Here is a 50,549-nt window from a genome sequence, read left to right on the forward strand (position 1 = left end):
CCTGTGGGAGAGTAGGACGCCGCCGAACAATCATTCACAGAGAACCCCCATCCGGGAAACCGGATGGGGGTTCTCTGCATTTCCGGGCCGGAATCGGAGCCGGGGTGCGGCGATGACTCCGGGGGAGAGGCTGGTCCAGGCGCGGCTGGAGCGGAGCCGGTCCGGGGAGATCGCACCGCGCGGGCGTGCACAGGGTGTTGACGGCTCGTCGACGCGTGGGGGTCGTGGGGTGGGAATGGCTTGAGTCGAGCGTGATTCATAAGATGGCAAGTCAGTAGTTATTTGCCGGTGTCATGATCTGCGGAGGGCGCCCAGGACCAGGGCGCGCCCGTGGATCCGGGCCGGTCCCTGGATTCACTCCGGTCCTCGGGCTTGATTCAGGGGGAACCATGCATGGCACCGTGCTCGCCGACCGCTACCGGCTGGTGGACTGGCTGGGCGGTGGGTCGATGGGCGACGTGTGGCTGGCCGAGGACGAGGTCCTGGGCCGCCGGGTGGCGGTCAAGGTGGTGAAGCCGGCCCTGCTGGACGAGTCCGGCTTCGCCGAGCGCTTCCACGACGAGGCCCGCGTCATGGCGCAGCTGCGGCACCCGGGCATCGTCGGCGTGTACGACTACGGGCACAGCGTCGCGGACGGGCAGCGCTCGGTCGGCTACCTGGTCATGGAACTGATCGAGGGGGAGCCGCTCAGCGCCGTGCTGGAGCGCCGCGGCGCCCTGCCGGTGGCGGAGACCCTCCGGACGGCGCTCCAGGTCCTGGAGGCGTTGGAGGCCGCGCACGAGTCGGGAGTGGTCCACCGGGACATCAAGCCGGCCAACCTGATGGTCCGTGCCGACCGGACGGTGATCGCGGACTTCGGCATCGCCCGGCCCGGCTGCGACGCCCGGCTGACCGTACCGGGGGTGGTGCTCGGCACCGCCGCCTACCAGGCGCCGGAACAGGCCTCCATCGGGACGGTCACCGCCTCGGCGGACCTCTACGCACTCGGCGTCGTCCTTTACGAATGCCTCGCCGGGAGGCTGCCCTTCGACGGGGAGACCGCCCTTGAGGTGATCCTCAAGCACCTGACGGAGCCTCCGCCGCCGCTTCCCGAGGACGTGCCCGCGCCGGTTCGGTCGCTGGTCGAGCGGGCGATGGCCAAGGAACCCGGCGAGCGTTGGCCCGACGCGGCGACGATGGCCGCAGCGGTACGGGACGCCCTTACACCGGTCGGGGAGAAGGCGCCGCCGACCCCGGACCGGCCCCGGCAGGTCGCCGGACGCGCACCGCGGGTCGGGCTCCGCCTGCGCAGGCTGATCGGGGTGACGGCGCTGTCGCTGCTCTGCATGGCCGGGGCCGCCGGAGCGACGGTGATCCCGCCCGACCAGGACGGCGCGCCGGACAGCACCGTCGTCGCCGGGCCGAAGGCCGGCCTCGCGGGGTCGGGCGATCCCTCGCCGGTGGAGGTCGCCCGCCCGCTCGCCGAACAGCAGCCCGCCCAGACGGCGGTTCCGGTGCCGTCGGCCGGACCGGGAGCGGGTGAAAGTCCCACGCCCGGCGCCGAGCCCGAACCGGTCGCCGGGCGGACCCCCGCCGCGCCGCCCGTCCGGCCCGGTGCGCCCGACTCCGCCTCCACTGCGCCCGCCGGCGGCCAGAACCCCACCGCACCCGCGCCGACCTCCGCCGCGCCGCCCGTCCGGCCCGGTGCGCCCGACTCCGCCTCCACTGCGCCCGCCGGCGGCCAGAACCCCGCCACGTCCGCGCCGACCTCCGCCGTCCCGTCCCAGCCCGCCTCCCGCGAACCGGCCACGCCCACGGCGTCGGCGACGGCGGCGCAGCCCACCCAGCAGCCGAAGCCGCAGCTGCCCACCATGGTGCAGATCAGCGGCACCGACGGCGCGCTGGACAATTCCCAATCCAGGGACCAGGACGGCAACGAGGTCGACACCTACGTCGTCAACGGCACGCTGGCGCAGACGTGGCGGCTGGAGAAGGTGGCCGAGGGGACGTACCTCCTGCGCAACGGCTCCAGCAACTTCGCCAAGGTGCTGGATCTGGACTGGAAGACCGGGCGGGTGCAGATCTGGACGAATCCGCCGGGCGCCGACAACCAGGCCTGGTCCTTCGTGCCGGTTCAGGGCGGCTACCAGATCGTCAACTTCTGGAACAAGGGCTGTCTGACGTCCGACGGGATCGCCCACATGGCCAGAGTGGCGGCCTGCTCGAACGCGGCGAACCAGGTGTGGACGCTCTCCTGAGCCGACGGACCGGCAACTGGACGAAGCGCGCCCTCCGGGGGAGCACACCGGGAGCCGAACGCAACCTCCGGACCGGGGGTCACGCCGGCAGCCAGGACGGCCACTGCCGGCGGGGCCGGTCGGCGGGCCGGCCGAGGCCGATCAGGGCGTGCAGCCGGTCGGCTTCGGGGGAGCCGATGGCGGCCAGGATGTCGTAGGCCTCCGACCGGCACGCCCGGGCCGCGTCCTCGGTGGCATCGCGGTCGGCGAGCGCGTCACCGAGCGCCGCCAGGGCCAGCCCCCGCCCCCGGCGGTCGCCGTCGAGCGTCAGCACCTCGACCGCCCGGTCGGCCGCCTCCACCGCCTCGTCGCTGCGGCCGACGGCGCGCAGCGACTCGGTGAGCCGCAGGAGCGTACGGCCCGTCCGGCGCCGGTCGTCCGGCCGCAGCAGGGCGAGGGCGCCGCGGTGGTGGCGCAGGGCCTGCTCGAACTCGCCGCGGTCGTGGGCGATCGTCCCCAACGAGTCGAGGGCGAGCGCCTGGAGCTCGTGGTCGGCGAGGTGGTGGCAGATCAGCAGGGACTGGTCGACGACGCGGACCGCCGCCTCGAACCGGCCGAGTTCGGTGAACGCGCCGGCCAGGTTGAGCAGTTCGCCCGCCACCGAGCGCCGGTCGCCGAGCCGCTCCCAGACCGAGATCGCCGCCGTGAAGCCGTCGACCGCGTCGCCCGGCCGACCGGCCTGGACGAACAGGGCGGCCAGCGAGGCGTGGGCCAGGGCGAGCAGCGGACCCGGCAGGTCGTGGGCGGTGCACAGGTCGCGGGACCTGAGCAACTCGCCGAGGGCCGCGGGTTCGGAGCCGACCTCGGTCAGCAGCCGTCCGAGCACCAGCCGGGCCCTGACCTCGGCCGTTCGGTCGCCCTGCCGGACGGCGGCCTGAAGCAGGACCTTGGCCGCGTGTCCCAGCGGCCGGGTGGCCTGGCCGGTCTCGCACAACAGGCTGCACCCGAGCAGCAGTTCGGCCACCAGATCGAGCCGGGTCGGCTCGTGGAGCCCGGCGTACTGGCCGACCAGGGCGCCGATGCCGTGGTACTCGCCGCGACCGCGGGCCACCGCACGGGAGTCGGGAGCGTGCAGCGCACCGGCGCCGGGCAGGGCCGCGCGGGTGGCGGACGGGCCGAGGGCCGCGATGGTCTCGGCGTGGTGGCGGATCGCCAGGCGGGTGAGGACGGCGGCCGGGCGGTCCGCCTCCGCCTGCGCGTCCGAGCTCGCCGTCGTATCCGGGGTGAGCCGCTGGGCGAAGGCGCGCAGCAGGTCGTGGAACCGGTAACGGTCCGGTGGCGCGGTCTCCAGCATCGAGCAGTCGACCAGTGACTCGGCCAGCTCCTCGGCCGCGTGCTCGGGCAGGCCGAGCACCGCCGCCACCGCGCCCGGCGACAGATCGGGCACGTCCGGCACCGCCAACAGCCGGAAGGCGCGAGCCTGATCGGATGTCAGCTGGTCGTAGCCGAAGCGGAACGCCGACTCGACGGCGAGGTCCCCGGTGCGCAGCACATCCAGTCGGAGACGATTCTCGGACAGCTTGTCGAGCAGCCGGGCCATGCTCCAGTCCGGCCGGCAGGCGAGGCGGGCGGCGAGGATGCGCACGGCCAACGGGAGATGGCCGCAGAGCCGGACGAGTTCCCCGGCCGTGTCCGGCTCGGCCCGCAGCCTCTGCTCGCCGACCACCTGGCCGAGCAGGCCGAGGGCCTCCTCCGGGGCGAAGGCCGGCAGCTCGACGACGTGCGCGTTGGGAAGTGAACCGAGCCTGGCCCGGCTGGTGACGAGCACAGCGCAGCCGGGCCGGCCGGGCAGCAGCGGCCTGATCTGTTCGGCGTCCCGGGCGTTGTCGAGAACCACCAGCACACGTCGGCCGGAGAGTAGTGAGCGGAACTGGGCGGATCGTTCGGCCGGCCCGACGGGCAGCGTGTCCGCCGGCACGCCGAGGGCGCGGAGGAAGGCGCCCAACACCTCCTCGGGCGGGGTCGGGTGGCCGTCGGCCCCGTGCAGGTCGACGTAGAGCTGGCCGTCGGGGAAGTCGGCGGCCAGCCCGTGCGCGACATGGACGGCCAGGGCCGTCTTGCCCACGCCGCCCAAGCCCGACACGGTCGCCACGGGCACGGTGCGGGGGGCGAGCAGGACGGTCCGCAGCGCCTCGGTCTGCGCCTCGCGGCCGGTGAAGTCGGCGAGGTCGGCCGGGACCTGGGTCGGCGGTGCCGGCGGCTGGTACGGCGGGCGGGCCGCGGCGGTGCCGGTACGGGGTGCTGAGGGGGCCAGGAGAGCGGGCGTCACGAGAGTGGCGTCGGCCACCAGGATCCGGCGCTGCAACTCGCGCAGACCGGGCCCGGCGGCGACGCCGAGCTGTGCCTGCAGCCGCCGGTCCGTAGTGCGGTACACACTCAGCGCCTCGGCCTGCCGGCCGGCCCGGTAGAGGGCGAGCATCAGCAGCTCGGAGAACCGTTCCCTGAGCGGGTGTTCGGCCGCGACCGCGGTCAGTTCGGCGACGGCCTCGCCGGACGGTCCGGCCTCGACCTCGGCCTCCAGGCACGACTCCAGGACGGTCACCCGGCGTTCGGCCCACTCGCCGCGCTGCCGCTCGGCATAGGGGCCGGGGAGCCCGGACATCGGCTCGCCCTGCCAGAGGGCCAGCACCGAGCGGAGCGTGGCGGCGGCGTGGGCGTGCTCCCCGGCGCCGCGGAGTTCCTTCGCCTCGCCGACGAGCTCCTCGCAGCGGTCGATGTCCAGTCCCCCGGGGTCCACGGTGAGCAGGTAGCCCCCGCCGAGCGAGGTCAGCGCGGTGGGCCCGAGGATGCGGCGCAGGCGGTGGACGTACGTCCGGATCACGGCCGTGGGCTTGGCGGGCGGATCCTCGCCCCACAGGTCGTCGACGAGTTGACCGAGCGACACGGTGTGGTTGGCCCTCAGCAGCAGCGAGAGGAGCAGGCTCCGCTGTTGCGGTGACCCGAGCGCGAGCTCGCCGCCGTCCCGCCACCCCCGCACCGGTCCCAGCACCGCGAACCGCAACTCACCCACCAGCTGTCCCCATCCACCCGCAAACGAACCCCCCGGCGAATGATACCGACCGCATCACCCCTGGTCAGGGGGTTGCCCTCGGCACCTGGATGCCGTTGACGCAGGTCGGCGGGCTGATGCCGGGGAGCCGGACGGCGTGGAAGGGCTCCTGGCGGCGGGCGCGGGCGCGGGCATGGGCGTCGGGCGGCGCGGGCGCAGGTGCGGGCGTTCGTGGTGGGGCCGGTCGCGTTGAGACGGTCCGGCGGGGTGACTATCGTCGTGGGGTGAGTGAGCGTGTGATGCAAGAGCCCACCTTGATGGTGTTGACCGCCCTCGCGGATGCACCCCGGCATGGGTACGCCATTGCGCAGGAGGTCAAAGCGATGACGGGCGGCCGTGTCTCGTTGCGTACGGGCGCCCTGTACGGGGCCCTGGACCGCCTGCTGGCCGACGGCCTGATCGACATCGAGCGCGAGGAGATCGTCGACGGCCGGGCCCGGCGGATCTTCACCCTGTCCTCGTCGGGGCGGGAGCGGCTGGCGGTGGAGGCCGAGCGGCTGGCGGCGGCGGCGAAGGAGGCCACTCGCCGCCTGTCCGTCGCGCAGCCGCCGGCGGCCACATGATCGAGCACGTGCTGCGGCTCTATCCCGCTGCCTACCGACGGGCCCATGGTGGGGAGATCGTCGCGACCTTTCGCGAGATGACCGCGGGCGAGCCGCTGGGTTCGCGGCTGCGGGAGGGTGCCGGTCTGGCGGCGCACGCGGTGAGGATGCGGATGGGGCTGGGGTCGGCGGCTTCCGTCGCGAAGGTTCTCGGTCTGGCGTACCCCTTCGCCCTGGCCGCCTCGGCCGCCGCCTGCGGCCTGCACCTGCTGCGCTGGTACGCCGCCTTCGTCTCCTCGCCCACCCCGTGGAGGACGCAGCTCGGGGTCGATCTGGAGGGGGCGTGGGGTGCGCTGCTCGTCTCGTCGCTGGTCGTGTTCGCGGGAGCGGCGGCGGCGTTGGCCGGCCGCTGGCGGGTGGGGGTGCCCTGCACGGTGGCCGGGCTGCTCTCCTTCGCGGTGGCCGTGGTGGTCAGCGGGCCGGCGTTCGGTGACCCGGTCGTCACTCCGGCCGCGATGGTCCTGGCGGCGGCCGTGGTGCTCGCCTGCCCGCCGGACCGGCGGGTGGAGAGCGTCGCGGCGGGGCGGGCGGGCCTGGCCGGTGCCGTGATCGCGCTCGTGGTCGTGCCACGGGCGGCCGTCGACGCGCACGGCGTGCCGTGGGTCAGTACCGACTACGGGTGCTGGCCGCTGCTCGTCCTCGCCGCGACCGGCGTCGCGCTGACCTGGCTCAGCGGATCACGAGGCGGTCGCGAGCTGGCGGCCATGGCCCTGTCGTCCCCGCCCCTGCTCGCCCACGCGTACACCGTGGCGTGGGGCGAGGCGGCTGTTGTCGCGGGTGTGGTGGCCGCATGGCCGGTCACTGCGGCGATCGCCCGTCTTGCCGGCCGCCTGAAGCGGGCCGGACGCCCCCTCCTCTGACCTCTGACCTCTGACCGGCCTGTCGAGGTCGAGCATCCACACGGGTGCGACGAGTGGCGTCCATCGCCGGCCCATTAGTCCGTTTGACGTAGCATTCCGCTCGACGGACTATTGGGTCCTGTGCGAGAGGAGACTCATGCCGTTCACCCTGTCCCACCCCGCGGCCGTACTGCCGTTGCTGCGGCCGCCCTTCAGCCGGACCGCACTGGTGGCCGGAGCCGTCGCACCGGACCTGCCCTACGTCGTCGTCGCCACGGGCCTGCCCGTCAGTGCGCAGTCCTGGTACGAACCCTTCGTCAACGCCACGACCACGCACGGCGCGTCGGGGGCCGTCACCGTCACCCTGCCGTACGCCCTCAGCCTGTGCGGACTGGTCCGGGCCGGCCGTCGCCCGCTGGCGTCCCTGCTGCCGGTGCCCGTCGCCCCGTCGCGGCCCCGGACCGCCGGCACGCTGGTACGGCGGGCCGGGTGGATCGTGCTGTCCGCCCTGATCGGCATCGCCACGCACCTGGTCTGGGATGCCTTCACCCACCACGACGGCTTCGTGGTCACCCGGGCGCCCTGGCTCAACTCCACGCTGGTGGGTGGCCTCACCTGGGCGCGGGCGCTGCAGCACGCGAGCACGATCGGCGGCCTGGCCGCCATCGCGGTGTACGCGTGGCGCAGGCGGGCCCGCCGTGAGGGTCAAGGTCGCGCGAGGCCCGACAGCGCAACACGGCGCCCTGTCCTCCTCGCCATGGCCCTGGTCGCGGTCGTCGGAGCCGTCGCCCACGCCTGGTGGTGGCTGGCCGGCCCGGAGGCGGTGGCCACCGGGCTGCCGCTGGGCATCGTGATCGAAGGGGTGCTGTCCGACGCCGCGAAAGGCGCGGGCGCCGGTCTGATCGGCGGCCTGACCCTGTACGTCGTCGTGTGGTGGATCCGGCGCGCCGTCACGGCAACCCGCCCCCGCAGGAGCGGAGTCGGCTCCGGGTACGAGGATGCCCCGCGGGCGAACAGCGCCGCCTGAGGCCGGACGGCGGCGCCGAGGTGGCGCCGGAATCCGGAACAACTCGTAGCGTTGGACGGAGAGTTCGGAGCCTGGCCGGAGAAGGGGAACACGTGCGGACGAGTCGTGATCAGGACCCGCTGAGTTTCGCGTTGCTCGGCGAACCGCGTGTGCGGCGCGCCGACACGGACGTAGACCTCGGCAGCCCGCAGCAGCGGTCGGTGCTGGTCGCCCTGCTGCTGCGCCCGAACGCGGTCGTGACGGGCGACGAGCTGATCGACGACCTGTGGGGAGACGAGCCGCCCGGTGCGCCCGACACCACCTTGCGCACCTACATGTGGCGGCTGCGGAACCTGCTGGAGCCCGTGCGCGCGAAGCCCACGGTGCTGATCTCCCAGGCGGGCGGCTACCGGCTGGCGATCGCACCGGACTGCGTGGACCTGTGGCGGGTCAAGCACCTGCAGGAGCTGGCCGGACAGCACGCCGCCGAGCGGCCGGAGGCCGCCCGGTACGCGCTGGGGGAAGCCCTCGCCCAGTGGCGCGGGGAGCCGCTCGTCGGCCTGCCGGGGCCGCTCATGCGCCGCGAGCGGGAACGGTTGTCGCAGCTGCGCCGCACGCTCCTGGAGGAGCGCCTCGCCCTCGACGTGGCACTCGGCGCCCCCGCCGACTACCTGCCGGAACTGGAGGAGCTGGCCGGTGACCACCCGTTCAACGAGCGTCTGCAGGAACTGCTCATCCGTGCGCTGCACCGGCAGGGCCGTACGCCCGAGGCGCGTGCGGTCCACGACGCGCTTCGATCGCGGCTGGTGGAGCAGCTGGGGATCGAACCGGGGCCTGTGCTCACGGAGTTGTGTCACGATCTCGACGTGGAAACCACCGAGCGATCGAGGGCCGCTCTGCCCGGCCCGGACTTACGGCCGGACGCACGGCCAAGCGCACGACCAGGCGCACCGGCATCGCCCGCGCCGGCCGACCGCGGCGACGGGTGCGACGTCCCGGACCAACTCCCGCCGGACCTGCCGCAGTTCACCGGACGGCAGGAGCACGTCGACCGGATCGGACAAGCGCTGACCGGACCGGCGCCGACCGGGCGGACCGGCTCCGGACTGCGGCTGGTGACCGTGACCGGGATGGCCGGGGTGGGGAAGACGACCCTCGCGGTGCGAGCCGCCCACACCCTGCGCCCGGACTTCCCGGACGGCCGGCTGTACGCGGATCTGCGCGGCGCCGACCTGGTGCCCGCGAACGCGTCCGACATCCTGGCGGACTTCCTGACGGCGCTCGGCATCCGGGCGGACGTCGTGCCCAAGGACCTCGACGGCAGGTCCGCGCTGTTCCGGACGGTCTGCGCGGGACGACGGCTGCTCATCCTCCTGGACAACGCCGGCGACGACGCCCAGATCCAGCCATTGCTGCCCGGCTCGTCCGACTGCGCGGTGATCGTCACTCGCCGCACGGCGCTCACCGGTGTGCCGTCGGTCCTGCACGTCGCGTTGGAGGTGTTCAGCGAGCACGAGGCGATCAGCCTGCTCGACTCCGTCATCGGCGCGGCACGCCGGGCCGAACAGACCCCCCAGGCCAGGATGCTGGTCGACGCCTGCGGCCGACTCCCCCTGGCCGTACGGATCGCCGGGGCCCGGCTCGCCGCCGCCCCGGACCAGCCGATCGCCGATCTCGTACGGTGCCTGGCCGACGACCGCGAGGGCATCGCCGCGCTCCGCACCAGCGACCTGGCGATCGAGCAGGTCTTCGAGCTCAGCTACCGGCTGCTCCCGGCGTCACCGGCCACCGCATTCAGGATGCTCTCCTGGGCGGAACCCGACGTCGGTCTGGCGCAGGCGGCCGCAGTCCTGGGCCTGGCGGAGGACGAGACGGAGCGGCTCGCGGAGTCGCTGGTGGACCAGGCGCTGCTGGAGTCGACGGGCGCCGGGCGCTACCGCTACCACGACCTGGTGCGCGCCTTCGCCCGCCGGACGTCGCTGCGGACCGACGAACACGAACGGGCCACCGCCCGGCAGCGGCTGCTGGCCCAGCTGCTCACGTGCGCCCGCGCGGCCTTCGCACTCGCCGTGCCCGGCGATCCGCTCGCCGACGTCTTCGGCGAGCCGCTTCAGCAGCAGGACGGCCGTCCGGGCTTCTCGGTCTCCGCGGATGCCACGGGCTCCCCGGATTCCACGGTCTTCGCGGATTCCACGGTCTTCGCGGTCTTCGCGGATCTGGCGGAGGCCCGGCGGTGGGCGCGGACCGAGACACCCGGCGCCGTGGCGCTCGCGGCCGCCATCGCGACGGACACCCTGCACGGCGTCGCCGACGACAAGTCGGCGGCGACGCCAGAACTACGGTCGGCCGTCGACCTGCTGATCGCCCTCAGCCCGCTCGGCCTCGGCGGCGTCGGCGGCCGGGCGGAGGACGCGACCCGCATGCTGATGGCCGCCGCGGTCGAGGGCGGCGACCGTTTTGCGGAGGGCCGATCGCGGTTCCTGCTCGGCACGGTCCTGCTGGCCCGGGCCCGGCTCGGCGAGGCCGAAGCGCAAGCCCGGCAGGCCGCGCAGGCCTGCCGGGAGGCGGCCGATCCGGCCGTTCTCAGGCAAGCCCTCAACGACCTCGGCCTCATCGCCCAGGCCGAGGGCCGGCACGAGGAAGCGATCACCGCCTTCGACGAGGCGGTGGCCCTCGCCCGGCGACTCGGCCACCGTTCCGGTGAGGTGGCGAGCGCCGCGAACGCGGCCCTGTCCCGCATCCGCACCGGTCACGCGGCCAGGGCGGTGCAGACCTGTCGGCGGATGCTCACCGGACCCGGGGAAGGCGCCGGATCCGGGGAAGCCGTCGGACCTGGGGGAGCCGTCGACGCCGCGATGACCGCATACGTGCACTACGTCCTCGGCCTCGCCTACCAGGAGCTGGGCCGACTCGACGACGCCGCGGCGCAGCTGCGGTCCTGCATCGGCTGCGCGAGCGCCATCGGCGATCACGACCGCGAGTCGGCCGCCCGAAGCCGTCTGGCCGATGTCCTGCGCCTGCTCGGACGGCTCGACGAGGCCGTGCACCAGGCGGAGCGGGCAGTGGAGCTCGCGGAGAAAGGTGGGCGACAGCGCGAACGCGCCCTCGCCCACCTGGTGCTGGCCCACGCGATGACCGCCCGCAGCGACCACCGCGCCGCGCAGGATCAGGAGACGAAGGCGCGCCTACTGCTCGGTCGGCCGAGCACTCCGGAGACCGCCGGCACGACGTCGATGCTGACCGCCCTGGCCACCGCCGACTGAACCCCTCACACCCCCGGAGGAAGGACGAGGCCGGTCCCGTTCCACACGATGTGCCCCGACAGGCAGTGCACGTTGGCAGACCCGCCGCAGACCTGCGCCGACGGCGCGGTCGGCGAGCTCTGCCGCACGGGATCTCCCGCGTTCACGGCCATGGCACCCAGGGCCGACACCAGAACCGCCGCACCGGCAACAGCCGTGCGGACGAGGATCGTTCGAAACACGGAAGACACTCCCTACTCATCTGTAACAAGGCGTCCGAACGTTCGCAGGAGCCGGTAGACAGCGCATCAACGTGCCTTTGACCCCGGCGCGGGGCGGGACGCGACGGGACGACCCGGCCCGGACACGGGCATCGACGGTCGTCAGGGGTGCCGGGCAGGCGTACCTCGCGGAGGGCGGGACCGGTGCTTCGACGGCGTGCGCCGGTCATCGACGCCAAGTGTTGATCAAATGTCCATCCGCGCTTCGTAAAGTCGCGCCCGCTTCATGTCGTCAACGGCGGGAAAGAAATGCACCACACGTCACCACGCTTCAACCACCCCCCGAGCGGGGTTCCACGGCACCGGCCGGCCGGTCGGCGCCGGGTCGAACCCGCTGTGGCACACCAAGAACCTCCAGGACGGCCGCACTCCCGGCTACCTGAGGTCCTACGGCGTCGACACCGGCCTGCCGAGCGGGCAGCTGACCGGGAGCTACGCGCCGAAGTGCTCGGACGCGCTCCAGGCGCCCTGGCTGTGGAACGACACCAAGAAGGTGTTCCTGTCCACCGAGAACGAGAAGTCGATCGACGCCAAGGCCCGCTACATCGTCGACAAGGGCATCGGCGGCGCGATGATCTGGGAGCTCGCCGGTGACTACGCCCAACGGCCGGGCGGGGAATGGGGCATGGGCTACGACCTGACCACCCGTCTGGACAACGCCTTCAAGGGTGCCGGAGCCGCCGGCAGCACGAAGGCCGGCGGCCGGCCGCAGCCGGCCGAGGTGATCGACGTGAAGGCCGAACTGGTGGAATTCCCCACCGGGGAGAACGACTTCTACCCGGTCCAGCCGAAGCTGCGGATCACCAACAACTCCGGCGTCACGCTGGCCCAGGGCACCGAGATCGCCCTCGACCTGCCCACCTCGATGCCGCCGATCGTCAAGGACAACGACTACAAGGAGATGAAGGGCCTCGCACCCGGCCACACCGGCCCCAACACGGGCGGCCTGAAAGGGGACTTCCACCGGCTCACCCTCACCCTCGGCTACTGCGAGGACCTGGCGCCGGGCGCCTCCCGGGACATCGACCTGAAGTACTACCTCCCGATCACCGGGCCGTCCAACGTGACGTTCAGGATCGGCGGACGGGAGTACGGCTCGACCGGGGACCAGCGTCGCGACGTCCGGACGGTGACGCCGCCGGCCCCCGCCACGGGCAGCTCCTGCCAGGCCCCGGACTGGCGCCAGGGCCAGGTCTACCGGCCCGACGGCGGACGGCTGTGGCGGATGTACGACAAGGGTGCTGCGGGGCCGGCCGGTCAGCGGCCGGCGGCGGCCTGCCGGATGAGGTCGGCCACCGCGGCGGGCTGGGAGACGTAGACGGCGTGGCTGCCGGGGACCTCGACCGTTGTGGCACCGGCCCGCTCGGCCATGGCGCGCTGGGCCGGCGGCGGGATCATGCGGTCGTCGGTCGCGACCAGGTACCAGGCGGGCTTCATGCGCCAAGCGGGCTGGAACGCGGCCCCGTTGAGGGCCTCGACGCCCCAGGGGACCTGGGAGTCGGCCATGAACGCGGCCAGGTCCGCGGGGACGTCCGCGGCGAAGGAGGCGGCGAACCGGCTCCGGTCCAGGAACAGGAAGCCGTCCCGGGGCGGCAGGATCGGCGGCACCGGGGCGCCGGGCGGCGGGTCGGCGATGAGGCTGCCCACCGACTCGCCCTTGTCGGGGGCGAACGCGGCGATGTAGACGAGTGCGGCCACCTTCTCGTGGTTGCCGGCCTCGGTGATCACGACGCCGCCGTAGGAGTGGCCGACCAGGACGGCCGGTCCGTCGAGGGCGTCGAGGACCTGGTGGGTGGCGGCGACGTCGCCCTCCAGCGACAGCGTCGGGTTCTGCACGATGCTGACGCGGTAGCCCTCCCCGGTCAGCTGCTCGTACACCCCCTGCCACCCGGAGCCGTCGACGAAGCCCCCGTGGACCAGGACGACGTTCGTGGGTCGTGCGTTCTCGCTCATCACTTCTCCTGTACTGATCTGTACGCATCGGACGGACGAGGTCACGTGGAGAACGGTAGGAGTGAGGGCGGGGCGGTCGATTCCGTCATGTGACGTACTTCGGGGAAGAGGGAGGAGGGGCAGCGGGAGGGGGAGGACCGGAACCATCGACGGACCTATCCCTCCTGGACCTGGTCGAGTGCGTCCCGCAGGGCGGCCCGGGAGGTGACACCCAGCTTCGGGAACAGCTGGTAGAGATGGGTGGAGACGGTCCGCGGAGACAGGAAGAGCCGCTCGCCGATCTGCTTGTTGGACAGGCCTGCGGCCGCCAGCTCCGCGATCTCCCGCTGCTGCGGCGTCAGCGAGACGCCCGTAGTCCTGGTCCGGGCGCGCACCGGGCTGCCGCAGGCGCGTAGCTCCTTGTCGGCCCGGTCGGTCCACGGGTCGGCACCGAGCCGCCGGAACACGTCCGCGGCAGCGCCCAGGTGGGGGCGGGCCCGGGCCGAGGCCCTGCCGCGGCGGAGCCGCTCGCCGAAGTACAGCTGGATGCGGGCGTGGTCGAACGGCCAGCGCTCGGCCCCCTCGACGGCCAGGGCCTCGCCGAACCTGCGGACGGCCTCCTCGTCGTCCTCGGTGGCCAGGGCGGCGGAGGCGAGCAGGACCATGCGCAACCGCGGTGACACGGCGTCCAGTCCGGCCTCCCGGGCCGCTCTGATGTGGTCGACGGCCTTCTCGCGCCGGCCGGTTCGCACCGCGGCCTCGACCGTGTCGAGGACCACCCACAGCGCGTGCCCGGTGAACGGCGACAGCGATCCGACCGGCGTGATGGTGTCGGCGTGCCGGTAGGCCGCTTCGACATCGCCCTGCGACAGGGCGATCAGCGTCCTGGCATGGGCGGCGTAGCAGCGGACGGCGTTGGCGCGGCGGGACCCGGCCCACTGGTCCATCCGGTCGGCGAACGCGCGGGCGGTCGCGAAGTCGCCGCAGGCCGCGGACACGCAGGCCAGCACGAACGTGCCGGTCCAGGAACGCAGCGGATAGTCGAACTCCGCACACAGGCTCAGCCCGTGGTGGGCCACCCGTCGAAGCTCCGACCATTCGCCGGTGAACCAGGCATGGCTGCTCCACAGGAAGGAGGCCTGGATGGCGGGGAAGATGTTCTCGCCGGTGCGTCCGCCCCGGGCCGTACGCCGCAGCGGCTCCTCCAACGCACCGAGGCGGTCCGCGTAGGCGCCGGCCGTACCGATCCGCACGATCCGGATCGGATCCGACGTGCCGGGCAGTGCCGCGATGGCGGCGTCGAGCCGGGCCCAGTCGGACGGGCGGGCCCGGGCGGGGTCGGCGAAGGTGGCCCGCAACAACTGCACGGTGTCCGGGACCGAGGTGCACTTCGCGAGCGCCTCGTCGAAGTCCGGCCACAACTCGGGCCTGCCGCCGTAGACGCACACCATCAGCAGGGTGGACAGCGCTTCGAGCACGGTGGCGTCGGTCGGGTCGTAGGGTGCGGGCTGGAGGGCGATCGCACCGCTGAGCAGGCGGTGCGCGGTGTCGATGTCTCCGTAGCTGTTGAGCAGGTACAACGCGGCAGCCACCGCGGCGGCCAGGGAGTCGGCATGCGGGGCGGCCTGTCGCGCGTCGTCCAGCAGGCGCGGCACGTCACGCAGGTCGCCGGTGAGGTTCGCGCCGACGTACGCCGCCTTGGCCAGCCGTCTGGCCTGCTCGGACCTGGCCGGGCTCAGCTCGGCGGCCCGCACCAGCGCCGCCACCGCGTTCGGCCCGTCGCCGCGGCGGGCGCTGACGTCGGCGGCCTCCTCGAGGAGGGCCGCGATCTGTTCGTCGGGTTCGACGGTGGCCTGCGCCAGGTGCCAGGCCCGCTGCTCGGGGACCCCGGTCCACGCCTGCGCGAGTGCGCGGTGGACGTTGCGTCGCTGGTCGCTGGTCGAGAGGTCCACCACCGCCGAGCGCATGAGCGAGTGCCGGAATCCCAGCCGGCCGGTCGTGTCGTCGACGTGGACGAGCTGAACGCGCTCCGCGGGAGCCAGGTGCTTCAGGCTGCACCGCCCGGCCACCGCCCGGCGGACGATCCGCAGGTTGCCGCTGCCCTCCAACGCCGCCACGAGCAGGAGGTGCCGGGTGGCCGCCGGCAGAGTCGTGATGCGGGAGGCGAACGTCGACTGGAGCCGTCGGGTCAGCGGTATGCGAGCGGGCAGGGCCTGGGACGCGGCCCGCTGGGGATCGGTCAGGGCGGCCGGGAGCTCCAGCAGCGCCAGCGGATTGCCTTCGGCATCCGCCATCAGGCGCCGTCGGACCCGGGGGGCGAGCGCCGGGAAGCGACGGCGGAGCAACGCCTCGGAGGCGTCCTCGCTCAGCGGACCCAGCTCGTGCAGCGGAAGTCCGCTGTAGTCGAAGAAGCTCTCGTCCCCGGGTCTGGCCGCACAGAGCATCCCCGCGCCGGTGCCCGGCAGCTGACGGGCTACCTGCCCCAGCACGACGGCACTGGCCCGGTCCAGCCACTGCACGTCGTCCAGCACCAGCAGGGTGGGCAGGTCGCGGGAGAGGTCCGCGAGCAGCGACACCACGGCCTCGGTGACCGCGTCGTGCCCGGGTGCCGTGCCCCGCTCGAAGCCCAGGGCCGCGGCGAGGACGGGTACGCCTGCCGCTTCCGATCGGCTCTCGGGTGCCGAGGCCAGCAACTGCCGGAGAGCGCCGTAGCCGGCCTGCGCCCGGTACTGCACACCCACGGTCTGCAGTACCCGCACCCCTGCGGCCTCGGTCTCCCGGGCGACCGCGGCGAGCAGTGCCGTCTTCCCGACTCCCGGCTCCCCCAGCAGCACCAGCGATCCACCGGCACGCGGGATGCCGGCGAGGAAGGCACCGACCCGCTCCCGGTCGGCCTCGCGGCCGATCAGGGCGCCGTCCCCGTCGTCCGAACTGCCGGACGTGGTGGGACCGGTGGCTCCGTCTCCCATGACTGCACCTCCCCGGAGCGGCGATCGTCGAGACCCCCATGGCCGCCAGGGACACCGTAGTGACATAGTCGGCCGCTGTCCGGTGGGTGCGCCGATCTCCCGGGCGCCCCGGGTGCGAGTGACGCCGCCGCTTCCGGGCGCCTCGCCATGGCTATTCGTCGACTTTCCGACGGAAGGGCAGTCGGCTATGTCGAGGAAACCATGCGAATCCGTGTTCGCAGCCGCCCGCCTGTATCTGATGTGACGCCAAAATCTCCATTATGCCTGCGACTTGCGCAAGGCGCCTTTAAGCTTCGGTTAAAAGGCGGTTCTCCGTCACTCCGGGGACTTCTCGCGAGTCCGGGCACAGGCCTTCTCGACGATGAGAGTGGGTAATGACACCTACAAGTGATCAAATGGGCGGCTCCGCGCGCGGGCCGGGTCGGCGGCGGTCGGGTTTGCCCGGCCGCCGTGTCGTGGGGCGCGTCACGGTGCTCGCGCTGGGGATCGGCAGTTGCTCGCTCGCGGCGGCTCCGGCGGCGTTTCCGCAGGCGGGTGACGGGTCGGTGACGGTCCGGGTGGTGCGGGCGGTGGATGCGAGTGGGGTGTGGACGCCTGCGCTGGAGCCGGGTATCGCGGGTGTGCGGGTGACGCTCTCGGATGACGCCGGTGTCGGGATCGAGGGGGTGACGGCTGCGGATGGGACGGTGACGTTGGCGCCGGCCGTGGCGAAGCCCTCCGGTGGTAGGTACCGGGTGCAGGTGGTGAATCCGAAGCCGGGTGTGTTGTTCCCGGCGTTCGCCTCGCGGCAGGGGCTGGACGGTGCGCCGAACCAGCTGAGCAGTAACGAGGAGTTCGTCGACCTGTCCGGTGGCAAGAACGTGGCGTACACCACGGGGTTGTGGAGCCCGGGTGACTACTGTCAGAAGAACGCGACGCTGGTGACGACCTGTCAGCCGGCCACGCGTGAGGGCGGGGGTCAGCGCACGCTGGTGTCGTTCCCGTACAGTGCGCGCGGGCAGGACGGCGTGGACGTGAACGCGACGAGTATCGCCTCGGATGCCGAGACGGGCACGTTGTTCGGTATCGCGTGGAACAAGGCGGATCGGCGGGTGTTCTCCTCGGCGATGGCGAAGCGGACCACCGATTACGGTCCGGGTGGTGCGGGCGGGATCTATGTGACGGATCCCGCGCAGAAGAAGACGACGTTGTTCGCCACGGTGCCGGACGCGGGGGCGACGGTCCACGGCGGCGGCACGGACGACGCGTTCCTCGATGTGCCGGGGCGGGAGAGTCTGGGCGGTATCAAGGTCACCGATGACGGCAGGGACCTGTTCGTCGTCAACCTCAACGACCGCAAGCTCTACCGCTACGACGCCACCGTGCCCACCGCGGCGGCGCCGAAGGCCTCCTACCCGATCCCGGATCCGGGGTGTCCGACGGCGGGGGACTGGCGCCCGTTCGGCCTGGGCCTGCAGGACGCCACCGGCTACCTCGGCGGGGTGTGCTCCGGCCAGTCCACCGGCAAGCTCACGGACCTGCGCGCCGTGGTCCTGCCGTTCGACCTGGCCACGGGCGTGTTCGGCAAGGCGGTGCTGGACCAGCCGCTGGACTACCCGCGTCAGTCCACCGTCGGCTCGGGCCCGTGTGACGGGGCGGGCTGGTTCCCGTGGACGAGCACGTATCCGGACGCGCAGAACGGCCGCCCGTGCGGCAACGCGACCATCGCCCAGCCCGAACCGGAGCTCGGCGAGATCGGCTTCGAGACCGACGGCTCGATGCTGGTGTCCTTCCGCGACCGCTTCGGCGACCGCGCGCCGGCCTCGCCCGCGCCGAACTCGGTGGCGGTCGTGATGTCCGGTGGTGATCTGAACAAGGCGTGCCCGGTGAACGGCGTCTTCGTGCTGGACACCAACAACGGTTGCGGGCTGTCCCCGCGGGGGACGCGGTTCTTCGACACCACCTGGGGCGGTCACCGCAACACGGCGTTCGCGGGGATGGCGTTGTCCAAGGTGGAGAACACCATCGCGACGTCCGCTTTCGACCCCAACCACACCGCTCTCGGCTACGGCACGTCCTTCCTCCAGCGGCGTGACGGCACGCAGGACCCGAAGTTCGGTCTGCGGCTCAACCCGGCGGGGACGATCGCCCCGTTCGGCAAGGGTGCCTCGATGGGTGATCTGGAGGTGCTGTGTGACCAGGCGCCGCTGCAGATCGGCAACCGGGTCTGGTACGACCCCGAACGCAAGGGCATCCAGAACCCGGGCCAGAAACCCGTCCCGGGTGCGACCGTGAACCTGTACGACGAGTCGGGCAAGCTGGTGGGCACGACGAAGACGACGGCGCGCGGCGAGTACTACTTCGACGACTCCGACGTCACCGGCGGCCTCAAACCCCACACCAAGTACACGATCAGGCTCGACAACCCGGCCGACTACGCCAAGGGCGGGCCGCTGTACCAGTGGGTGCCCACCGAACACGACATCGGCGACAACCACTTCATCGACTCCAAGGGCACCGTCCCCACCGGCGGGACGTACCCCGAACGGGCACTGACCACCGGCGGACCGGGCGAGAACGACCACACCTACGACTTCGGATTCCGCCAACAGGAAGGCGCACTGCGCCTGGTCAAACACGACCAGGACGGCAAGCCGCTGGCGGGGGCGACGTTCCAGCTGTGGCACGAGACGAACGGCACCGACGGGCTGCAGCCCACCGGTGACAAGCCCGATACGGCGGTGGGGAGTCCGTGCACGACCGGGGCCGACGGCCTGTGTCAGGGTGCGGGTCTGCCGGGGACGTACTACTGGCAGGAAGTCAGCCCGCCCACGGGTTACGCGGCCCCGGACACCACGGTGTTCGGCCCGCTGGTTCTGACCCCGGACAACCTCACGGACGGCGTCTCGGTGACGGCGGTCAACCGACTCCTGCCCACCCCGTCGCCGACCCCGACACCCACTCCCACTCCCACTCCCACCCCCACACCGACGACGCCGGCCGTGACGCCGACGCCGCAGAGCCCGCCGGACACGCCTGCGGCGCCGACCGTACCGGCTCCGCCGCAGGCCCCGCCCGGCTCGCACCTGCCGAACACCGGTACGGGCCCGCTCGCACCGATGGCCCTTGCCGCCGTGGCGCTCACGGCGCTCGGTGGGGCGCTCGTCCTGGTGCGCAGGCGTAGGGCCCGACACCGGTAGCATCCGGGCCACGGCGGCCGGCGCTCGACGCGCCGACTGCCGGTAGGGCGGATCGGGCGGGTTCGCGGACCATCGGGTCCGCGAACCCGCCCGAGTGTTTGACCGACGTGAGAGAAGGCATCTTCATGGCCCGGAAGAAGACCGGCGGCCGTACGCCGCATCGGACCTTCTGGTTCAGGACACTGCTGGCGGTCGCGGTGTGCGGGACCGCGGCGGGTGGCCTGGCCGTCTACCAGACCGTCTCCGACGGCACCACGAGCCGGGCGGTGACGGTTGACGAAGCGTCCCGCATCGCGATCTCGCGCCTGAACCTGTATCAGGCGAGCCCGGCGAGGGTGACCCTCACCGCCGCCGAGGGCGGTGGCGTGGTGGTGCGGGTGGAGGGGATCGTGGACTACCGCACTCACCGCGCGGTGGGCAGCTACCGGGTCACCGGGGCCGCCGGTGACCTCGACCACGGCCTGATCGTCTGGGACGGCGACGGCCTGGGACTGGCGCCGAAGGCGGATGGCGCCGGCGGCCCGCCGTGGCAGCAGGCCGAGCACGTTCCCCGCTCGGGCTGGTCACCGCGCGCCTACACCGCGGACCCGCTGGACTCCGGACTCCGGCTGCTGATCCAACTCGGCGCGGACCGGCCCGACAACCCGCTGCTGCTCGCCCAGTCCGGGCCGCGATGGCTGGGCCGCGACCGGATCGACGGTCGGAGCTACGACAGGTTCTCCGGTCCGCGCTCCGGCGACGCGGCGCACGGGGCGGGGGCCGACGGCGAGTTGTCGCCGCTGACTTACTGGATCGACGGCGACGGCGGTCTGCGGCGGGTGACGATGCGGATGCCCGGCCTGGGCACGCCGACGACCGTCGAGATCACCGGGCGGGACGACGGCGCGAAACTGCCCGAAGCTCCCTGGGTCGCCGGCTGACCCGGCCGCGGCCGGTGGCGGGTGCCGAAAGCGGCGTCGGCGAGGCTCCCCGGCGCCCGGTCGAGCAGTGCTTCCGATGCTTCAACCCGACCGCCGGGAGGCCTCGTCGGCGGCGACCCGCGTGCTCCGCGCCGACCGGGCTCAGCTCGGCTGCGGCATGGCGGCGATGTCGGTCGGCAGGGGGTAGCGGTTCGGATCGACCGGTCCGGGCAGGTCCGTCGCCGGGCGGCCGGGTGCCGCCGGGTCGGGCATCGACGGTTGGGCGGGCGGCACGGGTACGGAGCTGAACGGTGTGCCGGGTGGCGGCTGGACGGGGGCCGGCCGGCCGGCCGGGACGGCCTGGCGCGAGGTGGCGCCGCACCCGGCGAGTTCCTCCAGGCCGTTCGGGCTCTGCGTCGCGGGCGAGTTGCCGGTGAAGCAGTTGGTGGGGTCGGCCGAGGCCAGCACGAGGTCGGCGCCGTTGGCGGTGACCTGGTTGCCCTCGACGTGGTTGCCGCTCGCCGGGTGCCCGGGCGGGTCCGTGACGATGACCCCGGCCGCGCGGTTGTCCCGGACGAGGTTGCGCAGCACCTGGTTCGCGGTGCCGCCGCCGATCCCGACGCCGATGCCGAAGCCGCCGTCGGCCTGCTCGGGCGAGTCCGCGGCGTTGTTGCCGGCGATCACGTTGCCGGCGATCACCGCGCCGTGCTGCGGGGCGAGGGCCTCCAGGTCGTTGGAGTTCACCGTCACGCCGACGCGATTGCCGACGACGCGGTTGCCGAGCACCGTCAAGTTGTCCGAGGCGTTGGTGATCTCGATGCCGACCGCGTTGCGCTCCACCGTGTTGCCGTGCACCAGCGTGTCGCAGGGCTTGCACTGGCCGACGTAGATGCCGGAATCGGCCCCGCCGGAAGCGTAGGACTCCTCGATGACGCCGCCGCGCGCGTCGAAGGCGTAGATGCCGTAGAGCCCGTTGTTGTACGCCGTCACCCGGGAGGCCCGGAAGCCCTGCACCGGTGGGAAGCGGACGGTGTCCAGCGGGTCGTAGGCCGAGCCGCCGGCGCCGCGCCGCTGCAGCTGCTCGTCGGTGACGCCGGTGAACAGGACGCCGTTGGCGAGGTAGCCGCGGACGGTGAGGTTCTCCACCACCGAGCCGGCGCCGGTGACGGTGATGCCGTTGACGAGCCGCACACCGCCGTCGAGGACCACCGCGTTCCGGTCCGTGCCGCGCACCACCACCCGTGGCACGGTGACCCGCACGCTCTCGCGGTACACACCGGGTTGGATCAGCACCGTGTCACCCTCGCGGGCGATGTCCACCGCCTCCTGCACCGTGTGGAAGTCCTCCGGTACACGAAGGACGCTCCCGGCCGGATGCCGTGTGCCGGACGGCTTCGAATCCGTCGACGAGCAACCCGTGGCCGCCACCGCGACCAGGGCGACCAGCACCGACAGGTATCGCGGCACCGTCGCCCGGAACGCTCCGGACCGGGCGGCCCGATGAGGTGACAGGCCATGAGGAGAGGGGATTTGCATGACAGGTGTTCTATCGTCTCCAATATCGGCCATGCACACCGAACCGGGAAAACCGCAGGAGCCGGCCCGACCTGCCGCGACCGGTTTGGGACGCAGGGCCGTGCTCGCGGCCGGAGCGGTCCTGGCCGCCGGGATCGGCGCGGCGGCGGAGGCGGTGACGAGCAACATCCTCTCACCGGACGGCGGTTCGCCTGCCGGTGCACCGCCGCCGCCCGCGTCGGCGATCCCCTTCCACGGGCCCCGGCAGGCCGGTGTGACGGAACCTCAACTGCCCTCCGCGCAGCTGCTGTCCTTCGACCTCCCGCCGACCACCGCCGCCGCGGACCGGGAGGCCCTGCGCGCCGTCCTCGACGCGCTGACCCGAACGCTCTCCACCGCGGCCGCCGGCACGCTGCCCGACTCGCGCCTGCGGACCGGCGCCCCGACCCGGCTCGCCTCCCTGGTCGGTGTGGGCCCCCAACTCGCCTCCCGGCTCGGCCTGAACGTGCCCGCCGAACTGGCCGACCTGCCGCCGTACCCCGGCGATCGCCTCGACCCGACCCGCAGCCACGGCGATCTGCTGGTCCACCTGTGCGCCGCCGACCGCTGGACGCTGACCGTCGTCGCCGAACTGGCCACCACCGCCGCGAAGACCGCCGGCATCGTCCCCCGCTGGACCCAGTCCGGCTTCCTGCCCCACGCACTCCCGGGCGTCACGCCGCGAAACCTGTTCGGGTTCAAGGACGGCACCGCCAACCCCGACGACGCGGCCGCCCAGCAGTGGGTCTGGGGCCCGCCGGGGCCGCACGAGAACGGGACCATCCTGGTCTACCGCAGAATCCGCATGGACACCGGCGGCTTCGCGGCACTCCCCGAGGACCGGCAGAACCTGGTGATCGGCCGCCGGGCCGGCGACGGCGTCCCGCTCACCGGCACGGCCGAGCACGACGACCCGGACATCTACGCCAAACACCCGGACGGCTCCTACATCATCCCCGCGACCTCCCACGTCCGGCTCAGCAGCCCCCGCCTCGACGGCGGCGCCCGCATGCTCCGCCGCAGCTACAGCTACGACGACGGCCTGAACGACCGCGGCCTGCTGTTCTGCGCCTTCATGCGCGACCCCGCCCTGTTCACCCGCGTCCAGAACCGCCTGACCGAACGCGACGCGCTGGCCCCGTTCATCGAGCACCAGGCGTCAGCCGTGGCCTACGTGCTCCCCGGCGCCGCACCGGGCGGGACGCTCGGCGAACAGCTCTGGACGTGAAGCCCCGCACCCGCGGTGCGGCCCGGCGTGCCGCAGCGGGGGCGTCAGACCTGGTAGCGGTCCGGGGCGAAGAGGTGCAGGTGGGCGGCGATCCAGTCGGAGGTGCGGCGCAGGCCCTCGTCCAGGCCCACCTGCGGCTGCCAGCCGGCCAGGTCGCGGGCCTTGCGGTTGTCGGAGAGGAGGCGCTCGACCTCGCTGCCGCCGGGGCGCAGCCGGGTCGGGTCGACCACGATCTCGGCCTCCCGGCCGGAGGCGACGATCAGGGCCTTGGCCAGGTCGCCGATCGACACCTCGGTGCCGGTGCCGAGGTTGACGACCTCGCCGAGCGTGCGGTCGGCGCGGGCGATGGCCAGGAAGCCTTCCGCGGTGTCGGTCGCGTAGGTGAAGTCCCGGGTGGGGGTCGTCGATCCGAGCCTGATCTCCGAGGCCCCGGAGTGGAGTTGGGCGAGCACGGTGGGGATCACGGCGCGGGCCGACTGGCGCGGGCCGTAGGTGTTGAACGGGCGGACCACCGAGACCGGCAGCTCGAAGGCGTGCCAGTAGGAGAGCGCCAGCATGTCCGCGCCGATCTTCGAGGCGGAGTACGGGGACTGCGGCTGGAGCGGGTGCCGTTCGTCGATCGGCGCGGTGATCGCCGTCCCGTACACCTCGCTGGTGGAGGTGTGCACCAGGCGGGCGCCGTGGCGCAGGCAGGCGGCGGCGACGTTCTGGGTGCCCGCGACGTTGGTCTGCACGTAGGCCTCGGGGGCCTGGTAGCTGTAGGGGATGCCGATCAGCGCGGCGAGGTGGAAGACGGTGTCGCAGCCGGCGACGGCGTCCAGGACCCGGCCGGCGTCCCGGACGTCGCCGGCGAGCATCCCCACCGGGCCGTCGGGGTCGGTGAGGTAGTGGGCCAGGTAGCCGCGCTCGGCGTACGGCTTGTAGTGCACCAGGGCCCGGACGCGGGCGCCGCGGGCTACCAGCAGGTCGACCAGGGTGCTGCCGATGAAGCCCTCGGCGCCGGTGACCAGGACGGTTCGGCCGGTCCAGTCCCGGTTCGGGGCGGGGGTGGTCGGGGCGGAGAGGGTGTTCGGGTCGGTCATGAGGTCCTCCGTGGGGGAGTCGGTGGTCAGCGGTCGAAGGGGGCGGGGGCGAGGGCGGGGGAGGTGACGGCGGGCGGCTCGGGCGCCGGGGCCCGGCCGATGACGCGGAGCACCTTGGCGGCCAGCAGGTCGGCGGCGCGTGCGTGGTCGCCCGGCTCGGCCGCCCGGGCCATCGCGGCCAGCCGGGCCGGGTCGGCGAGCAGGGGTTCCACCAGTGCGGCCAGCCGCTCGCCGGTGCACTCGCCGTCCGGCAGCAGCAGACCGGCGCCGGTGTCGGAGAGGACGCGCGCGTTGTGGGTCTGGTGGTCGTGCGGCGCGTGCGGGTAGGGCACCAGCACGGCGGGCATCCGTACGCTGGAGAGTTCGGCGACGGTGGCCGCGCCGGCCCGGCACACCATCAGGTCGGCCGCCGCGTAGACCAGGTCCATCCGGTCCAGGTAGGAGACGGCGCGCGCCATCGGGTTGCCGGCCAGTGCGGCGCGGACCTCCTCCAGTGCGGCCGGGCCGGTCTTGATCAGCAGCTGCCGGTCGGTGCGGTGCCGCCAGCGTGCGGCCAGTGCGACGGCGGCCGCGGTGAGCCGGGCGGCGCCGAGGCTGCCGCCGTTGAAGACCAGTAGCCGGGCGCCGTCCGGGACTTCGAGCTGCCGGCGGGCCTCGGCGCGCAGCGCGGCCCGGTCGAGCCGGGCGACGGCGCCGACCAGCGGCATCCCGACGGTCTGCGCCGACCGGCCGGCGGGCAGGTGCTCGCGGGTGCGGTCGAAGGCGAGCGCGATGTGCGGGGTGAGCCGGGCGGCGAAGCGGTTGGCCCGCCCGGGCACCGCGTTCGACTCGTGCACCACGCTCGGCAGCCCGGCCAGCCGGGCGCCGACGATCGCCGGTGCGCTCGGATAGCCGCCCATACCGACCGCCACCTGCGCGCCCTGGGCCCGCAGGATCTCCCGGCACTGCCCGCCGGAGCGCAGCAGCGCCGCGGGCAGCAGGTAGCGGCGCGGGCCGAGGGAGGCGTCGAAGGGGATCATGTCGACGGTGTGCAGCCGGTAGCCGGCCTCCGGGATCAGGGTGGTCTCCAGGCCGCGTTCGGTGCCCACGAAGGAGATCACGGCCCGGGGGTCGGCTCGGCGCAGTGCCTCGGCCAGCGCGAGGCCCGGGTAGATGTGTCCGCCGGTGCCGCCGGCGCCGATCACCACCGACAGGGGACGGTCGGGATCGTGGTTGCCGTGGTTGCCGTGTTCTGTCCGCATGCCGTCGAGCCTGCCGAGGCCGTCTAAGAGACTTCTCAGAGTCGTTTTGAGAGGGTTGTCGGTATGAGCAACGGGCAGAGGGTGCTGGTCGTCGACGACGATCCGGAGGTGCGTGCCGCCGTCGAGGACGGTCTGGCCGTCGAGGGGTACCTGGTGCGCGGCGCGGCCGACGGGCTGGCGGCACTGAGCGAGGTGGCCGGCTGGCAGCCCGACGCGATGGTGCTCGACCTGCTCATGCCCGTCCTGGACGGACTGGCGGTCTGCCGCCGGCTGCGGGCCCTGGGCGACCGGATCCCGATCCTGGTGCTGACCGCCCGCGACTCGGTGACCGACCGCGTCGACGGCCTCGACGCGGGCGCCGACGACTACCTGGTGAAGCCGTTCGCACTGGACGAGCTGACCGCCCGGCTGCGTGCCCTGCTGCGGCGCAGCGCCCCGGCGGCCGAGGAGACCGGCTACCGCTTCGCCGACCTGGAGGTCGACCCGGCCACCCGGACCGGCACCCGGGCCGGGCGGCCGGTGGAGTTCTCGCGCACCGAGTTCGCGCTGCTGGAGGTGCTGCTGCGCCACCCGGGCCAGGTGCTCCCGCGCGAGGTGATCATGGAGCGGGTGTGGGGCGCCGACTTCGGCCCCGACTCCAACTCGCTCGCGGTGTACGTCGGTTACCTGCGCCGCAAGCTGGAGGCCGACGGCGAACCGCGGCTGGTGCACACCGTGCACGGGGTCGGCTACCGCCTGGACCGGGGGTGAGGGCGCACGCCCGCTGGCGGCGCCGGCGCCCGCTGCGCACCAGACTGGCGCTCGCCTGCACGGCCGCGGTCGCCGTGGTCGCGCTCGGGATCAGCGCGGCCGCGTTCAGCATCGTCCGCTACGAGCTCAACCACCAGCTGGACCAGCACCTCACCCAGCAGGCCACCCTGGTCCAGCAGCAGCACCGCGCCGAGGGGCCGCAGGTCGTCTACGGCGAGTGCAACTACCTGGCCGCCCCGGCCTGCGCGCAGATCGTCTCCGCCGACCCCGGCAAGGCGCCGAACGAGCCGTACCTGCTGCCCGTCACCCCGGCCACCCGCCAGGTCGCGGACCGGCAGCGGGCCGGCTACTTCACCGACCTCACCATCGGCGGCCACCCGGCCCGGATGCTCACCACCCCGATGATCGCGGCGCCGCCCGGTGCCCGGCAGGCCGTCCAGGTCGCGCTGCGCGCCGACAGCGTCCGGGAGGGGGTGCGGCAGGCCGGCGCGCTGATGGCGGCCGTCGCGGCGGCGGGCGTGCTGCTGGCCGCCGCGCTCGGGCGCACGGTGGCCCGTACCGGCCTCGCCCCGGTCACCCGGCTGACCCGCACCGCCGAGCGGATCGCCGACACCCGGGACGCGAGCCTGCGGATCGAGCTGCCGCCCGGGCGCCGGGAGGACGAGCTGACCAGGCTGGCGGGCAGCTTCAACACCATGCTGGGTGAGCTGGAACAGTCCGTGACCGCCCGGCGCAGGCTCGTCGCCGACGCCTCGCACGAACTGCGCACCCCGTTGACCGCGCTCCGCACCAACGCCGAACTGCTTTCGCGTGCCGATCGATTGACGGACAGTCAGCGCGAGCGGGCGGCGGCCGCGCTGCGCCGCCAGCTGCGCGAGGTCACCGGCCTGGTGAACGACCTCATCGAGCTGGCCCGCGACGAGGAGCCGCAGCCGCTGCTCGAACAGGTCGGGGTCGGCCGGCTCGTCGGGCACTGCGTCGACACCGCGCGCGACCACTGGCCGACGGTCGCCTTCACCCTGGAGAACGACGCCGCGGAGCGCACCGTCCCCGGCGTGCCGGCCCGCCTGTCCCGGCTGGTCACCAACCTGCTGGACAACGCGGCCAAGTTCAGCCCGCCGGGCGCCACCGTCGAGGTCCGGCTCACCGCCGGGCTGGAACTGACCGTCCGCGACCACGGCCCCGGCATCGCGCCCGAGGACCTGCCGTACGTCTTCGACCGCTTCTACCGGGCCTCGGCCGCACGGGCGCTGCCCGGCTCAGGCCTCGGGCTCGCGATGGCGCGCCAGATCGCCCAGGCGCACGGCGCCACGCTCACCGCCGAGGCCGCCCCCGGCGGCGGCGCGCTGTTCCGCCTGCGGCTGCCGGGCTGAACCCGGGACCGCGAGGAGCGCCGAAGTCCGGCGCACGCCCACCCTCCGCCGTCCGCACGCCGACGGCTACCGGGTCTTCCCCGCCGGCGAACGGGACGACGTCACCGAGGTGATCCTCCCCGACCCCGGCGGCCACGCCGCCACCCCTGCGGATGCCGACCGCCTCCGCCGTGCCCGCCCGGTTCGGGAGCCGGTCGGATCAGCCGGTCAGATCAGCCGGTCGCGGTCACGCGTGGCGATGGCGCGGACGCGGGTGGCGAACCGTCCGCGGCTGCGTTGTTGGTGCAGTTCCTCGGCGGCTTCCTCGTCGCCCGCGTCGGTGGGGGTCTGCGGTGTCTCGTCCCCGTCGTGGTCGGTGTCGGCGTACTCGTCGTGGAGGAGCCAGCAGCCGTGGATGCCGGCGAGGAGGTCTTCGAGGAGGTCGCGGGCGGGCCGTTTCGGGTCGAGGGGGGTCAGGCGCAGGCCGGTGTCCTCCGCGTCGAGCTCCCCGTCCTCGTCCTCGTCCGGGTATTCGGCGAGGGCTTCCTCGAAGTCGTCGATCTGGTCGCGGAGGGCCGTCGGGTCGGGCAGCAGGCCGTCGGCGACGTGCAGGGCGTGTCGGACGAGGGCGGTGACGGCGTCGTACGGGGAGGCGCCGGCGTCGATGAGTTCGAGGACGAGGGTGGGGGTCTCGTGGGCGAGGGCCTCGATGGTGTCGGCTTCGAGGACGACGGTGGCCCGGTCGTGGCCGGAGGCCTGGGAGGCGACCTCGGCCGCGGCGGTGAGCCAGTGGGCCGCGGCGACGGCGGCGGCGGTGGGGTCGATGTCGGAGAACAGCTGGGCGGGGCCGAACGGGTCCTGCTCGAACAGCAGGTCGGCGGAGGCGACCTGGGCGGGGGAGGCGTCCTCGCGGCTGAGGAGGACGGCCTGCTGGGCGCGGGCGGTCAGGTCGCCGAGTTCGGCGTTCTCGACGGCGGCGAGTTCGGTGGCGGCCTCGGCGAGGACGGTCTCGGTCAGTCCCTCGTCGTCCAGGGCGGCCAGGGCGCGGCCGACCCGGTTCGCGGACTCGACGACGGGGCTGTAGGAGACGGCCAGCATCCCGCCCTGGGGGAGGTTCGGTCGGGCGATGGCGGCGGCGACCTCGGCGAAGGCCCCGCGTTCCCGTTCGCGCCGCCATCCCTCGGTGTCGGGTTCCAGGGAGCCGGCGGCGCCGGCCGGATGGGTGTAGGTGTGCCAGGCCGCTTCGGACAGCTGGGTCAGCGTGGCGGCCAGGCGCAGGAGCGCGGTGGTGCCGGTTCCGGCGGGGAGGGTGGCGATGCTGGTGGAGAGGTCGCCTTCGCCGGTGCCCCAGGCGGCGATCAGCTCGTGCCGGACGGGGTCGACGCTGTAGCGGGTCATCAAGCCGTTCCTTCGGATCGGGCCGGTACGCCACGTGGCGCGAAGCAATTCTGACGTATCACCAGGTGCTGACCGTCCGTCCGCTGTCGGGGTCGGGGTCGGGGTCGGGGTCGGTGCCTGGGTGTGCGGGCGTTCCGATGCCGGTGGCGGTTGGGGCCTGTGCTGGCCCCTGCCGGGGAGACGCGCGAGGGGGCGCAGCGGGGGCGGTCTGGTGCGGGCGGGGCGTGTGGTGGCCGTCGATGCGGGGGGCTCGTCCGAAGTCTTGCCGGAGAGCCCATGCCGGGATCTCCGGCGCGGTAGAACAAATGCTCGGTCCGGGCGGGGGGTGTCGGCGGCAGCGCGAGGGTGTGCCGGGTGGGCGGCGTGGCCGCCGCCTCACACCGCAGCCGCGCCCCTTTCACCTGCTTGGCCCAATTCCGTCGCCGGCTCGGGACGCCGGTCGCACGCCTGTTCCGGTGGGCGTCCGGCGGCGAGGGGGGAGCGGCCTGTGGCGGGCGGATGCCCGGTGGTACACCGGCCCTGCGGCGGATCGTACGCATCGGGCCCGCAGTCGCTCTGGCGGTGCGAGCTGCGGGCCTGCCGGGAAACGACCTGCCAGGGCCCCGTGATCGGAGCCCTGGCGGGGTCTGCGCATCGTGTGGGTCTATCGGATACTGGTCGGGAGGGCGTCCCGCCTCGGGGTGCGGTGCACCCCGGGGCGGGGGCCGGACCGGAGCCCCGAGCTGACTCCTCGGGGCTCCGTGTCATGCGGTCGCAGCTATCCGGTCGACTCAGCGGTAGTGCTCGACCACGCGGAAGCTGCCCACGACGCCGTCCTCGACCCGGATGCCCTCGGTGCGGTGGATCTTCACGCCGTCGCTGGTGCTGCGCGGCCCGACGGTGGCGATGGGGGCGCCGTTGTCGCAGACCGCCCCGCGGAACACCTCGACGGTCTTGTGGCTGTCGTTGCGGATGTTCAGGGTCCGGGCGCCCAGGCCGCTGATCACGGTGATGCAGCCGCCCGAGTGCGCGGAGTAGGTCCGCTCGTTGATGTGGATGCGGCCCTCCTCGTGGCGCTTCTCGTTGTGCCCCTCGTTGTGCCCCTCGTTGCGCCCCTCGTTGCCCTTCCCGCCAGCGGCGCCGCCGTCGGCGGGCAGCTCGGCCGGAGCAGCCACCTGCCGCGCCGAAGCCTGCGGAGCCATCGGCTCGGAGGCGGCCGACGCGTACGTGACACCGGTGACGGCCAGGGCCGCGACTCCGAGGGCGGCGGTGGTGGCGGCAAAGCGGTTGGTCTTCATGGAAGCTTCTTTCGCTCTCAGACGATGTCGGCTGGGCAGCCGACCCGAGATTGAACGTACTGAATGCCCCCATAGCTGTCATTTCGGGCATATCGAAATGTTGGCGAACGGGGTACGCCGGTCCGCGTGTCGCCCCTGAGGCTGGCTGAGCGTCCCGTCAAAGTGCTTGCTGTAGAGGCAAGTTGATGGGGGGTGGGTCCATTAGTGTGATTACCTGACTCCCGCTCACCCCTTTGACGTTCAGAGCTGCCTGGCACCGTGGGTGAGGCGGAGTCGCGGGTCAGCTGACGGTCGGTGCTGCCGGGGCTGCGGGGCCGGTGGGCCGGGAGGCCGGGAAGGCCGGGCCCGGCGGCCGGCCCCACGGCCAGGCGCGCCGGCAGAGCGCCCGGCCCGGCCGTAATTCGCTTGACCTGGCCACGGGGCGACGCTGCACTGTGGCGGGACACCACGAGTCGTGGTGCCGGTATTCCCAAGGGGGCAGCGGCAACGATGGAGATCCGTTCCACGACCGACAAGGACCTCGACGTCTTCGTCGACACGCTCCACGCCGCCTTCGGGCGCTTCCCGGAAACCCCGGCCGAGGGCGCCGGTGTCTTCTGGTCGGCGCTCGAACTGGACCGCGGCCTGCTCGCCGTGACGGCGGACGGGCGGCCCGTCGGCACCGCCGCCGCGTACTCCTTCGAGCTCACCCTGCCCGGTGGGGTCCTCGTCCCGGCCCCCGGGGTGACCAACGTCGGTGTCCTGCCCACGCACCGACGCCAGGGTGTGCTCACGGCGATGATGCGTCATCAGCTCACCGAGGTGCGGGCCCGCGGGGAGTTCCTCTCCGTACTGCTGGCCTCCGAGGCCGTGATCTACCGCAGGTTCGGCTACGGACCGGCGACCTACACGCAGCGGCTGACGGTGCCGCGCCACCGCGCCGCCCTCGCCCGCCCCCGGGCGGGCGCAACGGCCGACGCCGCGGCGGCCGGCTCGGTCGAGCTGCTGCGGCGTGCCGAGTGCGGCGGGATCCTGGAAGAGGTCTACGACCGGTACCGCCGCGCCCAGCCCGGCGCGCTCTCCCGGCCGCACCGCTGGTGGGCCCTGGGCGCGGGCCGGCCCCCGGTCTCCCGGGCGCCGCGCTACGTCGCCGTCCACCGCGACGCCGACGGCGTCCCGGACGGGTACGCCAGCTACTCGCTCGGCGAGTCCGACACCCTGACGGTCGACGAGACCATCGCCACCGACGACGCCGTCTCCACGGCCCTGGCCCGGTTCGTGCTCGGACACGACCTGGTCTCCCAGGTCGTCTTCAAGCACTTCCCGCCCGACCACCCGCTGCGCTGGCAGCTCGCGGACTTCAACGCCGGCCAGCTGAGCAACCACACCGACTGGCTCTGGGTGCGGCTGCTGGACGTCCCGCGTGCGCTGACCGCACGTGGCTGGTTCACGGACGGCGAGCTCGTCCTCGACGTCGACGACCCGTTCCTCGGCGAGCACGGCCGCTACCTGCTGACCGTCCGGGACGGCAAGGCCGACTGCGTCCTGACGGACCGGGAGCCGGACCTGTCCCTGGACGTGAGCGACCTGGGCTCGGTCTACCTCGGCGGCACCGCCCCGAGCACGCTCGTGCGCGCCGGACATGTCCGGGCCCACCGTCCGGGCGCGGCCGCCCTCGCCGACGCCCTCTTCCGCGCCGAGCGCGCCCCGCACTGCCTGCACTGGTTCTGACCGCGCGCTCGCCTCGTGCGTGCGGGCCCGTCCGGGCCGGCGCCTGCTGCGGAAGGGCCGTCGGCCGGGATTCCGGCCGACGGCCCGGGGCTGCCCGCTACCGGAACAGGCGGTCGCCGCCGGTGGCCATGCGGTGGGTGCCGCTGTGGCGGTTCACCCAGTCACGGACGAGGTTGATCGCGTTGGCGCACTGCCAGCTGTTGTCGTACTCGCGCACTCCGGTGAAGGCGCCGTAGCCCGCGATGATGCCGTCCACACCCGCATCGCCCAGCAGCTTGTCGACGTACCACGGGTCGTTGTAGGTGGTCGTCCAGGACAGCGTGGCCGCGAGCCGTCCGGCGGCACGGTCCCCGGCCCCCTTCTTCAGCTCCGCGCACGTGTTGTAGGTGGTCTCCGTGCAGTTGCCGAACCCCTTGGTGATGTCGGAGTCGCCGTAGTCCATCGCCCGGTGACCGGCCGGGAACCCGGAACCGGACCGGTTGAAAGCGCCCTGGACCTGATCGCGGGTCCCGGTCGACGTGATGCCCTCCAGCGGGCCGAGCTTGCCCTCCAGGCTCTGCCAACCCCGGCCGCCGACGTCCGGGGTGCTCCCGCCGTGGTACTCGAAGAAGCCGTAGAGCACCTGGATCCCGGCTGCCGTGAGCCGCTGCGCCTTGTCCCGCAGCCCGGCGACACTGCACGTGCGGTTCGGCTGCTCCCCGCAGTAGTTCGGGTCCTTGATGTCCAGCCAGACCAGCGACAGCCGGCGTCCGGCGTTGGCGTTGGAGAGGATACGGTCGACCATGCTGTCGAAGCTGGGGCCCAGCCGGTTCTCACCGGCCGAGGAACAGTCGTGGTAGGCGCGCCATTCGTTCGGGTTCCACCAGGCACAGACGTCGATCTCGATGCCGTTGGCGCCGTGGCCGAGCGCGGCGTCCACGCCGTCCAGGGTGTCCACCCGGTGCGCGATGGCGTAGACCGCGTGGCGCTGGTCGGCTGCCGCCGCCGGGGTCGTACCGAGCGCGGTGAGGCCGACGATCCCGCACAGTGCCGCCAGCAGCGCCAGCACCTTCCGCGGGCCGGTGCGATGCCTGAGGTGAGTGGTCAAGAAAGGTACTCCTTCATGTCGGTGCCCTGAAGCCGTCGCGCCGATGACGCCGCCGTCCTGACGCGCCGCTCGTCCCCCGCCGGCGGCGACCCCAACTCGGCCCTGGTCATGGCCACTTCATCTTGCCATCGCGCCGTGACGGACACCGGGGAAACAGCGCACATCCCTTCGCCTACGATCGCCGGTGCCGCGAGGGGGCGAGATGATCGCCGCGGCCCGGGAGTGCGTGCTGCGCTCGGCGTCGCCCGAGCCGGGGGGCGGCCATCGGTTCGGCGGGCCCGGTTCCGAGTACCGGTGTCAGTGGTGTCCGGTCATGTGGGCGAGGGCCTGTGCGGCGGAGTCGGGGGCGAAGGCGCTGGCGAGTCCTTCGGCGGCCCCTTCGGCGGCCTCGGCGGAGCGGGGCAGCAGGACGTTCTCGTAGGCGGTGATGGCGTCGTCGACGGTGGGCCGGCCGGAGAGGGAGCGGGCGAGGTCGGCGCCGTCGAGCATGGCGAGGTTGGCGCCCATGCCGGAGAAGGGGGACATGAGGTGGGCGGCGTCGCCGAGGAGGGTGACGCCGGGGGTGTGCGGCCAGGCGTGGGGGAGGGGCAGGGCGTAGAGCGGGCGGTTGGTGTAGCCGGTGTCGGTGTCGGTGATGAAGCCGGTCAGGCTGTCGCTCCAGCCGGTGAACGCGTGGAGCAGGGCCTCCCGTACGGCGGCGGTGTCGGTGAGGTCGAGGCCGGCCTGCCGGTGCCAGTGCTCGTCGGTGCGCAGGCCCAGGTAGCTGCGGATGTGGCCGTTGCTGTTGCGCTGGGCGATGAAGCCCCGGTTGTCGTCGAGGGCCATCATGGTGCCGTTGCCGGTGAGGGCGGCGAGTCGGGGGTGGCGGGTGTCCGCCTCGTCGAGGCCGGTCTCGACGAACGTGACGCCGGTGTAGCGGGGCACGGCGTCGGACAGCAGGGGCCGTACGCGGGACCAGGCGCCGTCGGCGCCGACCACCAGGTCGGTCTCGATGGTGGTGCCGGTGGTGCCGTTGGTGCCGTTCGTGAAGTGCAGGCGGTGGGTGCCGCCGCCGAGCGGCTCGGCCTTCTCCAGCTTGTGGCCCCACCGGACGGTGTCGGGGGCGAGGGAGTCCAGCAGGATGCCGCGCAGGTGGCCGCGGTCGATCTCGGGATTGCCGTCCGCGCCGGCGGCCGGTGGCGGGACGGCGTCGAAGACGACGCGGCCGTCGCGGCCGACCAGGCGCAGCTGCTGGCCCTCGGGCCGGGCCAGCCGCTCGAATTCCTCCCACAAGTCGGCCTCGCGCAGGGCGTGTTGGCCCGATTCGGGGTGCATGTCGAGGGTGCCGCCCTGGTCGCGGGCGGTGCGGGAGGCGTCCAGGTCGTAGACGGTGACCTCGATGCCGCGGCGCTGGAGGATGCGGGCGCAGGTCAGGCCGCCGGGTCCGGCGCCGATGATCGCGATGCGGGGGGTGTCGGTGCTCACGAGGTGCTCCGGTGGTCTCGGTGGTCCGGTGATCGGAGGTGGGGCGGGGTGGGCGGCGGCAGGGGCGGGTGCCGACCGGGGTCATCGCCGGACCGGCCGCCACGATGACGAAAGCACACTCGGTAAAAAAGTGCAACGACACAACTTATTTGACCGTGCAATTCAAGGTATGATCCAAGCATGACTGCACCCATCGGCCGCCGTGAGCGGAAGAAGGCCGCCACCCGCCAGTCCCTGGCGGACGCGGCCCTGAACCTGTTCCTGGCGCACGGCTACGACCGGGTGACGCTCCGGGACGTCGCCGAAGCGGCCGACGTGTCGACCACGACCCTGCTCAAGCACTTCCCCGGCAAGGAGGCCCTGGTCTTCGACGAGGAGGCCGACCAGGAGGCCCGCCTCGTCGCCGCCGTACGCGACCGCGCACCCGGGCAGTCCGTCCCGCAGGCCCTGTGCGCGCACGTCAAGCGGACGCGCATCGGTGAGCGGAACCCCGATCCCCGGTTCGCGCCCTTGGTTGAACTCGTGCGGAACACGCCCGCGCTGAGCGAGTACTCCCGCCGCATGTGGATCCGCCACCAGGGCGCTCTCGCACGCGCCATCGCCGAGGACAGCGGCGCCGATGACCTGCGGTGCGCCGCGCTCGCACGCTTCGCGCTCGAAGCCTCGGCCCTCGTCGACCACGCCGACGATCCGGGGCGGGCCGTCGACGCCGCCTTCGACCTCCTCGAACACGGCTGGCAGGCCCGCTGACCGCCCGTCCGCAGACGGGCCGACCGGCGGCCCCGTCGGGGCCGACGCTCTGATACTGGGAGGTCGCCCACTGTCATCATGGACCTCCATGGATGCCCCCGGCCTGAGCCGGGGGAGGAAATGGACTGCCCGCGTGGCGGGTCGGGTGGCTGCGTTTCGCCCCCAGGGCGGGCCGCGGTGCTGTGACATGCGGGATTGGATCCTCACGGATTCCCCGTTAGGTTGTGAGTCATGACCATGACTCACGTGAAGCGGGCGTTCAAGTACCGCTTCTATCCGACGGATGCGCAGGCGGCTGAGCTGTCGCGCACCTTCGGGTGTGTGCGGAAGGTCTACAACATGGCGTTGCAGGCCCGTTCGGAGGCGTGGACGCTGCGTCGGGAGAGGGTCAACTACAACGCCACGTCGGCGATGCTGACGGGGTGGAAGAGGACCGGGGAACTGTCCTACCTGTCCGAGGTGTCGTCGGTTCCGTTGCAGCAGGCGCTGCGGCACTTGCAGGGGGCGTTCGCCAACTTCTGGCAGAAGCGGGCGAAGTACCCGACGTTCAAGTCCCGGAAGAAGTCCCGCAGGTCCGCCGAGTACACGTCCTCGGCGTTCCGGTTCCGGGACGGCCGGCTGACGCTGGCGAAGATGGATCGGCCGCTGGACATTGTGTGGTCCAGGCCGCTGCCGCGGGGCGCGGCGCCGTCCACGGTGACCGTGTCGCAGGACAGCGCGGGGCGCTGGTTCGTCTCGCTGCTGTGCGAGGACCGCCCGTCGATGCCCGCACCCGTGAACACGGCGGTCGGGATCGACGCGGGGATCACCAGTCTGGTGACGCTGTCCACCGGGGAGAGGATCACCAACCCCCGGTACGGGCGCAAGGACCGGGAACGCCTGGCCAGGGCCCAGCGGGAGCTGTCCCGCAAGACCGAGGGCAGCGCCAACCGGGACAAGGCCCGGCTCAAGGTCGCCCGCGTGCACGCGCGGATCGCCGACCGCCACAGGGACTTCCTGCACAAGCTCACCACCCGACTCGTCCGTGAGAACCAAACGGTCGTGATCGAGGATCTGACGGTCCGGAACATGCTGGGGAACCGGACGCTCGCCCGCGCCATCGGTGACGCGAGCTGGACCGAGATGCGGTCCATGCTGGAGTACAAGGCCCAGTGGTACGGCCGGGACCTGGTGACCGTCGACCGGTGGTTCCCCAGCTCGAAACTGTGCTCGGCCTGCGGCGTGATCGCCGCGAGGATGCCCCTGAACGTCCGCGCGTGGGAATGCGCCTGCGGCGCGCGGCATGACCGGGACGTGAACGCGGCACGCAACATCCTGGCCGCCGGACTGGCGGTTGCAGCCTGTGGAGACGGTGTCAGACCTCAACGGAGCACTCCGGGCGGGCAGTCGTCGGTGAAGCAGGAGACATCCCGACCGCAGCGCTCACGCGCAGCGGCTCAGCCGCGAGGCTGAGGGGAATCCCCCGGCTCCAGCCGGGGGAGGAAGTCAAATGCTTGTCACTCTGATGTGGTGCACGGTGGGGGGTGCGCGTGGACTTCCGACTGCTGGGCTCGGTGGCCGCAGTGGCCGCGGACGGCCGGGAGCTCCCCGTCGGGTCGGTCAAGCGCCGGAGCCTGCTGGCCATGCTGCTGCTGAATCCCGGCGCACCCGTCACCGTCGACCGGCTCACCGAGGCCGTGTGGGACGAGGAGCCGCCCCGGCACGCGCGGACCGTCATCCAGAACCACGTGTCGGGACTGCGCGCGCTGCTCGCCGCGCACGGTGCGCCCGCCGTCGGCGTCGAACTCGTCACCGACGGCGGCGCCTACCTCCTGCGGGTGCCCGAACTGGCGGTGGACACCGGCCGGTTCGAGCACCTCCTCCAGTCCGCCCGGTCACTGCGCGCCGCCGGCGACTCGGTGGCCGCGCTTCAGGAGGCGCTCGCCCTGTGGCGGGGCCCCGCGCTCGCCGGCACGACCGCCAGCCTGCCGCTGCAGTGCGCCGCGCAGGGCCTGGAGGAGCTGCGGCTCGTCGCCGTGGAGGAACTGGCGCGCGCCCACGGCCGGCTCGGCGACCACGGCGCGGCGGCGGGCGTGCTGCGCACCGAGGTCGCGATGAACCCGCTCCGGGAGTCGCTGGTCGCGGCGCTGATGCTGGCGCTCGGCCGGGCGGGAAGGCGGTCGGAGGCGCTGGGCTGGTTCCACCGCACCCGCCGGGCCCTGGCCGACCAGCTGGGAATCGACCCGGGAGTCGAACTCGTCGACGCCTACGACGCGCTCCTGCGCGCCACCGCCCCGACCGACCGGCCGGCCCCCGGCCCGTACACCGGGGCCCCGCCGGCACCGGACCTGCCCGTCGACGGTCCGCCCCCGCCAGCCCCCGCACCCGCACCCGCCCCCGCACCCGGGCCGACGCCGCCCCGCTCCGCCGCCTGGACCTTCCCCCGGCGCCCCCGGGGCTTCTCCGGCCGGCAGGACGAACTGGCCGCACTCGACCGGGCCACCGGCACCCCCGGCGCGATCGCCGTCGTCACCGGCGGCGCCGGGGTCGGGAAGACCACCCTCGCCGTGTACTGGGCCCACCACCGGCAGACGGACTTCCCCGACGGCCGACTGTTCGTCGACCTCTGCGGCCACAGCCCCCTGCCCGAGCGCTCCACCGCCGCCGTGCTGCGCGAACTGCTGCTCGCCCTCGGCCTGCCGGCCGAGCAGATGCCCGGTTCCGCCGAGGCCATGGCGGCCCGCTACCGGGAACTGACCACGGACCGCAGGATGCTGATCGTCCTGGACAACGCGCGCCGCTCCGAGCAGGTCCGCCCGCTCCTGCCCGACGGGGAGGGCTGCGTCACGGTGGTGACCAGCCGCGACCGGCTCGGCGGCCTGGTCGCCTCGGACGCCGCCCGCCCCGTCTCGCTCAGCGAGCTGTCGCCCCCGCAGTCCGTCACCCTGCTCGCCGCCACCCTGGGCACGGACCTGGTGTCGGCCGAACCCGAGGCCGCCGCCCGCCTGGTGGGCCTGTGCGACGGCCTGCCGCTCGCGCTGCGCCTCGCGGCGGCCCGGATCGCCACCTGCCCGGCCCGCAGCCTGGCCGCCCTCGCCGACGAACTGGCGGACGAACAGCGCAGGCTGGGCCTCCTGGAGGTGGAGGACACCAGCCTCGCCGCCGCCCTCGCCCTCACCGTGCAGCACCTGTCCGAGCCGGCCCGCCGGATGTTCCACCGGCTCGGCGCGCACACCGGCGCCACCCTCGACAGCCGTACGGCCGCCGCACTCGCCGATTGCCGGCTCGACCAGGCCGCCGGGGCCCTGGACCAACTGGCCACCGCCCACCTGCTCGTCGAGATCGGCCAGGACGCCTACACCCTGCACGACCTGGTCCGGCTCTACGCCCGGAGCATGCCGGGCGACGACGACGCCGACGCCGACGTGCTGCCACGGCTCCTCGACCACCTGCTGAACACCCTCCTCGCCGCGAGCGCCGCCGCCGAGCCGGGCAGCGAGCCGTGCTGCGCCCTCCCGCCCGGCACCCGGCGCCCCGCCGAGGTGCGGCCCTTCCCGGACCGCGCGAGCGCGCTCGCCTGGTACGCCGTCGAACGGGACACCCTGCGCGGCGCGGTCGCGGCGGCGGTCGCGGCCGGGCTCCACGACCGGGCCTGGCGCCTGGTCCTCCTCCAGTGGCCCCTGATCGTGTGGCAGGCCCGGGACGGATGGGTGCCGCTGCTCGAACACGGCCTGGCCGCCGCCGAGGCCGACCTGGACCCCGGCGCGCAGTCCCGCGCACGGGCGCTCCTGGGGTGGGTCCTGCTGGAGGAGGGGCGGCACGAGGAGGCCCTCGCCCACCTGGAGCAGGCCCCGGGCCTGGCCGCCCTGGCCGGGGACGGCACCGCGCAGGCCGTCGCGCTGGTCAACCTGGCCGTCGCGCTCGCCCGGTACGGCCGGAGCGCGCGGGTGCGCGACCTGCTGACCACGGCCCTCGCGCTGGCCACGCAGGCGGACCGCGCCGAACTCGCCGCCCTCGCCCGCCAGCACCTGGCCGACGACTGCCTGGCGGCCGGCGACCCCGAGGAGGCCGCCCACCACGCGGCCTGCGGTCTGGCCCTCGCGCAGCCCCCGTTCCCCGTCGCCCGCCAGGTGGTCCTGGAGACCCTCTACGGCCGCGCCCTCGCCGCGATCGGCCGCCCGGAGGAAGCCGCGCTCCACCTCGGCGCCGCCGTCCGGACCGCCCGGGCCCACCAGTATGGGGAGGGCGAGTCGGCGGCCCGTGCGGCCCTGCACGCCCTGTCGGCTTCCGCCGCCTCCGCCGCCGCGATGGCCTCGGCTGCTGCCGAGTCGCACGTCGGACCGTCCGGAGCGAGCCAGGCTCCGCCCGGCCGCTGCTGACGACGGGGTCGAGCGGGCGCCGACCGGTCGCGCTCGATCAAAACGCCAGCTGGTGACGGCAGATGACGGACCGTCTGATCCGCGGCGATGGCATCGCCCGGCGCGACAGGGGCACTTCACTCCGTTGTCGGGCCGTGTTAACGTCCGGCAGATGTCGAGGATTCTGGTCACCGATCTGGACGGGACGCTCCTGGGCGGCGAGGTGGCCGACCGGCGCCGGCTGTACACCGCGCTGGTCCGCCATCCCGAGGTGACCGTGGTCTTCGCCACCGGCCGGGGCGTGCCGTCGGTCCGCGAGGTCCTGCGGGATCCGCTCGTGCCCAGACCCCGCTGGATCATCGCCGATGTCGGCGCCACCGTCGTGGACGGCGAGGACTTCGCGCCGGTGGCCCCGCTGCAGGAGCAGTTGCGCGCCGGCTGGCCCGGTCCGGAGCGGGTCCGCGCGGCGCTGGGCGGCTTCCCGGCGCTCGTCTACCAGAACGGCGTTGCCCAGGACGGCCGTTGCTCGTACCACCTGGCGCCGGACGGGCTCACCGAGGAGCTCGCCGAGGCCGTCCGCTCCCTCGGCTGCGACTGGCTCTACTCGGCCGACCGCTACTTCGACGTCCTGCCGTCGAGGGCCGGCAAGGGCGGTGCACTGCGGGCCCTGGCCGAGAAGCTGGGTTGGTCGATGGACTCGGTCCTGGTCGCCGGAGACTCGCTCAACGACCTGTCGCTCTACCGGCTCGGCGCGCACGGCGTCATCGTCGGGGAGGCCGAGCCCGCCCTGCTGGCGGCGGTTCCCGAGAGCCCGTCGGTGTGCCGGCCCGGACGCCCCGGCGCGGCCGGGATCCTCGCGGCACTCCAGGAACTCGGCTGGGTGGCACCGGACTTCGACCGCGCGGAGCGCGGCCACCCGCTGGTGGTCGGCTACCACCGTCCACCGGGGACCTGGACCCCCGAGGGCTGGCAGCCGCCGTCCAGCCCCAACGGCATCCTGCCCACCCTGAACAGCCTCTTCGGCAGCGGGCTGCCGGGCGTCTGGGTCGCCGCCGCCGTCGGGGGCCCCGCCCCCGAGCCCCGCCCGGGGCCGCCCCTCTCGCTGCTGCCGCTCGACGGCGCCGAGTGGGCGGGCTACTTCCACCGGGCCTGCAAGCAGATGCTCTGGCCAGTGCTGATGTCGGAACCGGAGCGGCTGGGCTTCGACCCCGCCGACTGGGCCGACTACCGGACGGTGAACGCGCGCTTCGCCGAGCACATCGGCGCGCAGGCCGCGCCCGGAGCCACCGTCTGGCTGCACGACTACAACCTGTGGCTGGTGCCGGGCCTGCTCCGCGCCCGCCGCCCGGACCTGCGCATCGGGCTGTTCCACCACACCCCGTTCCCGCCGCCGGAGGTCTTCGCCGCGCTGCCCACCGCGTGCGAACTCCGTTCCTCGCTGGCCTGCCTGGACTGGGCCGGGTTCCATACCGCCACCTTCGCCGAGCACTTCCGGCGGACCCTGGCCGGCCGGTCCCGGCTGCCGCGCCTGGGCATCCACCCGCTCGGCATCGACCGCCCCGCCATCGAGGCGCTCGCCCGCCGCCGCGCGCCCTACCGCCCCTCGGACGAGGGCCGGTTGGTGCTCTCGGTCGAACGCCTCGACTACGCCAAGGCGCCCGTCCAGAAGGTCGAGGCGATCGCCCGGCTGCTCGCCGAACGCCCCGACCTGCGCGGGCGGTTGCGCTTCCGCCTGGTCTGCCCGCCGCCCGAGCCCGGCATCACCGCCCACGACACCACCCGCCGACTCCTCGAACAGCGCATCGACGAGATCAATGACGTGTGGTGCGAGGGGAGTCGGCGGCCGATCGAGTACCTGCCGCGCAGCCTGCCGCCCGCCGAGGTGATCGACCAGTACCTGGCCGCCGACGTGCTCTGGGTGACGTCCCTCCAGGACGGGATGAACCTCACGGCGAAGGAGTTCATCGCAGCCCAGGCAGCCGCCGGGTCAGCCGTCCCCGGGGCGGCGGTGCCCCGCGCTGGTGCGCTCGTCCTCTCCCGCCACGCCGGCGCCGCCACCGAACTCGGCAGCGCGGCCCTGCTCACCGACCCGCACTCCGCCGACGACCTCACCGCGACCCTGGCCCGCGCCCTGGCCCTCACCCCCGCCGAGCGCCGCGCCCGCCTGCGCCGCCTCTCCGCCCTCCTCGGCCGGGAGAGCCCCGCCGACTGGGCCGCCCGGATCGTCCGGGCCATCGGGGTCTGAGGCCCGGTCCCGAGTGATGAGTCGGGGAGCGATCGCGGCGTGGTGAGTCCGGGCGGTCCGGTGCCGGTCGGCGGTACGGCCGTGAGCTGGGCGGACGCGGTTCGAACGGCTGCGATCGGGCGTTGATCGAATGTCAATCTCGATCGGTGACAGTACTGCCGGGGGGTGCGGCGGCAGCGCGGAAGCCTCGCCCCCGTGACGCCACCGACCCCGACCTCTGCAAGCGGAGACCATGAAGCACCGCATCACCTTCAGCGCGCCGGCCCGCACCGTCGGCCTCGGCGCCACCGCCTGCGGCAGCGTGTGACGGGCCGGCCCGCGCCCCTACCTCTGCTCGCCGTCGTCGTCCCTCTCGTCGCCCACCAGGCAAGGCCCACACCCACCATGCGCATCGGACTCTCCCTTCCTCAGTACGGCCGCTTCGCCGACCCCGCGCTGTCCGCCCGGGTCGCGACCGCCGCCGAGGAAATCGGCTACGCCGGCCTCTGGGTCGGTGACCGGCTCCTGGTCGCGACCGCCCCGCAGAGCCGCTACCCGGGCGGTGACGGGACGGTCCCCCCGCCCGAGTGCGAGGCCTTCCTGGACCCGCTGATCGTGCTGACGGTGGCGGCCGGTGCGACCCGCCGCGCGCGGCTGGGCATCAGCACCCTGAACGCCCTCTGGTACCCGCCCGTACTGCTCGCCCGCACCCTGACCTCCCTCGACCTGGTCAGCGCCGGACGCCTGGACGTCGGGCTGGGGCCGGGCTGGTCCAAGGACGAGTACCAGGCCGTCGGCGTCGCCTGGCAGGGCCTGGGCGACCGGCTGGAGGAGAGCCTGGACGTCCTGGAGCGGGTGTGGGCGGCGGACGACGTGATCCGCCACACCGGGGCCCGGTGGACCGTCCCGCCCGCGGTCATCCGGTCCGGGCCCGTGCAGCGCCCCCGTCCTCCGCTGCTGCTGGGCGGCTTCGACCAGGCCACCCTCGCCCGAGTCGGTCGGCGCGCCGACGGCTGGCTGGCCGTGGGCCTGCCCGTACCGGCCCTGGCGCAGATGTGGCGCGCCGTCCGGCAGCACGCCACCGACGCCGGGCGCGACCCGGACGCGCTGCGCCTGGTGCTCCGGGTGAACCCCGCGATCACCGCCGAGCCGGCCCCCGAGGAGCTCGTCCCGCGCCGCGGAACGGTCCATCAGATCGCCGACTACCTGGCCACGGCGGTCGACGCGCTGGGTGCCGAGCCGCTGATCGACCTCCACGTCGCCGCGCGCGACGCCGACGAGTACTTGGCGCTCGCGGGCGCCCTGCACGACCTGCTGCGCGAGCGGTAGCAGTCTCTCCGGCCTCCGCCGCCGGCGAGGAACCCCACCGAAGGCCACCACCCCGGAAGAGGAATTCTCCCCATGTCCAAGATCATCGTTGCCGCCACGCCCGTGGCCGGGCACACCGGCCCGCTGCTGCGGATCGCCGGCCACCTGTCCGGCCTGGGACACGAGGTGGTGTTCCTCGGCGGGGCGCGGTTCGCCGCCCAGGTCGCGGCGGAGGGCTGCCACTTCCAGGCGCTGCCGGCGGCGGCCGACTTCGACGACCGCGACTTCGCGGCGAGCTTCCCCGAGCGGGAGCTGGTACCGGCCGGTCCGGCCCGGCTCAGCTGGGACGCCAGGCACATCTTCGGCGACCCGGTTCCGGCCCAACTCGCCGCTCTCCACGAGCTGTTGGCATCCTTCCCGGCGACCGTGGCGATCCATGACAGTCTGTTCCTGGGCGGGGCCGCCCTGGCACTGGGCCGGAAGGCGGGCGACCGGCCCGCGGTGGTGGCGATCGGCACCTTCCCGGTGATGGTCGGGAGCCGGGACACCGCCCCGTTCGGCCCGGGCCTGCCGCCCCCGGTGGACGAGACCGAGCGCGCCCAGTACGCCGCACTCGCCGGGCAGTTCGCGGAGCGGGGCCGCCTGGTGACCGAGTACGTGCGCCAGTGCTTCGCCGCCGCCGGGGTGGAGCTGCCCGCCGGAGAGCGGCCCAGGGTCCTCACCGAGGCCGCCGACCACTTCCTGCAACTCACCGTCCCCGGCTTCGAGTACCCGCGCAGCGACCTGCCCGCCAACGTCCGCTTCATCGGCGCGCTGCCGATACCCGCCTCGAAGGGCGACCGAATCCCGTCCTGGTGGCCGGAGTTGGAGCAGGCCAGGGCGCAGGGCCGCAAGGTCGTCGTGGTGACCCAGGGGACCGTCGCCAACGGGGACCTGACGGCGCTGGTGGTCCCGACCCTGCGCGCCCTGGCCGGGCGGGAGGACCTGCTGGTGATCGCGGCCACCGCCCGCCACGACGGCGAGCTGCTGCTGGCCGCCGAACTCCCACAGCTGCCGGCCAACGCCCGAGCGGCCGGGTACGTCCCGTTCGACGCACTGCTGCCGCACGCGGACCTGCTGGTCAGCAACGGCGGCTACGGTGGCGTGCACACCGCGCTCGGGCACGGCGTACCGCTGGTGATCGCCGCCGAGAGCGAGGACAAGCCGGAGGTCGCCGCCCGGGTGGCGTGGAGCGGTACGGGCATCGACCTCCGCACCGGCCGACCCACCACGGAGGACCTGGCGGCAGCGGTGGACGAAGCCCTCAGCCGCCCCTCCTACCGCCGCCGCGCCGAGGCCCTGTGCGCCGAACTCGCCCGCCACCGGGCGCCGGCCGCGATCGCCGATCTGGTCGCCGAAATCGGCTGACCACCGCACCGGAACGGAACCAGGGCCTGTCCGGCCGATCCTGCCCGGCAGGATCGGCCGGACAGGCCCTGGGGACGCAAGGAGCGCACTTCAGACGGTCTGACCGCTCGCGGTCGCGGACTTGAGCGCGTCCAGCGATTCCCGCATCACCTGCGACAGCTCGCGCTGCTCGGCCGGCGCGATCCAGAGCTCGAAGCCGACCTTGAACACGGCGACGCCCGCCTCGGCGGTCAGGCTCGCGACCGGTTCCGCGACCCCGCGCCCGCGCAGGGCGCCGGCCAGCGCCGTCGACATCGAGGCGAGCTTGATCAGCTCCCGCTCCCGGAGTTCCGCATTCGCCTGGATGACGGCCTGCCGCCTCCGGGAGTACTCGCGGCGGCCGGCGAAGACGTCGGTGACCGCCTGCAGGCCCGCCGCCATCGCGTCGATCGGCGCCGCCGACTCCTGAGCCTCGGCGACCGCGTCCACGAACCGCTCCTGCAGCGCGTTGGCGCCGTCGAACAGCACCTCGCGCTTGTCGGCGTAGTGCCGGAAGAAGGTTCGCTCGGTGAGGCCGGCCCGTTTGGCGATCTCCGCCACGGTGGTCTGCTCGTAGCCCCGCTCGCTGTAGAGCTCCAATGCCGCTTCCGCCAGGCGTCCGCGCGCGTTCGGCTCCCATCTACCCATGGACAGATCCTACGTGATGACAGTGACTGACGTCGGGTGCTACCGTCGATGACAGCAACTGACATCACCAGTGAGGGGCTCTTCCCATGCGCATCTTCGTGACCGGCGCGTCCGGCTGGATCGGATCCGCCGTCGTTCCCGAGCTCATCGACGCGGGGCACCGGGTGACCGGGCTCGCCCGCTCCGAAGCCTCCGCCGCCGCCCTCGCCGCGGGCGGGGCCGAGGTCGTCCGCGGCACCGTCGACGACCTCGACGTCCTGCGGGACGCGGCCGCGGCGTCGGACGGGGTGATCCATCTCGCGTTCAAGCACGACATCGCCTTCACCGGCGACTTCCGGGGCGCCGCCGAGGCCGATCGCCTCGCCGTCGACACCTTCGGCGACGTGCTGGCCGGTAGCGACCGCCCGTTCGTCCTCGCCTCCGGGCTGATCGGCTTCAAGCCGGGGCAGCTGGTGACCGAGCGGGACATGCCCGCGGTCGACGGCTCGCCGTTCTCGATCCGGGCGGCCACCGCGGAGGCGACGCTCGCGCTCGCTGCGCGCGGTGTGCGCTCGTCCGTCGTCCGGCTGTCGCCGACCTGCTACGGCGAGGGGGACAACGGGTTCCTGGCGACCCTGGTCGCCATCGCCCGGGCCCAGGGCGTCTCCGGCTACATCGGTGACGGCGCCAACCGCTGGCCGGCCGTCCACCGCCTCGACGCCGCACGGCTGTTCGCCTTGGCGGTCGACAAGGCTCCGGCCGGATCGGTCCTGCACGGCGTCGCGGGGGAGGGGGTCCCGATCCGCGACATCGCCGAGGTGGTCGGCCGCCACCTCGACGTACCGGTGGTCTCCGTGGCCCCCGAGGCCGCGGCCGAGCACTTCGCCTGGCTGGGCGCCGTCCTCGCCCTGGACCTGCCGACGTCGAGCGCCCTGACCCGCGAACTGCTGGACTGGCGCCCGACCCGCCCCGGCCTCCTCGACGACCTCGACCGGGGCCACTACTTCCGCGAGCCCGCCACCGCCGCCTGACCGGTCGCGGGGGTCGCCGATGTCGACTTCGCGACGTTCGGTCCCGAGGTCGGCCCCCGGACGGGCGTGACAGCCATCGCACAACTCCCTGAGCACCCAAGCTCGTTGAGGAGAGTTGTGCGATGGCTTCGTGCTGCCCGGGGGCGGTCGGGGGTGGTCTGTGGTGGCGGTGGGGGACGGCTGTTCAAAGATGAACACTCCTGCTCGTTATTGCGCAGAGATGAAGATTTGCACTATAAATCAAGCATCTTCACGCACCATCTTGCAGTCCTACGCAGGAGGACGTCATGGCTCACGTCGACGAAGAGATCGCCAGCCAGCCCGAGTGCTGGCAGCGCGCCCTTGATCTGGCTCCGGGGCACCTGCCCGAGCCCGGTGAGCGGGTGGCGGTCATCGGGTGCGGCACCTCGCTGTACATCGCGCAGGCCTACGCGGTGCTGCGCGAGTCGCTCGGGCTGGGGGAGACCGACGCGTTCGCGGCGTCCGAGTTCCCGGCCGCCCGGCGGTACGACCGGGTCGTCGCCCTGACCCGCTCCGGCACCACCACCGAGGTGCTGGACGCGCTGGCCCGGACCGAGGACACCGAGACGGTGGCGATCACCGCCGCCCCGGAGACCCAGATCGGCGGGGCCGCGCGCCACGTGGTGGCGCTGGAGTTCGCGGACGAGAAGTCGGTCGTGCAGACCAGGTTCGCCACCACCGCCCTCGTGCTGCTCCGCGCCCACCTGGGCGCCGCGCCGGCGGACCTGCCGGAGCAGGCGCGGCGGGCACTGGTCGCGCCGCTGCCCGAAGGGGCGCTCGACGCCCGGCAGTTCACCTTCCTGGGGACGGGCTGGACCTGCGGCGTGGCGCACGAGGCCGCGCTCAAGGTCCGGGAGGCCTCGTCCTCGTGGACCGAGTCCTACCCCGCCATGGAGTTCCGGCACGGACCGATCAGCGTCAGCCGCCCCGGGAGCGTGGTGTGGTTCCTCGGCGAACCGCCGACCGGCCTGGTCCGGCAGGTCGAGTCGACCGGTGCCCGGGTCAGTGTGTCGGCGCTCGACCCGCTGGCCGACCTGATCCGCGCGCAGCGCCTGGCGGTCGGCCTCGCCGTCCGGCAGGGCCTGGACCCCGACCACCCGCGCAACCTCACCCGCTCCATCGTGCTGGACCAGGCATGACCCGCCTGCGGACCGCGTGCGGCAGGGCGGAGCCGGCGCCGTGAGCGTCATCGCCCTGGACGTCGGCGGCACGCACATCAAGGGCGCGGTGGTCGAGAACGGCGAGCCCGTCGAGACCGAGCAGTGGCACACCCGGGCCGAGCGCGGGCCGGACGCCGTTCTGGACACGGTGCTGCGGTGCGCGGACGAGCTCGTGACCCGGGCCGTTCGCCGCGGGGCGAAGCCGGCCGCCGCCGGGGTCGTGGTGCCGGGGCTGGTGGACGAGGCGAGCGGCACCGCCGTCCTCGCCGCCAACCTCGGCTGGCGCGAGCTGCCCGTGCGGCGCCGGGTCGCCGAGCACCTGGACCTCCCGGTGGCCTTCGGGCACGACGTCCGGGCCGGCGGCGTCGCGGAGGCCCGCCTCGGGGCCGGGCGCGGCTGCGCCGACTTCGCCTTCGTCCCGGTCGGGACGGGCATCGCCGCCGCGCTGATGCTCGGCGGCCGGCCGTTCGCCGGCGACCGGGGGTTCGCGGGGGAGCTCGGCCACCTGGTGGTCCGCCCCGGCGGCGACCGGTGCGCCTGCGGCAACCGGGGCTGCCTGGAGACGATCGCCTCCGCCTCGGCGATCGCCCGCCGCTACGCGCTGGCCTCCGGCGGTCCCGCCGTGAGCGCCAAGGACGTCCGGGCCCGGGCCGAGGCGGGCGAGCGATCGGCCGGGCGGATCTGGACCGAGGCGGTCGAGGCGCTGGCCGACGGCCTGGCCGCCCTGACCGCGCTGCTCGATCCGGGGCGCCTGGTCATCGGCGGCGGTCTGGCGGAGGCCGGTGAAGCGTTCCTGCCGCCGCTGCGGACCGCGCTCGCCGAGCGTCTCACCTTCCGTCCGGCTCCGCTGCTGGTGGCCGCCGAACTGGGCCACCGGGCGGGCAGCCTGGGGGCGGCGCTGCTCGCGCAGGACCTCCTGGACGGCGGTGCGGCGTGATCCTCACCGTCACGCTCAACGCGGCCCTGGACATCACCTACCGGCTGCCCGAGGTCCGGCTGCACGCCAGCCACCGGGTGCCGAGCGTCCGTCAGCAGGCCGGCGGGAAGGGCGTCAACGTCGCGCGCGTGCTCGCCGCGCTCGGCCACGCCGCGATCGTCACGGGCCTGGCCGGGGGGCCGGCCGGTCAGGCGGTCCGGGCCGATCTCGCCGAGGCCGCCCTGCCCGACGAACTGGTCGAGGTGGCGGGGGAGACCCGCCGGACCGTGGCCGTCGCGGACGACCAGGACACCACCGTCTTCCTGGAGCCCGGGCCCGAGGTGTCGCCGCAGGAGTGGCGGCGCTTCCTGGCCCACTACGAGCGGCTGCTGCCCGGCGCGTCGGTCGTCGTGCTCTCCGGGAGCGTGCCGCCCGGGCCGCCCGCGGACGCCTACCGGATCCTGATCGAGCGGGCCCGCTGCCACGGCGTCCCGGCCGTCCTGGACGCGGACGGTCCGGCGCTGCTGCGGGCGCTGCCCGCGGGCCCGGCCGTGGTCAAACCCAACGCCCACGAACTCGCCGAGGCCACCGGTACCGGGGACCCGGCCGAGGGCGCGGAACTGCTCCGGGCGGCCGGCGTCGGCGCGGTGGTCGCCTCACTGGGGCCGGACGGTCTGCTGGCCTGCACGGCCGAGGGCAACTGGCGGGCCCGCCCGCCGGACGCGCTGCGCGGCAATCCGACGGGTGCGGGCGATTCGGCGGTCGCCGCCCTCGCGCTCGGCCTGCACACCGGCGCGCCCTGGCCCGACCGGCTCCGGCAGGCCGTGGCGCTGTCCGCCGCCACCGTCCTGGCCCCGCTGGCCGGGCGCTACGACGCCGACGCCTACCACCGCATGCTCAGCCTCGTCCGGGTCGAGGAAGTCGGCCCGGCACACCCTCAAGGAGAACCGTGACCCTGGCCGGAACCGGAGAGATCATCGCGCCCGCGCGGCGGAGCGGATCCGGCGTCGGAGCGTTCAACGTCATCCAGCTGGAACACGCCGAGGCCATCGTCGCCGGGGCCGAGGCCGTCGGGGCCCCGGTCATCCTCCAGATCAGCGAGAACGCCGTGCGCTACCACGGCGGCCTGGCGCCCATCGGCACCGCGACGCTGGCGGTGGCCCGGGCCGCGGCCGTGCCGGTGGCCGTCCACCTCGACCACGCGACCGAGCGGTCGCTGGTGGCGGAGGCGGTCGGGCTGGGCTTCGGCTCGGTGATGTTCGACGCGTCGGTGCTGCCGTACGAGCAGAACGTGCGGGCCACGGCCGAGGTGGTCGAGTTGTGCCACGCCGCGGGCGTCTGGGTGGAGGCCGAACTCGGCGAGGTCGGCGGGAAGGACGGCGTCCACGCCCCCGGCGCCCGGACCGACCCGGGGGAGGGCGCCGAGTTCACCGAGCGCACCGGCGTCGACGCGCTGGCGGTGGCCGTCGGCACCTCGCACGCCATGCTCACCCGCACGGCGGTCCTGGACCTCGAACTGATCGCCGCCCTGCGGGCCGCCATACCGGTACCGCTGGTGTTGCACGGCTCCTCGGGGGCGGCGGACGACGCGCTGGCGGCGGCGGTCGCCCACGGCATGACGAAGATCAACATCGCCACCCACCTCAACAAGGCCTTCACCGAGGCGGTCCGCCGCCGCCTGGCCGCCGACACCGCCCTGGTCGACACCCGCGCCTACCTGGGCGACGGCCGCCAGGCCGTGGCCCAGGAGGTGTCACGGCTGCTGCGGACCCTGACCGCCGCATAGGGCCTGTCCCGTGAGGTCGGAGCCTCGGTTCGGCCGTCGGCGGCCCGGTGCCCTGCGCGTCATGACGCGCAGGGCACCGGTGTTCCGGCCGGAGAACCCGCCCCGCCGCTCAGGTCGGCTTCACGGCGTCGGAACCACGTCGAAGCGCTCGCCGCCGAGGACCCACCGGCCGCGGCGCATGACGGCGACCAGGTCGTGGCTCTCGGAGTCGAGGACGACGAGGTCGGCGTGCTTGCCGGTCTCCAGCGAGCCGATCGAGTCGGCGAGGCCCAGCAGGCGGGCCGGGGTGGTGGACAACGATTCGACGGCCTGGTGGAGCGTCAGGCCGTTGATTCGCACGGCGCGTCGGAAGACCCGGTCGAGGGTGAGGGTGGAGCCCGCGATGGAGCTGCCGTCGGGGAGCATCGCGACGCCGTCCTTGACCTCGACCTGGAGGGGGCCGAGGGGGTAGCGGCCGTCGCCCATGCCGGCGGCGCCCATGGCGTCGGTGATCAGGGCGACCCGGGTGGCGCCGGCGGTGCCGTAGGCGAGGTCGAGGACGGAGGGG

36 protein-coding genes are annotated in these 50,549 nt (G+C 73.7%); 23 read left to right on the forward strand and 13 right to left on the reverse strand.

The window, feature by feature from the left end; genetic code table 11:
* The first annotated feature begins 389 nt into the window (after positions 1-389).
* Complete coding sequence (locus tag P3T27_RS37785) at positions 390-2,237, forward strand: serine/threonine-protein kinase (protein WP_280685860.1); 1,848 nt, start codon at positions 390-392, stop codon at positions 2,235-2,237.
* A gap of 79 nt (positions 2,238-2,316) precedes the next feature.
* Here P3T27_RS37785 and P3T27_RS37790 read toward each other — a convergent pair whose 3' ends face one another.
* Complete coding sequence (locus tag P3T27_RS37790) at positions 2,317-5,286, reverse strand: AfsR/SARP family transcriptional regulator (RefSeq protein WP_280685861.1); 2,970 nt, start codon at positions 5,284-5,286, stop codon at positions 2,317-2,319.
* Between the two features lie 278 nt (positions 5,287-5,564).
* On the opposite strand from P3T27_RS37790, the gene P3T27_RS37795 reads away from it, so the two are divergent.
* The 4 genes from P3T27_RS37795 (at position 5,565) to P3T27_RS37810 (ending at position 11,035) form a co-directional block, all read left to right on the forward strand.
* A complete protein-coding gene (locus tag P3T27_RS37795; protein WP_280685895.1) occupies positions 5,565-5,888 on the forward strand; it encodes a PadR family transcriptional regulator in 324 nt (107 codons plus the stop codon).
* Positions 5,885-6,787 (forward strand): hypothetical protein, encoded by a 903-nt coding sequence (locus P3T27_RS37800; protein ID WP_280685862.1) that lies wholly within the window; start codon positions 5,885-5,887, stop codon positions 6,785-6,787. Before P3T27_RS37795 ends, P3T27_RS37800 begins: the two co-directional genes overlap by 4 nt.
* A 136-nt stretch (positions 6,788-6,923) precedes the next feature.
* Positions 6,924-7,793 (forward strand): DUF4184 family protein, encoded by an 870-nt coding sequence (locus tag P3T27_RS37805; protein ID WP_280685863.1) that lies wholly within the window; start codon positions 6,924-6,926, stop codon positions 7,791-7,793.
* Between the two features lie 92 nt (positions 7,794-7,885).
* Positions 7,886-11,035: an AfsR/SARP family transcriptional regulator gene (locus tag P3T27_RS37810; RefSeq protein ID WP_280685864.1), complete on the forward strand. Its 3,150-nt coding sequence runs from the start codon at positions 7,886-7,888 to the stop codon at positions 11,033-11,035.
* 5 nt (positions 11,036-11,040) lie between these two features.
* Here the strand turns inward: P3T27_RS37810 and P3T27_RS37815 are convergent, their stop codons facing one another.
* On the reverse strand, positions 11,041-11,256 hold the full coding sequence (locus tag P3T27_RS37815) for a hypothetical protein (RefSeq protein ID WP_280685865.1): 216 nt from the start codon (positions 11,254-11,256) through the stop codon (positions 11,041-11,043).
* 265 nt (positions 11,257-11,521) lie between these two features.
* Between P3T27_RS37815 and P3T27_RS37820 the strand changes: the two genes are divergently transcribed.
* Positions 11,522-12,613 (forward strand): chitinase C-terminal domain-containing protein, encoded by a 1,092-nt coding sequence (locus tag P3T27_RS37820; RefSeq protein WP_280685866.1) that lies wholly within the window; start codon positions 11,522-11,524, stop codon positions 12,611-12,613.
* Here the strand turns inward: P3T27_RS37820 and P3T27_RS37825 are convergent.
* The gene (locus tag P3T27_RS37825) at positions 12,553-13,248 is read right to left on the reverse strand and encodes an alpha/beta hydrolase (RefSeq protein ID WP_280685867.1); all 696 of its coding nucleotides are present in this window, start codon (positions 13,246-13,248) and stop codon (positions 12,553-12,555) included. The two genes, P3T27_RS37820 and P3T27_RS37825, sit on opposite strands and share 61 nt — an antisense overlap.
* A 155-nt stretch (positions 13,249-13,403) precedes the next feature.
* Complete coding sequence (locus P3T27_RS37830) at positions 13,404-16,196, reverse strand: LuxR family transcriptional regulator (protein WP_280685868.1); 2,793 nt, start codon at positions 16,194-16,196, stop codon at positions 13,404-13,406.
* Positions 16,197-16,651: 455 nt separating this feature from the next.
* Between P3T27_RS37830 and P3T27_RS37835 the strand changes: the two genes are divergently transcribed.
* Complete coding sequence (locus tag P3T27_RS37835; RefSeq protein WP_280685869.1) at positions 16,652-19,375, forward strand: SdrD B-like domain-containing protein; 2,724 nt, start codon at positions 16,652-16,654, stop codon at positions 19,373-19,375.
* 125 nt (positions 19,376-19,500) lie between these two features.
* Positions 19,501-20,295 carry a hypothetical protein gene (locus P3T27_RS37840; protein ID WP_280685870.1) on the forward strand — a complete coding sequence of 265 codons (795 nt, stop codon included), beginning with the start codon at positions 19,501-19,503 and terminating at the stop codon, positions 20,293-20,295.
* Positions 20,296-20,436: 141 nt separating this feature from the next.
* On the opposite strand, the gene P3T27_RS37845 is transcribed toward P3T27_RS37840, so the two are convergent.
* Positions 20,437-21,741 (reverse strand): right-handed parallel beta-helix repeat-containing protein, encoded by a 1,305-nt coding sequence (locus tag P3T27_RS37845; RefSeq protein WP_280685871.1) that lies wholly within the window; start codon positions 21,739-21,741, stop codon positions 20,437-20,439.
* A 100-nt stretch (positions 21,742-21,841) separates the two neighbouring features.
* Here P3T27_RS37845 and P3T27_RS37850 point away from each other — a divergent pair, with 100 nt between their 5' ends.
* Complete coding sequence (locus P3T27_RS37850) at positions 21,842-23,056, forward strand: Dyp-type peroxidase (RefSeq protein WP_280685872.1); 1,215 nt, start codon at positions 21,842-21,844, stop codon at positions 23,054-23,056.
* 44 nt (positions 23,057-23,100) lie between these two features.
* On the opposite strand, the gene P3T27_RS37855 is transcribed toward P3T27_RS37850, so the two are convergent.
* A complete protein-coding gene (locus P3T27_RS37855; protein WP_280685873.1) occupies positions 23,101-24,138 on the reverse strand; it encodes an SDR family NAD(P)-dependent oxidoreductase in 1,038 nt (345 codons plus the stop codon).
* 26 nt (positions 24,139-24,164) lie between these two features.
* Positions 24,165-25,379: a UDP-N-acetylglucosamine--N-acetylmuramyl-(pentapeptide) pyrophosphoryl-undecaprenol N-acetylglucosamine transferase gene (locus P3T27_RS37860; RefSeq protein ID WP_280685874.1), complete on the reverse strand. Its 1,215-nt coding sequence runs from the start codon at positions 25,377-25,379 to the stop codon at positions 24,165-24,167.
* Positions 25,380-25,442: 63 nt separating this feature from the next.
* On the opposite strand from P3T27_RS37860, the gene P3T27_RS37865 reads away from it, so the two are divergent.
* Both P3T27_RS37865 and P3T27_RS37870 read left to right on the forward strand, forming a co-directional pair.
* Positions 25,443-26,129 (forward strand): response regulator transcription factor, encoded by a 687-nt coding sequence (locus P3T27_RS37865; RefSeq protein WP_280685875.1) that lies wholly within the window; start codon positions 25,443-25,445, stop codon positions 26,127-26,129.
* Positions 26,126-27,502 carry a HAMP domain-containing sensor histidine kinase gene (locus tag P3T27_RS37870; protein WP_280685876.1) on the forward strand — a complete coding sequence of 459 codons (1,377 nt, stop codon included), beginning with the start codon at positions 26,126-26,128 and terminating at the stop codon, positions 27,500-27,502. Before P3T27_RS37865 ends, P3T27_RS37870 begins: the two co-directional genes overlap by 4 nt.
* 207 nt (positions 27,503-27,709) lie before the next feature.
* On the opposite strand, the gene P3T27_RS37875 is transcribed toward P3T27_RS37870, so the two are convergent.
* The gene (locus tag P3T27_RS37875; RefSeq protein ID WP_280685877.1) at positions 27,710-28,879 is read right to left on the reverse strand and encodes a hypothetical protein; all 1,170 of its coding nucleotides are present in this window, start codon (positions 28,877-28,879) and stop codon (positions 27,710-27,712) included.
* Between the two features lie 770 nt (positions 28,880-29,649).
* Positions 29,650-30,156, reverse strand: coding sequence for a hypothetical protein (locus P3T27_RS37880; protein WP_280685878.1), 507 nt, complete (start codon positions 30,154-30,156; stop codon positions 29,650-29,652).
* A gap of 489 nt (positions 30,157-30,645) precedes the next feature.
* Here P3T27_RS37880 and P3T27_RS37885 point away from each other — a divergent pair, with 489 nt between their 5' ends.
* Complete coding sequence (locus P3T27_RS37885) at positions 30,646-31,866, forward strand: GNAT family N-acetyltransferase (protein ID WP_280685879.1); 1,221 nt, start codon at positions 30,646-30,648, stop codon at positions 31,864-31,866.
* A 97-nt stretch (positions 31,867-31,963) separates the two neighbouring features.
* On the opposite strand, the gene P3T27_RS37890 is transcribed toward P3T27_RS37885, so the two are convergent.
* Together P3T27_RS37890 and P3T27_RS37895 are read right to left on the reverse strand one after the other, a co-directional pair.
* Positions 31,964-32,953, reverse strand: coding sequence for a phospholipase (locus P3T27_RS37890; RefSeq protein ID WP_280685880.1), 990 nt, complete (start codon positions 32,951-32,953; stop codon positions 31,964-31,966).
* 297 nt (positions 32,954-33,250) lie between these two features.
* Positions 33,251-34,417, reverse strand: coding sequence for an FAD-dependent monooxygenase (locus P3T27_RS37895; RefSeq protein ID WP_280685881.1), 1,167 nt, complete (start codon positions 34,415-34,417; stop codon positions 33,251-33,253).
* 180 nt (positions 34,418-34,597) lie between these two features.
* Between P3T27_RS37895 and P3T27_RS37900 the strand changes: the two genes are divergently transcribed.
* From P3T27_RS37900 to P3T27_RS37925, 6 genes are all read left to right on the forward strand, one after another.
* On the forward strand, positions 34,598-35,167 hold the full coding sequence (locus P3T27_RS37900) for a helix-turn-helix domain-containing protein (RefSeq protein ID WP_280685882.1): 570 nt from the start codon (positions 34,598-34,600) through the stop codon (positions 35,165-35,167).
* A 231-nt stretch (positions 35,168-35,398) separates the two neighbouring features.
* Positions 35,399-36,619, forward strand: a complete 1,221-nt coding sequence (locus tag P3T27_RS37905) for an RNA-guided endonuclease TnpB family protein (protein WP_280685883.1) — start codon at positions 35,399-35,401, stop codon at positions 36,617-36,619.
* Between the two features lie 77 nt (positions 36,620-36,696).
* Positions 36,697-39,525 carry an AfsR/SARP family transcriptional regulator gene (locus P3T27_RS37910; protein WP_280685884.1) on the forward strand — a complete coding sequence of 943 codons (2,829 nt, stop codon included), beginning with the start codon at positions 36,697-36,699 and terminating at the stop codon, positions 39,523-39,525.
* Positions 39,526-39,676: 151 nt separating this feature from the next.
* Positions 39,677-41,749, forward strand: coding sequence for a trehalose-6-phosphate synthase (locus P3T27_RS37915; RefSeq protein ID WP_280685885.1), 2,073 nt, complete (start codon positions 39,677-39,679; stop codon positions 41,747-41,749).
* A gap of 384 nt (positions 41,750-42,133) precedes the next feature.
* On the forward strand, positions 42,134-43,057 hold the full coding sequence (locus P3T27_RS37920) for a TIGR03619 family F420-dependent LLM class oxidoreductase (RefSeq protein ID WP_280685886.1): 924 nt from the start codon (positions 42,134-42,136) through the stop codon (positions 43,055-43,057).
* A 72-nt stretch (positions 43,058-43,129) separates the two neighbouring features.
* Positions 43,130-44,443, forward strand: a complete 1,314-nt coding sequence (locus P3T27_RS37925) for a nucleotide disphospho-sugar-binding domain-containing protein (protein ID WP_280685887.1) — start codon at positions 43,130-43,132, stop codon at positions 44,441-44,443.
* A gap of 90 nt (positions 44,444-44,533) precedes the next feature.
* Here P3T27_RS37925 and P3T27_RS37930 read toward each other — a convergent pair whose 3' ends face one another.
* Positions 44,534-45,109: a helix-turn-helix domain-containing protein gene (locus P3T27_RS37930; protein ID WP_280685888.1), complete on the reverse strand. Its 576-nt coding sequence runs from the start codon at positions 45,107-45,109 to the stop codon at positions 44,534-44,536.
* Positions 45,110-45,195: 86 nt separating this feature from the next.
* Between P3T27_RS37930 and P3T27_RS37935 the strand changes: the two genes are divergently transcribed.
* The 5 genes from P3T27_RS37935 (at position 45,196) to P3T27_RS37955 (ending at position 50,002) form a co-directional block, all read left to right on the forward strand.
* Positions 45,196-46,119 (forward strand): SDR family oxidoreductase, encoded by a 924-nt coding sequence (locus tag P3T27_RS37935; RefSeq protein ID WP_280685889.1) that lies wholly within the window; start codon positions 45,196-45,198, stop codon positions 46,117-46,119.
* A 287-nt stretch (positions 46,120-46,406) separates the two neighbouring features.
* The gene (locus tag P3T27_RS37940; protein WP_280685890.1) at positions 46,407-47,279 is read left to right on the forward strand and encodes an SIS domain-containing protein; all 873 of its coding nucleotides are present in this window, start codon (positions 46,407-46,409) and stop codon (positions 47,277-47,279) included.
* A gap of 40 nt (positions 47,280-47,319) precedes the next feature.
* Positions 47,320-48,237: an ROK family protein gene (locus tag P3T27_RS37945; protein WP_280685891.1), complete on the forward strand. Its 918-nt coding sequence runs from the start codon at positions 47,320-47,322 to the stop codon at positions 48,235-48,237.
* Positions 48,234-49,169, forward strand: a complete 936-nt coding sequence (locus P3T27_RS37950) for a 1-phosphofructokinase family hexose kinase (RefSeq protein WP_280685892.1) — start codon at positions 48,234-48,236, stop codon at positions 49,167-49,169. The genes P3T27_RS37945 and P3T27_RS37950 overlap by 4 nt, the downstream gene beginning before the upstream one ends.
* The gene (locus P3T27_RS37955) at positions 49,166-50,002 is read left to right on the forward strand and encodes a class II fructose-bisphosphate aldolase (RefSeq protein WP_280685893.1); all 837 of its coding nucleotides are present in this window, start codon (positions 49,166-49,168) and stop codon (positions 50,000-50,002) included. Before P3T27_RS37950 ends, P3T27_RS37955 begins: the two co-directional genes overlap by 4 nt.
* Before the next feature lie 120 nt (positions 50,003-50,122).
* On the opposite strand, the gene P3T27_RS37960 is transcribed toward P3T27_RS37955, so the two are convergent.
* Positions 50,123-50,549: amidohydrolase family protein (locus P3T27_RS37960; protein ID WP_280685894.1), on the reverse strand; the 427-nt coding region annotated here is incomplete at its 5' end.

Origin of the sequence: Kitasatospora sp. MAA19 (assembly GCF_029894125.1) — a bacterium.
GTDB lineage: Bacteria > Actinomycetota > Actinomycetes > Streptomycetales > Streptomycetaceae > Kitasatospora.

Bases quoted from the DNA above. Each gene is read 5' to 3' on its own strand.
- P3T27_RS37875 (WP_280685877.1), bottom strand. From the start codon at position 28,879: ATGACCCGCTACAGCGTCGACCCCGTCCGGCACGAGCTGATCGCCGCC.
- P3T27_RS37825 (WP_280685867.1), bottom strand. From the start codon at position 13,248: ATGAGCGAGAACGCACGACCCACGAACGTCGTCCTGGTCCACGGGGGC.
- P3T27_RS37920 (WP_280685886.1), top strand. From the start codon at position 42,134: ATGCGCATCGGACTCTCCCTTCCTCAGTACGGCCGCTTCGCCGACCCC.
- P3T27_RS37855 (WP_280685873.1), bottom strand. From the start codon at position 24,138: ATGACCGACCCGAACACCCTCTCCGCCCCGACCACCCCCGCCCCGAAC.
- P3T27_RS37830 (WP_280685868.1), bottom strand. From the start codon at position 16,196: ATGGGAGACGGAGCCACCGGTCCCACCACGTCCGGCAGTTCGGACGAC.
- P3T27_RS37805 (WP_280685863.1), top strand. From the start codon at position 6,924: ATGCCGTTCACCCTGTCCCACCCCGCGGCCGTACTGCCGTTGCTGCGG.
- P3T27_RS37935 (WP_280685889.1), top strand. From the start codon at position 45,196: ATGCGCATCTTCGTGACCGGCGCGTCCGGCTGGATCGGATCCGCCGTC.
- P3T27_RS37930 (WP_280685888.1), bottom strand. From the start codon at position 45,109: ATGGGTAGATGGGAGCCGAACGCGCGCGGACGCCTGGCGGAAGCGGCA.
- P3T27_RS37915 (WP_280685885.1), top strand. From the start codon at position 39,677: ATGTCGAGGATTCTGGTCACCGATCTGGACGGGACGCTCCTGGGCGGC.
- P3T27_RS37840 (WP_280685870.1), top strand. From the start codon at position 19,501: ATGGCCCGGAAGAAGACCGGCGGCCGTACGCCGCATCGGACCTTCTGG.
- P3T27_RS37885 (WP_280685879.1), top strand. From the start codon at position 30,646: ATGGAGATCCGTTCCACGACCGACAAGGACCTCGACGTCTTCGTCGAC.
- P3T27_RS37820 (WP_280685866.1), top strand. From the start codon at position 11,522: ATGTCGTCAACGGCGGGAAAGAAATGCACCACACGTCACCACGCTTCA.
- P3T27_RS37900 (WP_280685882.1), top strand. From the start codon at position 34,598: ATGACTGCACCCATCGGCCGCCGTGAGCGGAAGAAGGCCGCCACCCGC.
- P3T27_RS37905 (WP_280685883.1), top strand. From the start codon at position 35,399: ATGACCATGACTCACGTGAAGCGGGCGTTCAAGTACCGCTTCTATCCG.
- P3T27_RS37800 (WP_280685862.1), top strand. From the start codon at position 5,885: ATGATCGAGCACGTGCTGCGGCTCTATCCCGCTGCCTACCGACGGGCC.
- P3T27_RS37850 (WP_280685872.1), top strand. From the start codon at position 21,842: ATGCACACCGAACCGGGAAAACCGCAGGAGCCGGCCCGACCTGCCGCG.
- P3T27_RS37880 (WP_280685878.1), bottom strand. From the start codon at position 30,156: ATGAAGACCAACCGCTTTGCCGCCACCACCGCCGCCCTCGGAGTCGCG.
- P3T27_RS37865 (WP_280685875.1), top strand. From the start codon at position 25,443: ATGAGCAACGGGCAGAGGGTGCTGGTCGTCGACGACGATCCGGAGGTG.
- P3T27_RS37795 (WP_280685895.1), top strand. From the start codon at position 5,565: ATGCAAGAGCCCACCTTGATGGTGTTGACCGCCCTCGCGGATGCACCC.
- P3T27_RS37925 (WP_280685887.1), top strand. From the start codon at position 43,130: ATGTCCAAGATCATCGTTGCCGCCACGCCCGTGGCCGGGCACACCGGC.
- P3T27_RS37860 (WP_280685874.1), bottom strand. From the start codon at position 25,379: ATGCGGACAGAACACGGCAACCACGGCAACCACGATCCCGACCGTCCC.
- P3T27_RS37785 (WP_280685860.1), top strand. From the start codon at position 390: ATGCATGGCACCGTGCTCGCCGACCGCTACCGGCTGGTGGACTGGCTG.
- P3T27_RS37940 (WP_280685890.1), top strand. From the start codon at position 46,407: ATGGCTCACGTCGACGAAGAGATCGCCAGCCAGCCCGAGTGCTGGCAG.